We start from the raw sequence: 57671 nt of genomic DNA on the forward strand, positions 1-57671 counted from the left end.
TGTTTGTTTCTTCGGGGTTGTCCCCCCGCCCCCCCCCCGGCGGGGGGGGGGGGGGGGGGCCCGCGGGGGGGGGGGGGGGGGGGCCCCCCCCCCCCCCCCCCGGCCCCCCCCCCCCACCGCTCCCCCGGCGCCGGACTGTGGCTCAGGTGCCCACGCGGCGGATCCGTGCCGTGACCGGCACAGCACCGCCGGACCACGACACCCGTCGCGCCACCCCCCTCCCCGGCACGGGGGTGACGGACGCGTCGGAGTCACCGTCGAAGAACCAGTGCCACCGGCCCCGGTGCGCAAGCGGACGCCGACGCCCGGGCCGGCCGGCAGCAGCGTGCGGGCATGGCCCACAGCCTGCCCTGCGGCCCGTCCCGGGCGCCTGAGTCGGGGGCTACTCAAGTCGCCCTGTATCAAAGGTGAGTAGCCGCGCTCATGTCCGTGTGATGACTTACGAGAGGGACGCGACGACGCTGGAGCTGCCCTGGCCGTTCACCGGGCGGGAGGACGAACTGGAGTCGGTCCGCCGGTCCTTGGCCGGCGCACGACGCGGCATCGTGGTCACGGGCCCGGCGGGCGGCGGCAAGACCCGCCTGGTCACCGAGGCGATCCGCGGCACCGGCTGTGCCCGGGCGGCCGGTACACCCGAGAGCCGGACCATCCCCTTCGCGGCGTTCGCCCATCTGCTGCCCGACCCGGTCACGCTGCACCGCGCGGTCCAGGTGCTGTCCGGTGTCCGCACGCTGCTCGTGGACGACGCACACCTCCTCGACGACGCCTCCGCCGCCCTGGTCCATCAGCTCGCCGTGCACGGGCGCACCCGGCTGCTGGTCGTCGCCACGGACGGCTTCCCGGCACCCGGCGCGATCTCCCGGCTGTGGACCGGGGAACTCCTGCCGCGCCTCGTGCTGGAACCGCTGCCGGAGGAGGAGACCGCCGCCCTGGTCGCGGCCGGTGCCGGTCCTCTCGACGCGCTCACCGCGACCCGGCTGCGCCGCCTGTGCCAGGGCGACCTGAGGCTGCTGCGCGACCTGCTGGGGGCCGTACGCGGGCTGCTGATCCCCGTCCCTGACACCGGCGAACGGGCGTGGCGGGGCCCCGTTGTGCTGACCCCGGCCGTCCGCGAACGCACCGCCCCCGTCCTCGGCCGGACCAGCTCTACCGAACGCGACCTCCTCGACCGCCTCGCCTTCGCCGAGCCCCTGCCGCCCGGCCTGGGCGGGCTGGACCTCGGGGCCCTCGAAGTGCTGGAGTCCGAGGGTCTGATCGAGGTCGACGACCGCGGTGCCGTCCGGCTCGCCCACCCCTTGTACGGACCGGTGCTCCGGGCCGCGGCGGGCCGGCTGCGGGCACGCCGGCTGGCCCGGACGCCCAACGCGTACGCCGCCGCCCTCGACGCCGAGGGGGCCGCCCTTGCCCACCGGATCGAGCAGGCCGACGTACGGGCGACGGCCACCCCGGTGGGGGAGTGGCTGGTGGCCGAGGGCGGCACGCTGCCGGGCGGGTACGCCGCGGTGCGCGCCCGGTTCGCACGTCTGCGCGGAGAGGTGAGGGAGGCGGCGGCCTGGGCGAGGGAAGGCCTGCGAGGTCATCCCGGGGACGCGTCCTGCCGGGCGGAACTCGACTGCGCCCTGGCGACGGTGGACAGCGGGGGCGACCTGGACCCCGCAACCCTCACCGATCCCTACGACGCCGTACGCCGCGGCGCCCCCGAGAAGGCCATCGACCGGCTCGACGGCGTCTTCGCCCGGCACGCCGACGCTCTCATCCGTGCCGACGGCCCGGACCTGGACGAGGCGGCCGCGGAACTGGAGCGGCGGGGCTTCCTGCTGTTCGCCGCCGAGGCGTACGCCCAGGCCGTACGCGCCCACCGTGACCCGGGCGCCGCCCGGCACTCCCGCACCCGCGCCGTCGCCCTGGCCCGGCGCTGCCAGGGCGCCCGCACCCCCGCGCTGTCCGGGCTGGTCCTCGGCGAACTCACCGCCCGGCAGCGGCAGATCGTCGCCCTCGCCGCGGCCGGCCTGACCAACCGGCAGATCGCCGAACGCCTCACCCTCTCCGTCCGCACCGTCGGCAACCACCTGTACAGCGCCTACGCCCGGCTCGGCACGAGCGACCGCGGAGCTCTGCCACGGGCGGCCCGGACGCCCGAAGTCCAACCGGCCTAGCCGGCCCAGTGGGGCACCAAAACCGGCGGCCTGACCCGAACAGGGGACGGGTCAGGCCGCCCCGAACGCCGAGAACGCCCACCCCGTGGCCTGGTGCAGCGCGTCACCCGGCAGGGCGGCCCGGGCGTCGCGCAGCGCCTCCGCCAGAGACAGACCGGCGTCGAGGCCCTTGTGCAGCGCGAGCATCAGCGGCACCACGGCGGCGTCGTTCACGGGCGCGCTGCACGCCACCACCCCGGCCGTGCCGAGCGGCAGCAACGCCGTGACCAGGCCGAGCAGTTCGTCGGCGCCGACGGAGGCGAGGCGGGCGGTGTCGCAGCAGGACAGGATGATCCGGTAGGGGCTGCGGTCCAGCCGCTCGAAGTCGTGCACGACGATCGGCCCGTCGGCCATCCGCAGGGACGAGAACAGCGGACTGTCCGCGCGGAACGTGCCGTGCGCCGCGATGTGCGCCAGCGCGGCCCCGTCCAGCTCCTCCAGCACCCGCGGTACCCGTGCCCCCTCCTCCTCCAGGACCGTCGCACAGCCGTACCGGCCGGCCAGCTCGGGCACCTCCGCACCGCCCGTCGCCAGGCCGGGGCCGCGCACCAGCACCTGACAGCCGTCCGGTGGCGGCGCGGTCCGACGGGCCCGCAGCCAACTGCCCGCCGACGGCGACACACTGAGCACCCGCTCCCGCAGCGACGGCAGCAGCGCCCACGGCACCCGGTGCAGCCGCCCCGGCGGCACGATCACCACCGGGCCGCCGCCCAGCTGCGCCACGGCCGGCCCGAGAAGCAGTTCCTCCAGTCGCCGGCCCGCCGCCTCCACCACCGGGAGCCGGGCCTCCGCCCCGGGGTGGGCCAGCCGGCGCAGCCCGGCCTGCACATGCTCGGCCTCGGTCTCCGCCGCGGTCAGCAGCCCGGCCTCGAAATGCCGCACCCGCCCCCGTCCGCACAGCAGCACCTGCACCCTGCCGTCGAGCACGGCGAGCTCCACCATCAGGGTCTCGTCGCCCAGCTCCGCCAGCAGCCGGCCGACGTCGAACCGGTCCCCGCCGCCGGGGGCCTCGCCCCGCATGTGCAGGGTCCGGGAGCGGATCTCCCGCTCCAGGCGCCGCTGTTCGCGCTCCAGCGCCACAACCGGCCGGCCCTCCATCCGGGCGGCCTCCGCACGCGAGGCGATCTCACGGAAGGCGGTCAGGCCGCTGAGCAGCCCCGGGTCGGCGGGCGGCCTGGTCGGCGGGGCGGACAGCACGGTGGCCCGCCAGCGCTCGCTCCATACCAGCAGCCGCCGCGGCCCGCCGGAAACCAGACTGGCCCGCTGCGCCAACGCCGCCAGTTCCGCGCCCTGTTCGGTGGCCCGGGCCCGCAGCTCCGAGGCGCCCAGCGTCATCCGGTGATCGTCCAGCACGTCCAGGCCCCGACGGCAGGCCTGCAGCACGCCCCGGGCCGATCCCGCGGCCTGCGCCCGCAGCGCCTGCGCCGCCCAGCCCGTCATCCGCGCCAGCGGCGGACCGCTGCGGCGGCTGCGCGCGGCCACGGCCAAATGCCGCTCCGCGTCCGCGGGCCAGCCCAGATCCAGCGCGATCCGGCCCGCGAGCAGCGACGCCTCCGGCGCGGCCGGGGCGCCGAAGGACGCCAGCGTTCCGGCGACCGCGGCGGCGTCGGAGACCAGCCGCCCCGAGCCGCGCCCGGCCGCGTACCGCGCCTCGATCAGCACCAGCCGGGCGTGCGCCTCCCACCAGGAGCGCCGCTGTCCCGCGAACAGCCGTACCGCGAGGGCGGCGCGGGCGATCGCCGTGTGCTGCTCGCCCGCCGACCGGGCGGCCCGCGCGGCGGCCAGCAGCAGCTCCGCCTTGCGGGTGGACTGCCCGCCGATCCCGTCCAGCCTGCCGGTCGCCGCGTCCGCCTCGGCCAGTGCCTCCGGTGCGAGACCGGCCGCCATCAGCACCTCGCAGCGCCGGATGTTCAGCATGAACGTCGGTGTGCCGAGCCGTGCGTAGCGCTCCTCCGCCTCGTCCAGCAGCCGCAGCGCCGCCGGCACGTCCCCGGACCGGAACGCGGCCAGGCCCCGGCTCTCCACCGCGTCCGCCTTGTCGTGCTCCTGGCCGGTGGTGTCCCACAGCGCCTCGGCCGCGGTGAAGTCCGCCTCGGCCCGCTCCACGGCCCCCAGCGCCAGATGCACGGTGGCCCGCAGGGTCAGTGCCCGCGCCGTCCAGATCACGTCGTCCGCCTGCCGCAGCACGGGCACCGCCCGGCGGACGTCCTCCAGCGCCTCGCGATGGTGACCGAGCACCCACCACACGTACGCCCGCCGGTACAGCACCCGCGCCCTGGTGTGCCCGCCGCCCCGCGCCACACCCCGCTCGAACGCGACCAGGCCCTCCCGGGTGCGGCCCGCGTGCACCAGTGCCACGCCCAGCGTGGCCAGCACGTCCGCCTCCCGGTCGGCCGAGTCGGCGCGCGCCGCGCACGCCCGGGCCCGCCGCAGATGGCGCAGCGCGAGCCGCAGGTCGCCGAAGTCCCGCTGCCAGATGCCGATGACCTGATGGGCCACGGAGGCGTCCAGCGGGGAGGGGCCGGCGTCGAGCAGGGCCCGGGCCCTCGCGAGAGCCTCGCCCGGGTCGGCGAACACCATCGGCAGCAGTTCCGTCACCGCGTCGCTTCCCGCTGTCACGCCTCGGATGGTAGTGGTCCCGCAGCGCCCCACACAGGTGGCGAGCTGTATCAGGCAACGCCCCGGCGGCTCTCTTTGACGACCGCTCAGCTGCACCGGCGGACGCCGCCGCACCAACGGGAGGACCCGCATGGCACCTCAGCGATTCCACGAGCAGTTCGACCTGATCCAGCGCTCGATGCCGGACGTCCCCCTGGCGATGGGCCCGGACGACTCGGCGGAGTTCATGTACGAGAAGGGCGTGGTCCTCGTCCGCGACGGCGAGGAGGCCCGGATCGTCGAGGACACGGTGCGGGCGCACTTCACGGCGGCCCCCGACCTCGACCAGGAGCAGGTCCGCCGCGCGGGCCCGCGGACCAACCGCAGCGGCATCACCCGCATCCGCGTCGGCGATCCCGGCGAGGGTGGCCGGGACGCCGACCGCACCGTCGCCCACGCCCTGCGCTCCGTTCGGGAACACGAGTCCCGGGCCGGGCACCGGATGGTCGCCCGCAACCACGTGGTGCACATCGCGGTCAACGCCTGCCCAGGCGACGAACCCGTCCCCGTCCCGCTCAGCGAGCCCCCCAACCCGGCCGCCGCGGACATCCCCCACGACCCGGACACCGCCGTCGGTGTCCTCGTCGTCGACACCGGCCTCGTGCACGACTACCGCTCCTGCGATCTGCTCACCCACACCGGCGGCGACGCCCAGCTCCGGGAGTGCGACGACCAGGGGATCCTCCGGCAGTACGTCGGCCACGGCACGTTCATCGCCGGGCTCGTGGCGGCCGTGGCGCCCAACACCGGCATCACCGTGCGCGGCAGCCTCAACGACGCCGGCGCCGTGCTGGAGTCCGAGTTCGGCGAGAAGCTCTTCGAGGCCGTCGACGCGGGCGGCTGGCCCGACGTGCTCAGCCTCTCCGCCGGCACCTCCAACGGCCGCACCGACGGCCTGCTCGGCGTCGAGAACTTCATGCGGGAACTGCGCGAGCGGCGCACCCTGCTGGTCGCCGCCGCCGGCAACAACGGCAGCGCCGCGCCCTTCTGGCCCGCCGCCTACGCCGACCTGCCCGGCTGGGAGGACTCCGTGCTGTCGGTCGGCGCCCTGCGCAGCGACGGCGAATCCGGCGCCTGCTTCACCAACCACGGGCCCTGGGTGAAGGTCTACGCCCCAGGAGAGCGCCTCACCGGCGCCCTCACCGGCTTCGACGCGCCCGTCCCGTACGTGTACCAGCACTCCACGTACGACGCCTGCCGCTACGGCTTCACCTACGGCTGCACCTGCCGGCACCCCCGCCACAGCGGCGTGCTGAGCGACGAGGGCGACACCGCCAAGCCGGACCAGGTGATGTTCGAGGGGTACGCGCAGTGGAGCGGAACCTCCTTCGCCACTCCCGTGACCGCCGGCCTGGTCGCCGCCCACATGACGGCGCACAAGGAGACCGACCCACGCGCGGCCGGGCGTCAACTCATCGACTTGAACGCGGAGTTCGCCGAAGTTCGGGGCGCGCGCGTCCCGGCGCTGCGTCCCCCCACCTGGCGTCCGGTCCCGGTCGTGCGCCAAGGCCCCGGGCTGTGACGGCCGGAGCCGCCCTCTCCACGGCGTACGATGACCTGCCGTACTCGAGGGGTGGGGCTGCCGTGGACCGTACTGATGCCGGCGCGCTCGTCCGGGCGGCCGCCGGCGGCGACGCGGCGGCCTGGAAGGCGCTCGTGGAGGGGCTGAGCCCCCTGGTGTGGTCCGTCGTCCGGGCCCACCGGCTCTCCGACGCCGACGCCCACGAGGTGTACCAGACGACCTGGTTCCGTTTCGCCCAGCACCTCGGGCGGATCCGCGAGCCCGGCAAGGCGGGCGCCTGGCTGGCGAGCACGGCGCGCCACGAGTGCCTGAAGGTGATCCGCACTGCGCGGCGACTGACCCTGACGGACGATCCGGGACTGCTGGACCGGGCCAGCGAGGACGGCACGCCGGAACAGTCGCTGCTCGACTCCGAGGAGGCCGCCGCGCAGAGCGAACGAGTCCGGCGGCTGTGGCAGGAGTTCGAGGAACTGGGCGAGCGGTGCAGGCAGTTGCTGCGCGTGCTGATGGCCACACCGCCGCCCAGCTACCACGACGTGTCCGCCGCGCTGGGAATCGCGGTGGGCAGCATCGGACCGCTGCGCCAGCGCTGTCTGCGGCGCCTGCGGGCCCGGCTCGAGGCACGGGGGGCGATGTGAGCGGCCTGAACGACGACGACCTCTTCGGCGAAGAGGACTTCGACGACCGGGAGTTCGACGACGAACTGCTGGAGGAGGAGCTGAGGCGGGCCGCCGCCGTCCTCGACCCGGTACCGGCGGAGCTCCGGCAGATCGCCCTCGACGCCTACGCGCTGCACGACCTGGAGGCGCGCTTGGCCGAGCTGACCTTCGACTCGCTCGTCGACGCCCTGCCGGTCCGGGGTGCCGCCGACGTGCCCCGGATGCTGACCTTCCAGGCGGGTGACGTGACCGTCGACGTCGAGGTGACCGCGCAGGGGCTCATGGGGCAGGTGCTGCCGCCGCAGCCGGCCCGGATCGAGGTCCTCGGCGGACCGCGGCCCGGCGCCCCGCTCACCTCCGACGACCTGGGCCGCTTCACCGCCGACCTGCCGCTGTCCGGCCCGTTCGCCCTGCGGCTGCGGACCGGCGGGGACGTGGTGGTGACGGAGTGGCTGCGGGCCTAGACACCCGGTGGTGAGCCCGTTCGGCGGGACACGGCGTCGACGAGGCCGGCCAGCGCGGCCGCGAGTCGCCGCAGGCCGGGGCCGGGGGGACCGCCCGGCTCCGTCATGTAGGTGTCCCGGCGGATCTCCACCATGAGCGCGCTCACCTCGGGCCGCTTCCCGTAGAACTCCAGCGGGACGTAGGTCCCGGCGAACGGGGTGTCGAGCTGCGTCTCCTCGAACGCCTCTCCGGCCGCGTCCAGCAGCGCGGGGGGCGTGTGGAAGGAGTCGGTGCCGAGGCAGACCGGCGGGCGCGGACCCTCCCCGTGCAGCTCGTACGGCAGCGTCCGGCTCGGGTAGGAATGCACGTCGATGATCACGGCTCGCCCGGTGGACTCCAGCCGGTCCGCCACGGCCTCGGTCATCGCCCGCGCGTACGGCTCGAAGTACCGCTCGACGAGGGGTGTGGCGTCGACGTCGTCGGGCCGCAGCACCCGGCCGTGCGTGGTCCGGGTGTACACCGCGCCCATCCCCACGGCGAGCATCTCCTCCCGCTCGTCCGGAAACCGCTCCGGATCGACGACCAGCCGCGACAGCCGGTTGACGAACCGCCACGGTGTGACGCCGGCCTGCCCGGCCGCCGCCTCGGCGATCTCCGCCGTGTGCGCGTCGGTGATGTGGTCCAGCTCCCGTGCCAGCTCCTCGTCGTCCAGGGCGATCCCCGCCCGCACGGCGGCGGGTATCTCCCGTGCGGAGTGCGGCACATGGAGGATCACAGGCGACTGCCGGTCGCCGGGCAGCAGCTCGAAGGAGGGCGGGACGTCGGTCACGGGGGCTCCGGGGGCGTCGTCAGTTGGTGGAGGACAGTTGGTGGAGGACGTGCAGGTTCCTTCAGGGCCCTTGAAGCGTCGAAGGTGCTCGTCAGCAGATCAACGGTGTGCATGGCCCGCGTTTCGTAACCTCCGGACCGTGGCCTGCTGCTCCAGCGGGGCCTCGCACGTGTCTGGCCCTTGCCCCGTGTCTGTCATGCCCGGCGTCCCCCGTTGTTCTGTGTCCAGCAGGGTAGAGCCCAACCGCTCCGCGGAGCAGTACGGAACATGCACGAACAACCTTGATCAGCCTGTACCAAGGCGCCCGACGGTCCGGCTCATCGGCCGGATGGCCAGCCGCCGGCAAACGCAGCAACGTCCATTGTCAGCAGGGACGTTGTCCCAGCGAGCGAATCGTGTTCCACTGATCTCCCTCCGTAACGTCGATCACCCGCTCCCGGGCGGGAGAGTCTCCATGGGGGATCCGTGGGTGAGGATCTGGGGTTCGAGAGACTTCTCGAAGAGGAAGGTTTCTTCGCGCGCCTGCTCGGGCGGTCGCCTTCGGGCGGTGGCAGCAAGCTGTTGTACGGCCCCGACCTTCCCGTCGTGCTGCTCACCGGCGGCCCGGGGATGGGCAAGGGGCGGCTGCTGCGCTTGGTGCGCGACCGCTTCGCCGCCAAAGTGCCCGTGATCTATCTGGACTGCGCGTCACAGGCGCACGAGGACGACGCGGGGCCGGAACCGGGCGCCCGCTCGGACCTCACCGAGGCCTTGGTCGACGTCGCCGGGCGGCTGCGCGCGTGGCAGGGAACGGGCGGCCCGTTCGTCTTTCCGCGGTTCTTCGCAGGCCTCACGATGATCGCTACCGGCGCCGCGGATCGCAGCCCCGAAGCGGTCAGGACGGAAGTCGAGCGCTACGAGAACCTGCCCCAGCAGCAGGGCCTGCGCGGACTGGGAACCGGTGGGTTCTGGCGGAACGTGCTCATCGGAGTCATCCGCAATTTGCTGAACACCCTCGCCGGACAGTTGCTCGGCGCACCCGGCGCCTCGGTGGCCGGCGCCCTGCTGGAGGCGCTCTTCGCGAACGCGGCGCCCAAGGGCAGGGGGGAACTGACGCGGATCTACGGCGCCTATCCCACCGCGGGCCACCAGCCGGAGCACGGGCTGCTCGATCTCGCCACGGACTTCAAGGCCGGCGGCGAGGCACGGGAGGTGGCGGAGCGCTTCCTCTTCCGGGCGCTGCGCGAGGACATCGAGGCGGCGTACGAGGGCCCGGTCGGCTGGCTGAGCCGCGTCGGCCGCCCGGCACTGCTCCTGGACCACGCCGACTCTCCGCTGGGACAGCGATTGCTGCGGGCCGTGCTCTCCGACCGGCGCGAGGGACAGCGCGACCGCGTGGTGATCGTGGGCACGGCACGCCAGGAGGACGGCGGCGCCTTCCTGTACGGAGGGCTGTCGCCCGAGGACGCGGGGTACCCGGCGGAGTACCGGCCCGCCGACGGAATACCGGCCACATGGTCCCGCGACACGGGCCCGCAACCGGACCAGGCGCCTTTGGCCGACGGGGTACTCCTCCTGCGGATGCCCTTTCTCACCGGTGACCAGCTCCGTGACGAGACCCTGCGAAGACAGCGGCGCACGGAGCCGGAGAGCGGTGCGAACCGCCGCCGTGTCGTCGCCGCCGTGGCCCGCCTGAGCGGCGGGCGTCCGCACACGGTGATCCGGCTGGCCGCAGCAGCCGCCACCTTCCGGATGCCGGCGGACGCCAACGACCGAGACCTCCTCGACGCCCCGCTGCGCCACCCGGAAGGCGTGGCCGAACGGCCGGTGACCGACGTACTGCTCCAGGAGCTGATCCTGGACCAACTGCCGGTAGGGCTGCCGGGCGAGCACCGTGACCAGTGGCTCGATCTGATCACCCATCTGTCGGTGGCCCACGACATGGAATGCGCAGACGTCCTGCTGCTCCACCATCAGGCCCACCGTGTCTCCGTCCTGACAGCACATCAGGTCGCCAAGCTGCTCACCGAAACCGGGTGGCCCGGCTGTGAACGGCACTTCATCGGGGACTTCGGGCTGCGTCAGCTGCTCGTGCACCGGCTCTACGGGCTGCGCCCCGACGGCGCCGCCTGGCACGCCGACCACCATCTGCTGCGCGACCACTACGCCCTGCGCGCGGCGGACGACGGGGCGGCGAGCGGCGAGGCGTTCCGTTCCCTCACAGCGCACCGGATGAACCACCATTTGGTCTCGGGCGGCGCGGACGACGTGGTCCGTTACCTCGCCGCCACGCTGCCCGGCCGCCCCCGGGAGTGGTGCGCGGAGCTGCTGGAGATCGCGCAGGCTCCTTGTCCGGGCGGCGCGGACGCCCGCCGTGTGCGCGCCCAGGGTCTGGTGTCGATGGAGGGTCCCGCGCTGCGCCGCACCGTCGACCAGCTGCTGCACGCGGTGTGGCTGTGCGAGGAGCGGACCAGGCCGACCGGGAGCGAGATGGCCCGCACGCTGGCAGGCCTGCTGGAGCGTCTGTCGATCATGGAGTTCGACGGCGCCGGAGATCTCGGCCCGACGGCCACCGAGTGGAGCGGCCTGGCGGCGAACCAGCGGCCGCTGCTTCGCTGTTCCTGCACCGATCAGCTCGGGCGACGGAGGTAACGGGGATGCCCAGTTGGCTGTCGAGGACCAGATGGACGGGGCTGCCCAGGTGGCGGCAGATCCTCTACGTGCTGTTCGGCCTGACGGTGCTCGTGGCCGCCGTCGTGTACGGCAGATCCGCCGCCCAGAAACCCGACACCTGCGCCGACGGCGTCGAGCGGATCGACGACGAGTGCATCGGTGTCAACGGCGAGGGATACGACTTCGGCACACGCGAGATCCGGGCCGTGGCCCAGGCCATCAAGAAGGAGAACGATCGGATCGCCCGGCAGCCCCATGTCACCGTGGCGATGATGCTGCCGCTCCAGTCGGACCAGCCGACACTGCGCCGGCAGATGCGCAGCGACCTCCAGGGCGCGTACCTGGGGCAGCGACAGGCCAATGCGGGTGAGGGTGAACTGCCCAGGATCCGGTTGGTTCTGGCCAATCCAGGACGGAACTACGGGCGGCAGAACGAGGTCGTGGACACCCTGATCGGCATGGCCGGCTCGTCGAAGGACCGGCTGCGCGCCGTCACGGGCTTCAACCTCAGCCTTGACGCCACGGAAAAGGCCGTCGAACGCCTGACGAAGAACGGGATCCCGGTGCTCGCCTCCCGGATCAGCGGCGACCGGATCGCGAACGAGGACGACACGGACGGCGCGGCGGGACAGCGATTCCCCGGTCTGGCCCGGATCATCCCCACCAACAACGGCGCGGCCAGGGCCCTGGCCGACTTCAACGGTGAACGCGGGCGGCAGGACGCCCGAACGGTCTTGGTCTTCGACACCCGCCAGGACGCCTACGACGAGTCGCTGGCGGACGCGTTCCGGGGCATCAAGGAGGCCGGCCCGGCCGGGCCCGCCGCGATGCCCTTCGAGTCCCCGGGGATCTACGAGGCGGGGTCGACCGGCAATCAGTTCACCCAGATCGCCAACAACATCTGTGACTCGCCGGCCGACACCGTCTACTTCGCGGGCCGCACACTGCACTTGCGGATATTCGCGCTCAAACTCGCCCAACAGCCCTGCGGGGACCGGCATTACACGATCATCAGTGGATCCGACGCCGCCTCGCTGCGGCAGGGCATGTCGGAGAAGGACTGGGCGCAGCTGCGCGGCACGGGCGGCGAAGCGAAGGTGACGGTGCAGTACGCCGCCCCCGCGCACCCGGCCGCCTGGAGCACCGAGTTGAAGGCATGGAGGAAGAAGTGGGACGCGAGCCACGACCGCGAGCCCACCGCCGACGAGCTCCCTCAGTACCTCACCGAACCCAAGGCGGCCCTGGACAACCTGAACAAGCTGATCGAGGCCACCCTCCAAGAGGGCACCGGTCTCGGCTCCGTCCCGAACCTCGAGGACTCCCGGACGATGCTCGTCTATGACGGTCTGCTCACCATAGGCACCGCCCTGCACGAGGTACAGGGCGACGACGCCGAGCAGGTACCCGGCCTGAGGGACGTCGGCACGGAGTGGTCCAAGCTCCAGTCCCGGCACCGTGTCAAGGGAACGAGCGGTCTGATCTGCCTCACCAGCGGCGGAAATCCGTACGACAAGCCGGTCGCCGTGGTCGAACTGGACCCAGGGCAGAAGGGCCGCGGCGCGCTGAAGTTCGTCGGCATCGGCTGGCCCACCGGCCGGGAACAGCCGAAGAACTGCGTGATTCCGAGCAGGACACCCTGAAGGCCGAGGACCGTCGGATCGCCGGGCACTGGGAGGGCGACACCTCATCGTCGGCCAGGGCAACCGCTCAGTGTGAGGGCAGTACGGAAACGGCTGCTGCCCGGACCGCGTCGTGGACCGGGCCGCGCGGTCCGCTCGCCCTGTGCGAACGCATCGAGCGGGAGCGCCCCGCCGGCCTCGCCGCGCTGTACGCGCTGACGCAGGCGGCCACGCAGGAGTTCGGAGGAGTTCAACGCTCTGGAGGCCGCCTTCGAGGCGGCGGGAAGTGAGATCGAGACGGTGGCCCGGGAGGAGATGGCCGGGGACTCCGGCTGCGTCGCGCGTGCGTACGGCTTCCCGGACGCGGACGTGGAGGAGCTGATCGCCACGCGGGAGTGGTGAGGGCCGGGGGAGGGGCGCAAGGGCGCACACGGCTCCGCCCCGGCCGGGCGCTTGCCGGCCGGGGCGGAGTCAGCGGGCCGATGCGGCCCGTAGCGTCAGCTCAGGGACGCCAGGGCCTCGTTCCACGTGGTGGACGGGCGCATGGCCTGCGCGGCCTTCGCCGGGTCGGGCTGGTAGTAGCCGCCGATGTCGACCGGCTTGCCCTGGGCGCCGACCAGCTCGTCGACGATCTTCTGCTCGTTCGCTGCGAGCGTCTCGGCGAGCGGGGAGAAGGCCTTCGCCAGGTCCGCGTCGTCGGTCTGCCGGGCCAGCTCCTGCGCCCAGTACAGGGACAGGTAGAAGTGGCTGCCGCGGTTGTCGATGCCGCCGACGCGACGGGTCGGGGACTTGTCCTCCTCGAGGAAGGTCGCCGTGGCGCGGTCGAGCGTGTCGGCCAGGACCTGGGCGCGGCTGTTGCCCGCCACCTTCGCCAGCTGCTCGAAGGACGGCACCAGGGCGAAGAACTCACCCAGCGAGTCCCAGCGCAGGTAGTTCTCCTTGACCAGCTGCTGCACGTGCTTCGGCGCCGAACCGCCCGCACCCGTCTCGAACAGGCCGCCGCCCGCCATCAGCGGGACGACCGACAGCATCTTGGCGCTGGTGCCCAGCTCCAGGATCGGGAACAGGTCGGTCAGGTAGTCGCGCAGGACGTTGCCGGTGACCGAGATCGTGTTCTCGCCGCGGCGGATGCGCTCCACCGACAGCTTCGTCGCCTCGACCGGGTTGAGGATCCGGATGTCCAGGCCCTCGGTGTCGTGCTCGGCGAGGTAGGTGTTGACCTTCGCGATCAGGTTGGCGTCGTGCGCGCGGGTCTCGTCCAGCCAGAACACCGCCGGGTCACCAGTGGCGCGGGCGCGGGTGACGGCCAGCTTCACCCAGTCCTTGATCGGCGCGTCCTTGGTCTGGCAGGCGCGGAAGATGTCACCGGCCGAGACGGTCTGCTCGATCAGGGCGGTGCCGTTGCCGTCGACCAGGCGGACCGTGCCCGTGGTGGCGATCTCGAACGTCTTGTCGTGGCTGCCGTACTCCTCGGCCTTCTGCGCCATGAGACCGACGTTCGGCACCGTGCCCATGGTCGACGGGTCGAAGGCGCCGTTGGCCCGGCAGTCCTCGATCACGGCCTGGTAGACGCCCGCGTAGGAGGAGTCCGGGATGACCGCGAGGGTGTCGTGCTCCTGCCCGTCCGGGCCCCACATGTGGCCGGAGGTGCGGATCATGGCCGGCATGGAGGCGTCGATGATGACGTCGGAGGGCACGTGCAGGTTGGTGATGCCCTTGTCGGAGTCGACCATCGCCAGCTCCGGGCCCTCGGCGAGCTCGGCGTCGAAGGAGGCCTTGATCTCCGCGCCCTCGGGGAGGGCGTCCAGGCCCTTCCAGATGCCGCCCAGGCCGTCGTTCGGGGTGAGGCCGGCCGCGGCGAGCTTGTCGCCGAACCGCGCGAACGTCTTCGGGAAGAAGGCGCGCACGACGTGGCCGAAGACGATCGGGTCGGAGACCTTCATCATCGTGGCCTTCAGGTGCACCGAGAACAGCACGCCCTGGGCCTTCGCCTCGGCGACCTGCGCGGTCAGGAACTCGCGCAGCGCGGCGACGCGCATCACGGACGCGTCGACGACCTCACCGGCGAGGACCGGTACGGACTCGCGCAGCACCGTGGTGGTGCCGTCGTCGCCGACGAGCTCGATCCGCAGCGCGCCGTCCTCGGCGATCACGACGGACTTCTCGGTGGAGCGGAAGTCGTTCTGGCCCATGGTCGACACGTTGGTCTTGGACTCGGAGGTCCAGGCGCCCATGCGGTGCGGGTGGGACTTGGCGTAGTTCTTGACCGAGGCGGGGGCGCGCCGGTCGGAGTTGCCCTCACGCAGGACCGGGTTCACGGCGGAGCCCTTGACCTTGTCGTAGCGGGCGCGGATCTCGCGCTCCTCGTCGGTCTTCGGGTCGTCCGGGTAGTCCGGCAGCGCGTAGCCCTGGCCCTGCAGCTCGGCGACGGCGGCCTTGAGCTGGGGGATGGACGCCGAGATGTTCGGCAGCTTGATGATGTTGGCGGCGGGCGTCTTGGCCAGCTCGCCGAGCTCCGCGAGGGCGTCCGGGATGCGCTGGTCCTCGGTGAGGTACTCCGGGAACACGGCGATGATGCGCCCGGCCAGCGAGATGTCGCGGGTCTCCACAGCGACACCCGCCTGCGAGGCGTACGCCCGGACCACCGGCAGGAAGGAATACGTCGCCAGTGCGGGGGCCTCGTCAGTGTGCGTATAGATGATGGTCGAGTCAGTCACCGGGTGCTCCGCTCCACGTCTGCAACATTGCTCGACATCAAGATATCTCGTGAGCGAGTTCGTCTCGACAGGGGTCCGCGACCAGTTTCGTGCAACCGATCGCCGTGCTCCCGAGTCCTGGAGAGAGATCACTCACTCCAAGCCACGGCCGGACCTGACCACCCGGCCGTCCGAGCGAAAGCGGACCATGAGATATCGCACCAGAGTGACGGCCCCAGCGGTCGCCCTGATCGGCACGGCGGCGGCGCTCACCACGGGGATCCCGGCCCAGGCGGCCCCCGGCACCGGAGCCACCCCGGGGGCCGAGACCCTCGGTGACCCCGTCTACCCCGCCCTCGGCAACGACGGATACCGCGTTTCCGCCTACCACCTCGACTTCGCCTACGACGCCGCGACCAAGCTCGTCGAGGCCACCGCGACCCTGACCATCTGCACCACCCAGGCCCTGAGCCGCTTCTCCCTGGACGCGCGCGGCCTGGACATACGCTCCGTCCGCGTCGGCGGCCGCACCGCCGCCTTCGAGCAGGTGGACGAGAAGCTGCGGGTCACCCCCGAGCGTCCTCTCGCGGCGAAGGCCCGGGTCAAGGTCGTGGTGGCCTACGGTGCCGACCCGCGCCGGACCCCGCCGCCCGCCGGCGGCTGGGTGGCCACCCCGGACGGATTCGCGGTGTGCTGCCAGCCGGACCTGGCGCACACCGTCTTCCCGTGCAACGACCACCCCTCCGACAAGGCCGATTTCACCTTCCGCCTCACCGTGCCCGCCGGGCTGCGGGGCGTCGCCAGCGGCCGGCTGGTGCGTACCGAGCAGCTGTCCGGCGACCGGACCGCTTACACCTACCGCTCCCGCTCGCCGATCGCCACCGAGGTGGTGCAGATCACCGTCGGCGACTATGTGATCAAGGACCGGCAGGGCCCGCACGGCCTGCCGCTGCGGGATGTCGTCCCCGTCGCCCGGGCCGCCGCCCTGGAACCGGCCCTGGCGCTCACCCCGGCCCTGGTGGCATGGGTCGAGCAGCGGCTCGGCGCGTACCCCTTCGAGACGTACGGCCTGCTGCCCTGCAACAACGACGCCTCGAACGCCTTCGACTTCACGGGCCTGGAGACCCAGACCCTCACGCTCTACAAGCCGAACTACCTCCTCCAGGAGGAGAGCAAGATCGGCTCGCACATGATGCACGAGCTGGTCCACTCCTACTTCGGCAACAGCGTCAGCCCCGCCACCTGGGCCGACCTGTGGCTGAACGAGGGCCACGCCGACTTCTACGGCCTGCTCTACCGCTACGAGCGCGGCTGGGCCGATTCGCTTGGCATGACCACGCTGGAAGCGCGCATGAAGTACACCTACGCCCTCGGCGACCAGTGGCGTCGCGACTCCGGGCCGGTGGCGGCGCCCAACGCGGCCAACCTGTTCGACAGCCAGCGTTACGTGGGCGGCGTGCTCGTGCTGTACGCGCTGCGGCAGCAGGTCGGCGAGGCGGCCTTCACGGCCCTGGAGCGCACCTTCCTGGAGCGGTACCGCGACTCCACCGCCTCCACGGAGGACTACATCGCCGTCGCCTCGGAGGTCTCCGGGCAGGACCTCACCGGCTTCCTGCGGGACTGGCTGTACGGCACGAAGACGCCGCGGATGCCGGGGCACCCGGACTGGACCGTGACGCCGGTGAAGGCGTCCCTCTCGGCGCCGCGCGACCGGAGGGACAGCCACCACCACGAGAACTCCGCGACGCTGTAACGAACCGGGGCGCCTCGGCCGAGCCCGCGTGCCCCGGCCGAGCGCGCCCCCCCGGCCGCGCCGGCGCGTCTCAGTCGAGCCGGGCGGAGCTCAGTCCACCCGGCTCGACCTCGCCGGTCCGTTGCTGCGGGATGACGACCCCGCCCTGCTGGAGGGCCACCGTGCGCGCCGGGGCGGGGATGCGGATGCCCTCCGCGCGGTAGCGCTTGTGCAGCCGCTTGATGAACTCGTGCTTGATCCGGTACTGGTCGCTGAACTCGCCGACGCCCAGTATTACGGTGAAGCCGATGCGGGAGTCGCCGAAGGTGTGGAACCTGATGATGGGTTCGTGGTCCGGCACGGCGCCGTCGACCTCGGCCATCGTCTCGGCGATGACCTCGTTGGTCACGCGCTCCACGTGCTCCAGATCGCTGTCGTAGGCCACGCCGACCTGGACCAGGACGGTCAGCTGCTCCTCGGGGCGCATGAAGTTGGTCATGTTCGCCTGCGCGAGCTGACCGTTGGGGAGCACGATGAGGTTGTTGGACAGGTTGCGGATCGTCGTCTGCCGCCAGTTGATGTCCTCGACGTAGCCCTCCTCACCGCTGCTGAGCCGGATGTAGTCACCGGGCTGGACGGTCTTGGAGGCGAGGATGTGGATGCCCGCGAAGAGGTTGGCGAGGGTGTCCTGCAACGCCAGCGCGACCGCCAGACCGCCCACTCCGAGGGCGGTGAGCAGCGGGGCTATGGAGATGCCCAGGGTCTGGAGCACCACCAGGAAGCCGATCGCCAGGACCAGGATCCGGGTGATGTTGACGAAGATCGTGGCCGATCCGGCGACCCCGGAGCGGGACTGGGTCACCGTGCGCACCAGCCCGGTCACCACCCGGGCCGCGGACACCGTCGCGACGAAGATCAGCAGCACGGTGAGCACCTGGTTGGTGGTGTGCTGCACCGTCCGGGTCAGCGGCAGCACCGCCGCCGCGCCCGCCACGCCGCCCACGATCGCGGCCCAGGGCACCACGGCCCGCAGCGCGTGCACGATCACGTCGTCGCCGCTCCAGCGGGTGCGGTCGGCGTGCCGGCCCAGCCAGCGCAGCAGGACGCGCAGCGCGAACGCCGCCAGCAGGCCCGAGCCGAGGGCGATGCCGGCGAACAGCAGATCGTCCACGGTGAGCGCCCGGTTCACCGGTCACCTCCGGGGCGGGGAACCGCGGCGAACGCCGCCACCGGCGGCCGGATGTGAAGTCTGGTCACGTCGTCACCTGCTCGTTTTCCGGGATGTGCGAAGGTGCCCGACCACCCTGACCAGCGGTCGGCACGATCGTTCATCCTGCCGTATCCCGCACGGGGTTCCGTACCGGAGACGGGGGTGAGCGAAGGGTGAGCTATTGCACATGACACACCGTCACGTCCGGTTCCCCCTGGGTCAGATCACCTTCAGCCGCACCAGCGCCGCCAGCGTCAGCGCGCCCGGCACCAGCGGCAGCCAGACGGTGATGACCCGGAAGGCCAGGACCACGGCGGTGGCCACCGCGGCCGGGCCGCCCGCCGCCACCAGCGCCACGACCAGCGCCGCCTCCACCGAGCCGATCCCGCCCGGCGTGGGCACCAGCGCGACCGCGACCGTCGCCGCCAGGTAGGCCACCGCCATGTGCGCGGCCGGGATGTCCAGCCCCAACGCCCGCCCCACCAGCACCAGGACCGATGCCTGCAGCGCCGGGAAGGCGAAGGACCCGCCCCACAGCGCGAGGGCCCGGGCGGGCCGGGTGTGTACCGAGCGCGCCTCGCCGAGCGCCGTCCGCAGGAAGGACACCAGGGCCGAGCGCAGCCGCCGTACGAGGACGAGCACGGTCGCGGCGATCACCAGCACCACCCCGGCGGCGGCCAGCAGCGGACCGAGCGCCGTCTCCGGCACCAGCGTGCCGAGCCGCAGCGCGTCGGGGAACGCGACGAGCAGGGCGCCCAGCAGCAGGACCCGGCCGGCGCTCTCGGCGAGCAGGTACAGGCCGAGAGCGGCCGAGGAGCGGGCGAGGGGTAGTCCGCAGACCGTCATGAACCGCAGGTTGACCGCGCTCGCGCCCAGCCCGGTCGGCAGCAGGTGGTTGGCCGCGCCGGCCGCGAACTGCGTGGCCAGCAGCCGTCGTCGGGGCAGCCGTTCGACGACCGCGCCCTGCCGGGTGCAGGAGGCGGCGACCCAGGTCAGGCAGGTCGCGCCGACGGCGGCCAGCAGCCACGGCCACTCGGCGGTGCCCAGGTGCGCGAAACCGGCCGCCAGTACCGACCGGTGCTGCACCGCGACCACGGTGACCAGCAGGAGCGGGAGCAGACACAGGATCTGCCGCAGGCGGCGGACCGGGACGCGACGGGGGAGTCGTCCCGGCCGGAGTTCGGGGAGTTGTACCGCTGTCACGTCTGTAGAGCCTGTCCAGGCCGTGCCAACTGCGGGTTGCGGGAGCGGGGACTGGGGATTGCGCGCGGGAAGCGGCTGGGTGGGGAGCGTCATCGGGGCCTTTGCGCGAAGGGACGGGGAAGAGGGGGATCGGGGCGATTGTGCGGGATGTCGGGGAAATGCGCGAGCTCCTTGACCTCAAGATTGCTTGAGGTTCTACGGTCTCCGTCATGAGTATGGAGACCACAGCGTGGACACAGCTGCACAGCGTCATGAACGCCGAACGGGAGCGCCGCCCCTTCGCCCTGGCCACCCTGCGCCGCATCGGCGCGTTCGCCCGCCCGCACCGGCGCCGAATCGCCCTTTTTGTACTTCTTGGTGTGGGTACCGCCCTGTTGGCCGTGGCGACGCCCGTCCTGGCCGGGTGGGTCGTGGACACGATCGTGTCCCGGGGAGACGAGGACAGGGTCGTACGCCTCGCCCTGCTCATCGCGCTGATCGCGGTGGCGGAGGCGGCCCTGGGCATCCTCGGCCGGAGGCTGTCCGCGACGCTCGGGGAGCATCTCATCCTCGATCTGCGGACGGCCGTCTTCGACCATGTGCAGCGCATGCCGGTCGCGTTCTTCACACGCACACGTACGGGCGCCCTCGTCTCCCGGCTCAACAACGACGTCATCGGCGCCCAGCGCGCGTTCAGCAACACCCTGTCCGGAGTGGTCAGCAACCTCGTCACGCTGCTGCTCACCCTCGCGGTGATGCTCACGCTGTCCTGGCAGATCACCCTGCTGGCGCTGGTGCTGCTGCCGGTGTTCGTGATCCCGGCCCGGCGCATGGGCAGTCGCATGGCCGGGATGCAGCGGGAGGCGGCGACGCTGAACGCAGCGATGGGAACCCGCATGACCGAGCGGTTCTCCGCCCCCGGCGCCACCCTGGTCAAGCTCTTCGGACGTCCCGAGGAGGAGTCGCGGGAGTTCGCCGAACGGGCCCGCCGGGTCGCGGACATCGGGATCCGGACCGCGACCGCCCAGGCCGCCTTCATCACCGCGCTCACCCTGGTCTCGGCCCTCGCCCTGGCCCTGGTCTACGGCCTCGGCGGCTGGTTCGCCCTGCGCGGCGCCCTGGACCCCGGCGCGGTCGTGTCGCTCGCCCTGCTCCTGACCCGGCTGTACGCGCCGCTGACGGCGCTCGCGGGGGCGCGCGTCGAGGTGATGAGCGCCCTGGTCAGCTTCGAGCGGGTCTTCGAGGTGCTCGACCTGCGGCCCCTCATCGAGGAGAAGCCGGACGCGCGCCCGGTGCCCGACGGGCCCGTGGCGGTCGAGTTCGAGCAGGTCCGCTTCGGTTACCCCGCCGCCGACAAGGTCTCCCTGGCCTCCCTGGAGGAGGTCGCTTCCCTGGACGGCCGAGGCGGAGACGAGGTGCTGCACGGCCTGTCCTTCCGCGCCGAACCCGGCCAGACCGTGGCGCTCGTCGGCTCCTCCGGCGCGGGCAAGTCGACCATCGCGCAGCTGATGCCGCGCCTGTACGACACCGACGAGGGGGCCGTGCGCATCGGGGGCGTCGACGTCCGCGACCTCACGGCGCGCTCGCTGCGGCAGACCCTGGGCATGGTCACCCAGGACGGCCATCTCTTCCACGACACCGTCCGCGCCAACCTGCTGCTCGCCCGGCCCGAGGCCACCGAGAGCGACCTGTGGGACGCCCTGCGCCGGGCCCGCCTCGACGAACTCGTACGGTCCCTGCCCGACGGACTCGGCACCGTCGTCGGCGAGCGCGGCTACCGCCTGTCCGGCGGCGAACGCCAGCGCATGACCATCGCCCGGCTGCTGCTGGCCCGCCAGCGCGTCGTCATCCTCGACGAGGCCACCGCCCACCTCGACAACACCTCCGAGGCCGCCGTCCAGGAAGCACTCACCGAAGCCCTCGAAGGCCGCACGGCCGTCGTGATCGCCCACCGTCTCTCGACGGTCCGCGCGGCCGACCAGATCCTGGTCGTCGAGGCCGGCCGGATCGTGGAACGGGGCACCCACGAAGAACTCCTGGCGGCGGGACAGCGCTACGCGGAGCTGTACCGCACCCAGTTCGGCGGACCGGCCGACGGGGCGCGGAGCGAGGCGGTGGAGGAGGCCGCGTAGGGCGTGAACGCCTGCCCGGACCTGTGCGTACTCCTGTCGAACACCTGCCGAAAGACCGCACCGGAGAGGCGACGTGTCCCAGCAGCAAACGACCGCACGATCCACCCGCCGCACCCCCTCCCGCGCCCACCGATCGCGCGCCCTCGCGGCGGCCGGAGTCCTGATCGTCCTTCCCCTGGTCACGGCCTGCGGCGGCGGTGACGACGGCAAGGGCGCCGACGGCGGCAAGGCGGCGCCGAGTGTGACCGCCGCTCCCGCCGCCGGGGTCGTCGCACCGGCCAAGGTGGAGGTGATCGCCGGGCTGACCGGCTGCAAGGCGAAGATCCGCATCGACGCCGACGAACTGCGCCAGGGCCTGTGCCACACCGAGAAGGCCGACTACCTCATCACCACCTTCCCCGAGGAGAAGTTCAAGGAGACCTGGCTCGAGGAGGCGCGCGTCTACGGAGGCAAGTACCTCGTCGGCACGCGCTGGGTGGTCAGCGTGAAGCCGGCGCTGCTGGAGTCCTTCCGCGCGAAGCTCGGCGGCACGATCAGGGAGCTGCGGGGCATCGGCCCCAAGCCGGGCGGCCGCTGACAGCTCTCTTTCGATTTCGGCTGGTGGGCGTCATGATGGTGCGGCTCGGCACATGAGCCGCCCCGCTCACGGCGGCATCGCAGATTGAGTCCGTCGTGGTCGCCACCTTTCGTCGCCACTCGCTCGCGGGCGAGATGCTGGTGCTCCAGCTCGCCATCGTCGTGGTGGTGCTGCTGGCCGTCGCCGCGGTCTCCCTCGCCCAGTCCCAGGCCACCTTCAACCGCGTCGAAGGGCGCCGGGTGGGCGCGCTCGCCGAGCAGCTGGCCGCCAACCCCCTGGTGCGCAGCCAGCTGGTGCGCCCCGCGCCGGGGGAGGCGCTCGCCCCGCTGGTCCTCGCCACCCAGGCGCAGTCGGGGGTGACCTCGGTGACCGTGGCCGACGCGGCCGGGCGGATCGTCAGCTCCACGAACCCCACGGTCGTCGGGGAGCGGATGCGGCTGGGGCCGGGCACCGCCCGGGGGCGCGGCTGGACCGGGCAGCTGACCCTGGACGGCAACCGCGAGCTGGCCGCCCAGGTGCCCGTCCTCGGGGCGAGCGAGGAGAACCTGGGCCGGATCCTCGGCACGGTGATGATCGGTGAGGCCGATCCGACGGTGTGGCAGCGGCTCAGCGGCGCCTCCTCCTATCTGCTCGCCTATCTGGGCATCGCCAGCGGACTGGGCGTGGCCGGCTCCTGGCTGCTCGCGCGGCGGGTGAAACGGCAGACCCTCGGGCTGGAGCCGGGTGAGATCGCCGGGCTCGCCGAGCACCGGGAGGCGATGCTGTACGGGATCGCCGAGGGCGTGATCGCCCTGGACCCGCAGCACCGGCTCACCCTCGTCAACGACATGGGCCGCCGTCTGCTCGACCTGCCCGAGGACTGCGTCGGCCAGAGCCTCACGGGCCTCGGCATCGACGGACGGCTGCGCGACGTGCTGTCCGGCACCGCAGCCGGTGAGCGCGACGAGGTCGTCGTCCGGCACGGCCGGGTCCTGGTGATGAACCGGATGACCGTCACCAAGGACGGCCGGCCCCTCGGCTCGGTCACCACCCTGCGCGACCGCACCGAACTGGCCCGGCTGGAACGGGAGATCGGCTCCTTCCGCAGCTCCTCCGAGCTGCTGCGCGCGCAGGCGCACGAGTTCGCCAACCAGCTGCACACCATCTCCGGGCTGATCCAGATCGGTGAACAGGACGAAGTCGTGGCCTACATCCGCGCGGTGAGCCGGCACCGCCAGGCCCTGGACGTCACCCTCAGCCGCCGCGTGAGGGACACCGCGGTCGCCGCACTGCTGATGGCGAAGGCATCCCTCGCGGCGGAACGGAAGGTCAGTCTGCGGATCTCGGACGACACCGCGCTGGAGCGGCTGACTCCCGAGGACGCCGCCGATGTGGCGACCGTGGTCGGCAACCTCGTGGACAACGCCGTCGACGCCGCCACCGCCCGGGACGACTCCTGGGTGGAGGTGGCGCTGCGTCAGGACGCCTCCGGCGTGGAGATCGTGGTCCGCGACTCGGGGCCGGGCGTTGCTCCGGAGCTGGCCCGCGAGGTCTTCTCCCACGGTTTCACCACCAAGGCCGCCCGGGAGGGCGAGCGCGGTATCGGACTGGCCCTGACCAAGCTGGTCTGCGAACGGCACGGGGGAGAGATCTCGGTGTCCAACACCCCTGAAGGGGCCGTGTTCACCGCACGCATGACCGTCAGCCACCTCATCGACGCGGTGGCGGAAGGAGCGGCCCCATGACCGAGGCGAGCGACAAGGCGGACGCGATCGACGTCCTCGTGGTCGACGACGACTTCATGGTGGCCAGAGTCCACCGCGCGTTCGTCGAACGCGTCGAGCCGTTCCGCGTCGTCGGCACGGCCCACACCGCAGGACAGGCCATCGAGGCGGTCGAGACCCTGCGCCCCGACCTCATCCTGCTCGACCTGTATCTCCCCGACCTGTTCGGGCTCGACGTCATCCCCCGGCTGCGCACCGCCGGGCACGACTGCGACGTCATGGTCATCAGTGCGGCGACGGAGGCCGAGACGGTGCGCGGCGCCGTCCGCCGTGGTGTGGTCGACTACCTCCTCAAGCCCTTCGACTTCGAGGATCTGCGCCTGCGCCTGGAGCGCTACGCCGCCCAGCGGGGCAGGCTGCTCACGACGGTGGTCCGCGGCCAGGCGGACGTGGACCGTGTCCTGGCCGGAGCGTTCGGCCCGGCACCGGCTCACACCCTGCCCAAGGGCATGAGTGTGGAGACCGCCGAACTCGTCGAGCGGGCCCTGCGCGAGGCGGACGGCACCCTGTCCGCCACCGAGTGCGCCGCCGTCACCGGCGTGTCCCGGGTGAGCGCCCGCCGTTACCTGGAGTACTTCCACGGCACCGGCAGTGCGGAGGTGTCCCTGCGCTACGGCGCCGCCGGCCGGCCCGAACGCCGCTACGGCTGGCGGGCCTGAGCCGTCACCCGCTACCCGGCTGCGGGGCCCTGTTCCTCGTGGTGGGCGTGCACGCGCCGCAGCAGGGAGGCCAGTTGCTCCCGCTCGGCATCGCTCAGCGGGGCCAGGAGGTCGTCGTCCGCCGAGGCGATGTCGGCGTTGAGATGATCGAGGGCGGTTCTGCCCCGAGGGGTGATGCGGACGTCGACGCGGCGGCGGTCGGCGAGGCTGCGGACGCACTCGACCTGCCCGGCGTCGGCCAGGTCCTTCACGATGCGCGCGAGGTCGCTGGCGTTCATGTCCAGCCTGGCGGCCAGCACCCCCTTGGGCTGCGGACCGAGATCGGCGACCAGGGTCAGGACGGTCAGATGCCACAACCGCAGCCCTCTGGCCGTGAGTTTCTCCGACAAGGTGCGGCGGGCGGCCTTTCCCGTCGCGTACATCAGGTACGCGCTGAGGTTCAGCACGCTGGGCGGCGTCCTGCGTGAACGGTGGTCCGGCTGTGCCTTTTCTGTGAACACGCTTCAAAAATAGGGCACTTGGCGGCTGTGGGCGCAGCACTTCCCGGCGATCGCCGCCGTGCGGAACGGGTCCGCACGGCGGCGATCGCCGGCCGGCCCCGGGGCCGTACCGGTCCGGCGCGTCAGGGGCGGCCGGTGAGATAGCCGCCCATGGAGGTGAAGTACTCGGCCGCGGGCAACTCCCGGCCGTCCTCGGTGCGTACGCGCGTGATGGCCAGGCCGTGGTTGCGTCCTGTGCGGGCGTCGGCGCCGGCGACGATCACCACGCCGTCGCCCTCGCGGTAGAAGATCCGGCCGGGCGTGCCGCCGTAGCGGCCCTCGGACACGAACGCGGCCAGGACGTCGAGCCGCTTGCCCCGGTGGAAGGTGTGGGCGCTGGGGTACGGCTCGGACTGGGCGCGCACCAGGCGCTCCAGGTCCTCCGCGGGCCAGCTCCAGTCGATGCGGCTGTCCTCGTCGGCCCGCTTGTGGAAGAAGGACGCCTGGGAGCGGTCCTGCTTGGTGAACTCGGTCTGTCCGGCGGCGATCAGTCCGAGCGCGCCGACGGTGACCGGGGCGATGAGGTCGACGGTCTTGTGGAAGAGGTCGGTCGCCGTGTCCGCCGGGCCGACCGGCACCGCCTCCTGCCGGACGATGTCGCCGGCGTCGAGTTCGTCGTTCATCATGTGCGCCGTGACGCCCACTTCGGGCTCGCCGTTGATGAGCGCCCAGATCAGCGGGGAGAAGCCGGCGTACTTCGGCAGCAGCGAGTCGTGCACGTTCAGCGTGCCGTGGCGGGGCAGGCCGAAGATGCGCGGGGGGATCCAGGTACGCCAGTTGTTGGCCACGATGATGTCCGGGTCGGCCTCCTTGAGGCGCTCGAACAGCTCTTCGTCGTCGGGGCGGTTGCGGATCAGCACCGGGACGCCGTGCTCCTCGGCGAGGTCGGCGACCGAGTCGCTCCAGATCTTCTCGTAGGCGTGCTCGCTCTTGGGGTGGGTCACGACCAGCACCACGTCGTGCTCGGACTCCAGGAGGGCTTGCAGGGTGCGGTGCCCCCAGGTCTGGTAACCGAACATGACGACCCGCATGGGGTTCCTCCTCAGGGCAAGGTGTTGGCCGACGCAAGTAAAGCAAGGCTTACCTTAGTGCGCAACGGGCATGCGGGGTGCGCCAGTTGACGAGGCCCGCTTCCGGGTGGTGCCCGTTTTGCCCTGTCGACACCTCGACGGGTTTAGCTTAGGCTCACCTAAGTTCGTTGGCGTGCCGCGTCGTCGGCATGCCCGTCTCCCGTTCCCTCCACACCTGACACGCGCGGCTGCCCCGCACGATGGGAGTGACATGTCGCAGGTTCTTCCCGGTGACGCATCACCGGTCCACGACCTGATCGGAATCGGCTTCGGGCCGTCCAACGTGGCCATGGCGATCGCGCTCCGCGAGCACAACACCCGCGTCGGCGGGCGGGAGGCGATCACCGCACACTTCTTCGAGCAGCAGCCCCGCTTCGGCTGGCACCGCGGCATGCTCATCGACGACGCCACCATGCAGGTCTCGTTCCTCAAGGACCTGGTGACGCTGCGCAACCCGGCCAGCGAGTACAGCTTCCTCTGCTACCTGCAGAGCAAGGGCCGGCTGATCGACTTCATCAACCACAAGAACCTGTTCCCACTGCGCGTCGAATTCCACGACTACTTCGAATGGGCCGCGGCCCAGGTCGAGGACATGGTCTCCTACGGCCACGAGGTCGTCGGTGTCGCGCCCGTCACCCGGGACGGCGTCGTGGACCACCTGGAGGTGACCGTCCGGTCGGGCGGTGGCCTCGAGGTCCACAAGGCCCGCAACCTCGTCATCGGCACCGGCCTGCGGCCCCTCATGCCCGAGGGAGTGGAACGCGGCGACCGCGTCTGGCACAACTCCGAACTCCTGGCGAAAGTCGACGAGTTGGAGGGCACCTCGCCCTCCCGATTCGTCGTCGTGGGCGCTGGGCAGAGTGCCGCCGAGAACGTCGCCTACCTGCACCGCCGCTTCCCCGGGGCCGAGGTCTGCGCCGTCTTCTCCCGCTACGGCTACAGCCCGGCCGACGACAGCAGCTTCGCCAACCGGATCTTCGACCCCCAGGCAGTCGACGAGTACTTCGCCGCGCCCGAGGACGTCAAGCGCCGGCTGATGGACTACCACGGCAACACCAACTACTCCGTGGTGGACATCGACCTCATCGACGACCTCTACCGGCAGTCGTACCGGGAGAAGGTGCTCGGCGCCGAGCGGCTGCGGTTCCTCAACGTCTCCCGGCTGACCGGCGTCAAGGAGACCCCGTCGAGCGTCCGTGCCACGGTGACGTCCCTGGTCAACGGCGAGGAGACCGATCTGGACGCGGACGTCGTGGTCTTCGCCACCGGCTACAGCCCCGTCGACCCCACGAGCCTGCTCGGGGAGGTCGCGGACCACTGTCTGCGCGACGAAGAGGGACGCGTCCGCGTCGAACGCGACTGGCGTATCGCGGCCGACCCCACCCTGCGCTGCGGCATCTACCTGCAGGGCGGCACGGAGCACACGCACGGCATCACATCGTCGCTGCTCTCCAACACCGCCATCAGGGTGGGCGAGATCCTCGACTCCCTCCTCGGCCGCGCCGCCGAGCCCACCGCGGACCGGAGGCGCACGGTCGCCGACGGCACGGGCAGCGCCGCCCGCTAGGCGCTCCGCCAGGGGGCCGGTGTCACCGATCGGCCACAGCGCCGCCGTGGCCGGTCGCGCCGGTCCCCGCACCCCTTCCGGTGCCGCAGGCACCGTCCGGTCAACTCGCCCACCGCGCAAGGGATAACGTACGTCGACATGGGCACGACTGCTGCAGTGGAGCGCCCCCCGGTCAAGGGCTCGTCAGCGACCCCCCGGCGACGGGTCGTGGGTCTGGCCACCCTTCTGACGGTCCTCGTGATCGCCGCGGTCCTGTCGCTGGCCGTCGGCGCCCGCGCGTTGAGCCCCGCCGAGGTGTGGCACGGACTGTTCGGCGCCCCGGACCCCGACCGGCGGCTCACGGAGATCAGGCTCATCGTCGAGACCGTACGGGTGCCCCGCACGGTCCTCGGAGTCGTCGCGGGCATCGCCCTCGGCGTCGGCGGGGCGCTGATCCAGGGGTTCACCCGCAATCCGATCGCCGACACGGGCCTGCTGGGGGTGAACACCGGCGCCTCGTTCGCCGTGGTGTCGGTGATCGCCGTGTTCGGGTTCTCCAACCCGTTCCAGTACGTCTGGTTCGCCTTCGTGGGCGCGGCGGTCGCCGGTGTCGTGGTGTTCGGCCTCGCGAGCATCGGCCGGGGCGCCGGCAACCCGTTGACGCTCGCACTGGCCGGGCAGGGGATCACGGTGTTCCTCATGGCGATGACCACGGCCGTCGCGCTGTCGAATCAGGCGTCGCTGAACGCCCTGCGCTTCTGGAACGCGGGCTCCCTGGCCGGTGTCGGATTCGACGTCATCTGGCCGGTGACCGCGTTCATCGGTGCCGGTCTCGTGCTGGCCCTGACCACGCTGCCCTCCCTCAATCTGCTCAACCTGGGCGACGACGTGGCCAGGGGCCTGGGGGTGAACATCGCGCTGAGCCGGACCGTCGGCATCACCGCCATCACCCTGCTGGCGGGTGCGGCGACGGCCGCGTGCGGACCCATCGCCTTCCTCGGCCTCATGGTCGCCCACGTGGCTGGGTACCTGACCGGCCCGGACTACCGCTGGCTGGTGCCGTACGCCGGCCTGCTCGGGGCCGTCGTACTGCTGCTGTGCGACATCGTCGGCCGACTGGTCGTGCGGCCGGGCGAGTTGGACGCCGGCGTCCTCGTGGCGTTGCTCGGCGCCCCCTTCTTCGCGGTGCTCGTGTGGCGCGGAAAGTTCAGGAAAGCATGAACGTGACCGAGGTGAAGCCGTCCCTGCCGCCGGGTGTGCGGCTCGGCCGGGTGTCGTTCGTCTGGCGGCCCTGGCCCCTGTGCGTCACGCTGCTGCTGGCCGCGGCGACCTTCCTGGTGTTCTGCGTGTCCATCGGCGTCGGGGACTTCCCGATCGGCCTCCCGCGGGTGATCGCCACGCTCTTGGGACGGGGCGAGCGGGTCGACGAGTTCGTCATCATGGACCTGCGGATGCCGCGCGCCCTGGCCGGACTCGTCGTGGGCGTCGCCCTCGGGGTGTCCGGGGCGATCACACAGGCCATCGCACGCAATCCGCTGGCCAGCCCGGACGTCCTGGGGATCACTTCGGGAGCCAGTGCCGTCGCGGTCTTCCTGGTGACGGTCTCGGGCGGGACCGCCGCGGCGGTCGTCGACTCCGTCGGCCTGTCGGCCGCGGCGCTCGCGGGCGGGCTCGGCACCGGCCTGCTGGTGTACTTCCTGGCCTGGCGGCGCGGGGTGGACGGCTTCCGGCTCATCCTCATCGGCATCTCGGTGAGCGCCGTGATGGAGGCGATCACGACCTGGTTGCTGGTCACGGCCGACATCAGGGACGTCGCCCGCGCCCAGGCATGGCTGGTCGGCTCGCTGGAGGACCGCTCCTGGGGCGAGGTCTGGACGGCCCTGTGGTGCGGACTCGTCCTCCTGGCCGTCGTCTCCTGCGTCGCCTTCCAGTTCAGGCCGATGCACTTCGGCGACGAGGTCGCCGCGGGGCTGGGCGTCCGGTACGGGAGGGTGCGGGCGGTCCTGTTGCTGTGCGCCGTGCTGCTGGCCGGTGTGGCGGTGAGCGCGGCGGGCCCGGTGCCGTTCGTCGCGCTGGTGGCGCCGCAGGTGGCGATGCGTCTGGCGCGCTGCCCCACACCGCCGATGGTGGCCTCGGGCCTGACGGGCGCGCTGCTGCTGACCGGCTCGGACCTCGTCGCGCGCACGGCGCTGCCGGTCTCGCTCCCGGTCGGCGTGGTCACCGCCGCGATCGGCGGGCCCTTCCTCGTCTATCTGCTGGTGCGGGCGAACCTGCGATAGATGTACAAGAGTCAGGTGAACCCAAGCAAGGGGGGACGACCCGTGGTCGCACAGTCCGTCAGCGAGGCCGCGGTCGGCGGCACTCCGAGGCTCGCCGCCCGAGGTGTCACGGTCGGCTACGGCGGCCGGGTCGTCATCGACGGGCTCGACGTGGCGATACCGCCCGGCGTGATCACCACGATCATCGGCCCCAACGGCTGCGGGAAGTCGACCCTGTTGCGCACGCTGTCGCGGCTGCTCAAGCCGGCCGGCGGGACGGTCGTCCTGGACGGCGAGGACATCGGCAGGCTTCGGACCCGGGACGTGGCGAAGAAGCTCGGCCTGCTGCCGCAGGCTCCGGTCGCGCCGGAGGGGCTGACCGTGGCCGACCTGGTCGCCAGGGGACGCCACCCGCACCAGAGCTGGCTTCGGCAGTGGTCGTCCGACGACGCCGACGTGGTGGCACGCGCCCTGGCCATGACCGGGGTGGCGGACCTCGCCGATCGCCCGGTCGACGCACTGTCCGGAGGGCAGCGCCAGCGCGTCTGGATCTCGATGACGCTGGCCCAGGGCACCGATCTGCTCCTGCTGGACGAGCCGACGACCTATCTGGACCTGGCGCACGCCCTCGACGTCCTCGACCTGGTCGACGATCTGCACGAGTCCGGCTGCACCGTCGTCATGGTGCTGCACGACCTCAACCTGGCCACGCGCTACAGCGACCACCTCGTGGTGATGCGGGAGGGCTCGATCCTGGCGCAGGGACATCCGCGTGACGTCGTCACCGCCGAACTGCTGCACGAGGCCTTCGGGTTGCGCGCTCAGGTGATCGACGACCCGGTCGGCGACCGGCCGCTCATCGTGCCGATCGGGCGGGCCCACGTGCAGCCTGGGCACCTTCCGGCGCGGGAGAGTTAGTAAGGCTAGGCTAACCTCACTGCGGCGCGGTAAGGTTTGGCTGCCCTTAGGCGAGGGTGCAGTGAACTGGCGCGAAAGCAAGGGGATTTGGATGCTCCTCCATCGAACGACGCCCGGAAAGCCATGGCGGCGGCTGGCAGCGGTACTGTCCGCGGCCGCCCTCGGCGTCGGTCTCCTCGCGGGGTGCGGTTCCGGCTCGGCGGACACGGCGGACAGCGAGAACAAGGGCACTCAGGCCGCGGCCGCCGGTGACTTCCCGGTCACCGTGGAGCACGCGTTCGGATCCACGACGGTCGAGAAGGCGCCCCAGCGGGTCGTCTCCGTCGGCTACACCGACGACCAGACCGTGCTGGCCTTCGGCATCAAGCCCGTCGGCATGGTCGACCAGTACCCGAACCCGCCCGGCAAGAGCCCCGACGTCAACACCCAGTGGCCCTGGGTGAAGGACAAGTGGGGAGACACCAAGCCCGAGGTCGTCATGAAGAACGGCGACTCCGGCCCCAACTACGAGAAGATCGCGGCCCTTCGGCCCGACCTGATCGTCGCGGTCTACTCCGAGATCGACAAGTCCGCCTACGACAAGCTCTCGAAGATCGCCCCGACGGTGGCCCGCACCAAGGGCGAGAAGGAGCCCTTCAGCGCTCCCTGGCAGGACAACGCCCTGCACATCGCCAAGGCCCTCGGCAAGGCCGACGAGGGCCAGAGGATGGTCGACGACATCCAGGGCCAACTGGACGCCGCCAAGAAGGCGCACCCCGAGCTCGCCAAGGAGACCGCGGTCGCGCTGTCCTGGTACAAGGACTCGGTGGCACCCTTCACCTCCACCGACGTGCGCGGCCGGCTCGTCACGGGCATCGGCTACAAGTACCAGACCGAGATCGACAAGGTCGCGGGCGGCGACTTCTACACCACGCTCTCGCCCGAGCGCGTCGACCTCGTCGACGTCGACCACATCTTCGTCATCAACGACAAGGCCGACACCGAGGCGCTCAAGAAGTTCAAGCTGTTCGCCAACCTCGACGCAGTGAAGAAGGGCAACGTGTCCTACCTGCTCGACAGCGAGGGACCGGCGGTCGGCGCGGCCATCTCCCAGGGCACCCTGCTGTCCATGCCGTACGCGATCGACGAGCTCGTCAAGTCGGTCGAGTAGGGACGTGAGCACCACCGACACGCGCGTCGCCCCGGCGGCCCTGCGCACGACGACCGGACGCGAGGCCGCCCGCTGGGTCGCGGAGCACTGCCGCGCGATGCCCGGGCTGACGCTCGCGACCGTGCTCACCACGGTCGCGGGGGCGGCGCTCCAGGTGCTCCCGGTGCTCCTGCTCGGCCGGGTGGTCGACGGGGTCGTCGGGGGCGAGGACCGTTCGGTCCTGGTCACGATCGGGGTGCTGATCGGCGCCGCCGCGCTGCTCGGGGCGGCGGCCACCGGGGTGTCCACGTACCTGATCGGACGGCTCGGCGCGGATCTGCTCGCCCGGCTGCGCGAAGGTGCCGTCCGGGCGGTGCTCGGCATGCCGAGCGCACGCGTCGAGCAGGTCGGCCGGGGTGACGTGCTCAGCCGGGTCGGGGACGACGTGGCCGTCATCTCCAAGGGCATCCGCACGGCCGTCCCCACGGTGTTCTCGGCGGGAGTGCTGGTCGTCATCGCGACCCTCGGCATGTTCGGGCTCGACTGGCGGCTCGGCCTGGCCGGCGCGGGCGCACTGCCCGCCTACGCGCTGGCGCTGCGCTGGTACCTGCCGCGGTCCGCCCCGCTCTACCAGAAGCAGCGCGTTGCCCAGGCCGACCGCGCCCAGGCGTTCATCAGCGGTCTGAACGGCATCGACACGGTCCGGGCCTACCGCCTGGAGGGTGCCTTCCGCGAGAAGGTCACCACCGAGTCGTGGCGGGTGCGCGAGCTCGGTATCGAGGTGTTCCGGTTCTTCGGCCGGTTCGTCGGCAGGGAGAACCGCGCCGAGTTCATCGGTCTGGTCCTGATCCTCGTGGTGGGGTACGCCCTGCTGGAGGCCGACGCGGCCACCCTGGGCGAGGTGTCTGCCGCTCCGCTGCTGTTCCACCGGCTGTTCACCCCGCTCGGCGCCATCATGTTCACCTTCGACGAGGCACAGAAGTCGGGCGCGAGCCTGACCCGCCTGGTCGGGGTGCTGGGGGAGTCCGCCCAGGAGCGGCTGGTCGGCGACGAGTCCGTCACGGCGGCCCGGGCCGGCGCGTATCCGGTGACGGTCGAGGGGCTGACGTTCCGCTACCCCGGTTCGGAGGAGCCGGTGCTGCGGGACGTGAACCTCGCCATTCCCGCCGGGAGTTCCCTCGCCCTGGTGGGCGCCACCGGCGCGGGCAAGACGACTCTGGCCGCGCTGATCGCCGGGATCGGCACCCCGCAGTCCGGGTCGGTTCGTATCGGGACGACCGATCTGGCCGACCTGGACGAGGCCGGGGCGCGGGCCCTGGTCAGCATCCTGACGCAGGAGACGCACGTCTTCTCCGGCCCGCTCGCCGACGACCTGCGGCTGTCCGCGCCGGGGGCGAGCGACGGGGAGCTGTTGGACGCGTTGCGCACGGTCGGTGCCGAGGGCTGGGTCGCCGCGCTTCCCGACGGGCTGGACACCCCGGTCGGCGAGGGCGGTGAGCGCCTGGACGTCACCGAGGTCGCCCAGGTCGCCCTGGCGCGGCTGGTGCTGGGGAGGGCGCCGGTGGTGGTGCTCGACGAGTCGACCGCGGAGGCGGGCAGCGAGGGCGCCGCCGAGCTGGAGCGGGCCGTACGGGCCGCCTGCGCGGGCCGCACCACGCTGTTCGTGGCGCACCGGCTGACCCAGGCGATGGCCGCGGACCGGATCGCCGTACTCGAGGCGGGACGTGTCGTGGAGCAGGGGACGCACGAGGAACTGGTGGCTCTGGGCGGCCGGTACGCACGACTGTGGCGGGCCTGGCGAGAGGGTAGTTAGGTAACCCTTATTTAGGTTAGCCTAACTCCACATTCTGGAAGGGACGCTGAGTCTTCGATGATGGAACCGCGCGCTCGTCTCGTACTGCTTTCCCCCTCGCGCCTGGCCGATGTGCGCCGGCGGATCGGCGACTACCCGGACCGGACCATCACCGAGGCCTGTGCCATCGGCCTGTCGTACTGGGCGACGGGCTCCAGCCCGGAGGGCATCGACCTCACGCCCGGCACGCTCTTCGCCGACGTCCTCGGCTGGGTCGACAACGGCGGTACAGCGTCCGGCGGTTGGGGCGTCGCCCCGGACGGCCGCGGCATCACCGTCCCCGAGGGCGTCGCCCCCGAGGACGCGCAGCTCGCGCTGGACGACCTGGCCGACTTCCCGGACCGGCCGCTGGGCACCATCGGCCCGTCCAGCGTGGAGGCCCGACTCCGGGTGCTGTCCCAGTGGAACGACAACCGGGCCGACCGGGACCGCCCCACCATCGTGGAGATGTTCCACCGGCAGGCGAGCGCACGACCGGACGCCGTGGCGATCGTCGACGAGCACCGCTCGCTGACCTACCGCCAAGCAGCCGAACACGCGGCCCAGTTGGCCCATCATCTGCTCGCCCGCGGACTCGGATCCGAACAGGTCGTCGGCATCTCGCTGACCCGCTCCGCCGACATGGTCGTCGGGCTGCTCGCCGTGCTCCAGGCCGGCTGCGCCTTCGTACCGCTCGATCCGCAGTGGCCCGCCGCGCGCCGGGCCGTGGTCATCGAGGACGCCCGGGTCGTCGTCCAGCTCAACGCCTCCGGCGAGTACGACCCGGCCGAACCGGACGCCGTGGCCGTCGACCTGGGCGACTGGCGGTACGGCTCGTACCCGGTGCAGGGGCCCGACACCACCGTCCTCGGTGACGCGCTGGCCTATGTGATCTTCACGTCCGGTTCGACCGGGCGGCCCAAGGGCGCGATGATCCGGCACGAGGCGATCAGCGAGCGCCTGCTGTGGCAGGTGAACGAGATCCTCGGCTTCGGCCACGACGACGCCTCGCTGTTCAAGGCGCCGCTGTCCTTCGACATCTCCATCAACGAGATCTTCCTGCCGCTGGTCTCCGGCGGACGGCTCGTCGTCCTGCGGCCCGGCGGCGAACGCGACCCGCACCACCTGCTGAGCGTCATCGCCGAACAGCGCGTCACCTTCACCTACTTGGTGTCGTCCATGCTGGACGTGCTGCTGGAGATGGCAGGCGACTCCGGCCGCCTGGACAGCCTGCGGCACGTGTGGTGCGGCGGGGAGGTCCTCACCCCCGAGCTGTACGAGCGCTTCCGCACCAAGCTCGACAACATCCCCATGTACCACGGCTACGGCCCCGCGGAGACCACCATCGGCGTCTCCCACGTCATCTACCGGGGCGCCGCGGAACGCCTGTCGACGTCCATCGGCAAGGCCAACCCCAACACCCAGCTCTACGTCCTGGACGACGAACTGCGCCCGGTCCCGGTCGGCGTCGGCGGCGAACTCTACGTCGGCGGCTTCCTCCTGGGCCGCGGCTACGCGGGCGCGCCCGGCCTGACCGCCTCACGCTTCGTCGCCAACCCCTTCGCGAACGACGGCTCCCGCCTCTACCGCACCGGCGACCTCGCCCGCTTCGCCCCCGACGGATCGCTGGACTTCCTCGGCCGCGCCGACAACCAGATCAAGATCCGCGGCATGCGGCTGGAGATCGAGGACGTCGAGGCCGGCCTCGCCGAGCACCCCAGGGTCCGGCACACCTGCGTCGTCGCGAAGAAGAACACGGCCGGGGGCACCTACCTCGTCGGCTACGTCATACCCGCCGCCGGCGCCGAGGACCTGGGCGCGGACGAGGTGAAGGTGTGGGCCGCGGCGCACATGGTCGAGTACATGGTGCCCGCCCACATCGTGGTGATGGAGGAGTTCCCGCTCACCGCCAACGGCAAGCTCGACCGGAACGCGCTGCCCGAGCCCACGCCCGGGACGCGTGCACTCGCCCGCCCCACCACCGACGACGAGCGGGCGGTGTGTGCCGCGGTCGCGGAGGTGCTGCGCCTCGAAGAGGTCGGCGTCGACCAGGACTTCTTCCAGCTCGGCGGCGACAGCATCCTCGCGATCTCCCTGCTGAGCGCACTGCGCGAGCAGGGCCTGCACGTCACGGCACGGCAGATCTTCACCCACGGCACGGTGGGCGCGCTGGCCGCGGTCGCGAGTCGCGAGGACGTCGCCGCCGTGGACCACGCCGATGTCGCCACCGGCACCGTCGTCGGCTCACCCATCGTGCAATGGCTCGGGGAAACCACGGACGCCGTCGACGGCTTCGTCCAGTCGGTCGTCCTGAACACCCCCGCGGACCTGACCGCCGACGGCCTCGACACGATCCTCACCGCCCTCCTCGCCCGGCACGACATGCTCCGCGCCAGGCTGGTGCGCGGCAGCCGCTGGAGCTTCGACATCCCCGAGGCGGACCGGGCCGAGCCCGGCCGGCAGCGCAGCGACCGACCACTCGACGAGTGCATCGCCCTCGCCACAGCCGGACTGGACCCGGCGAACGGCGTGATGCTCCGGGCCGTCTGGCGCCCCGAGGCACGCCAACTCGTCCTCGTCGCCCACCACGTGGTCGTCGACGGCGTCTCCTGGCGCATCCTGATGGAGGACCTGGCCACCGCCTGGCGGCAGTACAGCTCGGGTGAGCCCGTCGAACTGCCCCCGGCGGGCACCTCGTTCCGGCGCTGGACCCAGCTGCTGGAACGTGCCGCGTTCGACGCCGACAGTTCCGCCTACCGGCGCCCCCTGCCGGGCGAGGACCAGCCGCTGGCCCACCGCGCGCTGTCCGAGACGGACACCGTCGCCGGAGAACGCCTGCGGACCGTCACCGTCGGCCCCGAGGTCACGGCCGCGCTGCTGGGCGAGGTCCCCGCGACGTTCCACGCCGGCGTCAACGACGTGCTCCTCACCGCCCTCGCCGTCGCCCTCGCCCGGTGGCGCCGCGACCTGGGCCAGGACCAGACCTTCGCCCACATCGAGCTCGAAGGCCACGGCCGCGAAGGGCAGTTCGTGGCGGGCTCCGCCGGCTTCGAACCGGAACTGTCCAGGACGGTGGGCTGGTTCACCACCCTCTTCCCGGTCACCGTCGACCCCGGCACGGCATCCGACCTCACCGCCCCCGCGTACCTGACCGCCGCCCTCAAGGCGGTCAAGGAGGACCTCGCCCGGGTACCGGACAACGGCATCTCCTACGGCGCCCTGCGTTATCTCGCCCACAGCGAGTTCGACGCCCCCGCACCCCAGGTGCTCTTCAACTACCTCGGCCGCTTCGCCGCCGGCGCGCCGGGCGACTGGCAGCTCGCCGGCACCACCGGCCAGCTGGGTGAGAAGCGCGACCCGCGGATGCGCCTGCCCCGGGCCCTGGAGTTCAACGCGATCGCCGAACCCGCCGCGTCCGGCGCGTACGAGCTGGTCACCACCATCTCCTGGCCCGACGGTCTGTTCACCGATGCCGACATCACGGCACTCGCCGGCTACTTCCGCACGGCCCTGACCGGACTCGCCGCACTCGACCAGGGCGGTCACTCGCCCAGCGACTTCCCCCTCGTACCGCTCACCCAGGCCGACGTCGACACTCTGGACGGCCCTGCGCTGCGGGACATCCTCCCGCTGACCCCGCTCCAGGAAGGCCTCTACTTCCACTCGGTCTTCGACGACGAGTCCGCGGGTGCCTACGTCGAACAGCAACTGATCACGCTGGACGGCGAGGTGGACGCCGACCGGCTCGCGACGGCGGCCACCCGGCTGCTCACCCTCTTCCCGAACCTGGCCGCCCGCTTCACGGCCCTCACCGACGGCCGCGTGGTCTCCGTGCTGGAGAGCGGAGTCGAGGCGCCCTTCACCACGCTGGACCGCCCCGGCATCACCACCGAGGAGATACACGACCTCGCCGAACGGGACCGCCGCACCGGCTTCGACCTGGCCACCGGCCCTCTCATGCGGTACACGCTCATCCGCGCCGGCTCCGGCCGCAACGTCCTGGTGCAGACCGTGCACCACATCATCGCCGACGGCTGGTCGGTGCCGCCCATGCTGCGCGCCCTGCTCGCCGAGTACCACGCGCCGGGCACCGTCCACCCCCTCGGGGGCTTCGCCGACTACGTGCACTGGCTCGCCGGACGCGACGCCGACGAGAGCGACCGCGTCTGGTGCGAGGAACTCGCCGGACTGCCCGGCCCCTCGCTGATCGCCGAAGGCCACACGCCCTCCGACCGGTTCGCCGACACCGCCGTGGAACCCGAGGGCGACCTCGACGCCGCCGTCCGCGAGGCCGGCGTGCCGCTGAGCGTCGCCGTGCACAGCGCCTGGGCCGTCACCCTGGGCGGCATCCTCCAGGGCCGGGACGTCGTGTTCGGCTCCACGGTCTCCGGCCGCGACGCCGACGTGCCCGGCATCGGGGACATGGTGGGCCTGTTCATCAACACCATCCCCGTACGAGCCCGTTGGGCCCCCGAGACCACCGCCGCCGACCTGCTCACCGCCGTACGCGACCACCAGAGCGCCGTCCTGCCGCACCAGCACGTCTCCCTGGCACGCATCGGCCGCCAGGCCGGCTCCGGCTCCCTCTTCGACACGCTCGTCGTGTTCGACGTGGCCACCGACGTGACCTCGCTGCGGCGCCCCGGCGACACGCTGACCATCACCGATCTCGTCAACGAGGGCGCCCCGCACTATCCGCTCACCCTCGTGGTCGAGCGCACCCTCGACGGCCGCCCCCGCTTCAACCTCATCCACGACGGCGACCTGCTGGGCGGGCCGACCGCCCGGGGGATCCTGCACACCTTCACCCGGACCCTGAGCGCCCTGCTCACCCGCCCGGACGCCCGGATCGACGATCTGACTCCGCAGGGCGAACGGCGTCCCGCGCCGATCACCCCGACCACCCTGGGCGCACTGTTCGACACCGCCGCCCGCCGCGACCCGGCAGCCACCGCCGTCACCCAGTGCGGCCTCGACGGCACCACCCGTTCCCTGACCTACGGCGAACTGTCCGACGCCAAGAACGACCTGGCCTCCACTCTGCGCGCGGCGGGCGTCGGCCCGGGCCGACGGGTCGCCGTGGCCGTCCCGCGCTCCCTGGAACAGGTCGTCGCCCTGGTCGCGATCGTCGGAGCGGGCGGTGCGTACGTCCCGCTGGACCTGGCGTACCCGGATGAACGGCTGGAGTACGTCCTCGCCGACGCGGCCCCCCAGGTCGTCCTCGTGGACCGCGACCAGCGCGACCGCTTCACGCGACTCCTGGCCCGGGCGGGGGTGCCCGCGCGCGTGCTGGTGCAGGGCGAAGAGCTGCTGGCCGCCCTCACGGAGCCCGGCCCCGAGCCCGGCTGGCACACCCCCGCCTATGTGATCTACACCTCCGGCTCGACCGGCCGTCCCAAGGGTGTCGTCGTCCCGCACTCCAGCGTGGTGACCCTGCTCGCCCACACCCGGCCCGTCATGGGCTTCGGCCCCGACGACGTCTGGGTCCAGTTCCACTCCTTCTCCTTCGACTTCGCGGTCTGGGAGCTGTGGGGCGCGCTGGCCCACGGGGGTGAGCTGCTGGTGCCCGAGTACGGCCTGACGCGCTCCCCGGTGGACTTCCACCGGCTGGTCCGCGAGCGCGGCGTCACCGTCCTCAACCAGACCCCGTCGGCGTTCTACCAGTTCATCGAGGCCGACCGGCTGGCCGGTGCACCGCTGCCCGCACTGCGCCGCATCATCTTCGGGGGCGAGGCGCTGGACCTCGGGCGGTTGCGCGGCTGGGTCGACCGGCACGGCACGGCGGCCCCCGAGCTGGTCAACATGTACGGCATCACCGAGACCACGGTCCACGTCACCCACCGGACGCTCACCGGCGAGGACTTCGCCCCCGGAGACGACGCCAGCCCCATCGGCGGCCCGATCCCCGGCCTGGTCACCCACCTCCTCGACGACCGGCTCCGCCCGGTGCCGCCGGGCCGCGAGGGCGCCATCTACGTCGCCGGCGACCAGGTGTCACTCGGCTACCTGGGCAGGCCCGGCCTCACCGCGGGCCGCTTCGTGGCCGACCCGTTCGCGGCCGACGGCTCCCGCATGTACCACACGGGCGACCTCGCGATCCGCACCCTCGACGGCGAGCTGGTCTTCACCGGCCGCGCCGACGACCAGGTGCAACTGAAGGGGTTCCGCATCGAGTTGGGTGAGGTCGAGTCGGCGATCAGGGCCGTCGACGGCGTGACCGACGTGGCCGTGACGGTGGCGGACACCGGCGATCATCTGGTGGCGCACGTGGTGGGCGGCCCGCCGGCCGACCTGACCGCCCGTCTGTCGGCCAGGCTGCCCGTCCACATGATCCCGGGCAGGGTGCTGACGATCGAGGCCCTACCGCTGACGATCAACGGCAAGCTCGATCGAAAGGCTCTGGTGGAGCGCCCCGTCAGGGGCGCGGGGAACTGCGCGACAAGCCACAACGCACCCGCAGGCGAACACTCAGCGCTTGCCGCGCTCGTGGAGATCTTCACTGGGACACTGCCCGACACGGAAGTGACCGCCGACACCGACTTCTTCCGCGCCGGAGGCGACAGCATCATCGCCATCACGGTCGTCAACAGGGCCCGGACCCTGGGCCTGCCCCTCACCCCGAGGGACGTCTTCCTGCTCAAGACCCCCCGCGCCCTGGCCGCACACCTGGAAACGAACACCCCCCGGACCGCTCCGGAGACCACCCACCGCGAAGACGGCCCACTGCCCCCCACCCCGATCATCCTCCGCCAACGCGAACTCGGCGGCTCCCTCACCCGCTTCGCCCAGGCCAGGACACTCAATGCCCCCGAGGGCACCGGTTTCACGGACGCCGTGCGCGCCGCGAACGCCGTGGTCGCCGCTCACCCCGCCCTCCGGCTGAGGCTGGGTACCGAACACGGTGTGTGGACCCTCCGCACCGACCCCGCCCGCGAGATCACCGTCGCCCGCCCGGACACCACCGACGCGACAGCCGTGGCGAACGAGGCCGCCGGACGGCTCGACCCGGAGTCCGGTGAGGTCGTCGCGTTCACATGGCTGGAGGCGAGCAGGACCCTCGTCGTCACCGTCCACCACCTCGCCGTCGACTCGGTCTCCTGGCTGATCCTGCTGGACGACCTGGCGGCGGCCCTGCGCAGCGAGCCCCTCGCCCCGCCGACGACCTCGTACGCCGAGTACGCCGAAGCCATGACGCTCCGGTCGGCGGAGGCCGTCGACGACCTCGGCCGCTGGGTCACCACACTCCAGGCCCCCGAACTGCTGCCCGCCCCGGGCCACTTGCGCGCGACGACGGTCGTACTCGCCCCCGACGTGAGCGACCGCCTCACCCGCACCGCGCCCGCCGCACTCGGCGTCGGTCTCACCGAGTTGCTCTGCGGCGCCCTGCGCACCGCGCTGACCAGGATCCAGCCGTCGCCCACCGACCTCGCCATCGACCTGGAGCGGCACGGCAGGGTCCCGGCCCGCGAAGAGCACGACTACACCCGTACCGTCGGCTGGTTCACCTCCATCGCTCCCGTACGGCTCACCCCGCACACCGACCCGGTCGCCGCCGCGCGCGAGGTCGTCGAACGTCAGCCGGACGAGGACGGGCACGTCGCCTACGGCCTGCTCAGGTACCTCAACCCGCAGACGGCCCCGCTGCTCACCGCCCGCCCGCAGGTGCTGTTCAACTACCTCGGCCGCGGCAGCGAGTCCCGGGCGCTGCGCCTCACGGGCGGCGACCAGGACAGCCCGTACGCCGTCGAGGTCAACGCGTGGACCGACGAGGCCACCGGAGGCCTGCTCGCCGAGTTCGTCCTCGCCGAGGGCGTCCCCGACGAGATCACCGAGCACTGGCGCAGCGCCCTGCAACACCTCGCGGACGCCGCGACTAAGGCCGAGCGCACCGCCCCGGTCACCCCGCTCCAGCGCGGCCTGTTCTTCCAGGCCCAGCTGGCGGGCTCGGCCGGACACTACGTCGCACAGAACTGGTTCACCTTCGACCGGCGCCTGGGCACCGGCGCGCTGGCCGAGGCGATGGCGCACGTGATCGCGCGGCACCCGGTCGTCGGCGCCGGTTTCACCACCGACGACGACGGCAACCCGGTACAGGTCCTCAAGGCGGGCCGGCGCGTCGACGTCCGTACGGTCGATCTGGCGACGGACGCGGAGGTCGACGCCCTGCGCGCCCGGGACCGCGACACCGGGTTCGACCCGGGCGAGCCGCCCCTGATCCGGCTGACCGTCGTGCGCCTGCCCGGAAACCGGGACGGCCTGCTGCTCAGCTACCACCTGCTGCTGTGGGACGGCTGGTCCCGCGAGATCGTCCTGCGCGACCTCTTCGACGCCTACCGTGCCGTGCTCGCCGGTGAGCCGCTCGACACCGCACCCGCCACGCCGAGCTTCGAGGAGTACGCCCGGGCGCTCGCCGCCCAGGACTCCGCCGTGGCGGAACGCTTCTGGGCGGACCAGCTGGCCGCCCTGCCCGGCCCCACCCTGCTCGCCGGGCCCGCACCGGCCTTCTCGGACGACCTGCCGAAGGCCCTCGTGCACACGCTGTCCGCCGAACAGTCCGACCTGGTGCGGGAGGCGGCCCGGGTGCACGGAGTCACCCTGAACTCGGTGCTGACCGGCGCGTTCGGTCTGCTGCTCGGCGCGCACACCGGCCGCGCCGACGCCGTGTTCGGCGTGACCGTCTCCGGCCGCGAGGGCGAGGGGCGCTCCGGCATCGTGGGCGTGCTGCTCAACACCGTGCCGATGTGGACCCGGGCCCGCCCGGACGACACCGTCCGCGCCTACCTCTCGGCCGTCCAGACCGCCCGGGTCGAGGCGATGGAGCACGAGCACCTCGGTCTCGGCGAGATCCAGCGGGCCAGCGGCCACGACACCCTGTTCGACAACCTGTTCGTGCTCCAGAACTTCCTGGACATGGACGCCTTCGCCGAGATGAACGCCCGGCACGGCATCACGTCGGTGAAGGCCGACGACTCCACCCACTATCCGTTCACCTGGGTCGTCACGCCTGGCGACCGGCTGACCGTCAAGCTGGAGTACCGCGACGGCGACACCGGCAACGCCCGCCGTCTCCTCGACGACTACCTGAGCGTGCTCCGGGACCTGTCCAGGGCGGCCGGACCGGTCGGCGCGCTGCCGGGACCGGGCACGGTGCCCGTACCGGCCGCACGCACCGACGTCGGCACGGACACCGTCGTCGACCGGTTCGACCAGGCGGCGGACCGCGACCCGCAGCGCGTGGCGCTCGTCGCCCACGGCTCGACGATGACGTTCGCCGAACTCCGCGACCGCAGCAGGGCCGTGGCGGGTGTGCTCGCCGGGCGCGGCATCGGACCGGAGACGACCGTGGGCCTGGCGATCCCGCGCTCCCTCGACTGGGTCGCGGCGCTGTTCGCCGTCCTGCGGGTCGGCGCCGCGTACGTGCCGCTGGAGCTGGACCACCCGGACGAGCGGATCGCCGCCATCGTCGACGACGCCCGCCCGGACGTGATCCTCACCGTGAGCGCGGTCTCGCCCCGGCTGACCGGCGACCTGATCGAACTGGACCGGCCCCTTCCCCGGGCCGAGCCGTTCGTGACGTTCGCGCCGGACGACCCCGACCGCCTGCGCCACCCCGCGTACACGATCTACACCTCCGGATCCACCGGGAGGCCCAAGGGCGTGGTGACCGAGTACGCCGGTCTCACCAACATGCTGATCAACCATCAGCGCCGCATCTTCGAGCCGGTGCTGGCCGAGCACGGCCACCGGACCTTCCGGATCGCCCACACCGTGTCGTTCGCCTTCGACATGTCGTGGGAGGAGCTGCTGTGGCTCGCCGACGGCCATGAAGTGCACATCTGCGACGAGGAGTTGCGGCGGGACGCGCCCCGGCTGGTGGAGTACTGCCTGGAGCACGGGATCGACGTCGTCAACGTGACCCCGACCTATGCGCAGCAGCTGGTGGCCGAGGGCCTGCTGGATGACCCGGCACGGCGGCCCGCGCTGGTGCTGCTGGGCGGCGAGGCCGTCACCCCCACCCTGTGGCAGCGGCTCGCCGAGACCGAGGGCACGGTCGGCTACAACCTGTACGGGCCCACCGAGTACACCATCAACACCCTCGGCGTCGGCACCTTCGACTGCCAGGACCCGGTGGTGGGCGTCGCCATCGACAACACGGACGTGTACGTCCTGGACCCCTGGCTGCGGCCGCTGCCGGACGGGGTGCCCGGCGAGCTGTACGTCTCGGGCATCGGCATCGCGCGCGGCTACCTCGGACAGCCCGCCCAGACCGCGCACCGCTTCGTCGCCTGCCCGTTCGGCGAGCCCGGGGAGCGTATGTACCGCACCGGCGACCTGGTGGTCCGCCGACCGGACGGCAACCTGATGTACCTCGGCCGCACCGACCAGCAGGTCAAGATCCGCGGTCACCGGGTCGAACTCGGGGAGGTGGAGGCCGTGTTCGCCGCGCACCCGGCGGTGCGGTTCGTCGCCGCGGTCGCACAGCCCGACCCCCAGGTCGACGGCGCCCACCGGCTGGCCGCCTACCTGGTGCTGGAGGGCGCCGAGCTCGGAGCCGTCGCCGCCGAAGTGGGCGCCGGACTGCCGGACTTCCTGCGACCCACGCACTACGCGCAGGTCGACGCCATCCCGCTGACGGTGAACGGAAAGGCCGACACCAAGGCACTGCCCGAGGCCAAGCCGCTGGGCGCGCTGACCACGGCGGGGGAGCGGGCCCCGCGGACCGAGACCGAGACCGTGGTGTGCGAGTACTTCGCCGAGGCACTGGACCTGGACGACGACGAGGTGAGCGCGGTGAGCGACTTCGTGTCCCTGGGAGGACACTCCATGCTGGCGGTACGGCTCATCGGGCTGCTCCGCCGCGAGTACGGTCCCGTGATCACCATCCGCGATCTGTTCACCCTGCGCACCCCGGAAGCGATTGCCCGACACCTCGATGACAACTGACACGCAGCCGCCCCGCCACGGGGCCGCCATCCTCCGCACCGCCCTGCGCCGCAACATCGGCGCCATGGCCTGGGGCACCCTCCTCATGGGCCTCTACCAGGCCGGTGAGACCGCCTTCCCCATCGCACTCGGCCTGATCGTCGAGCACACGATGCGCGACGATCGCAGCCTCCAGGCGCTCACCCTGTCGATCGGCGCGCTGGCCGTGATCATCACGACCGTCTCGCTGTCGTGGCGGTTCGGCATGCGGATCCTGCAGAAGGCCAACACGACCGAGGCGCACCGCTGGCGGGTGAAGGTCGCTGCCTGCGGCCTGCAGCCCGTGGCCCGGGACGTCGACCTCAAGTCCGGCGAGGTGCTGACCATCGCCACCGAGGACGCCGACCAGACCGCCGACATCATCGAGGTGGTGCCGCTGCTCATCAGCTCACTGGTCGCGGTGCTGGTCGCGGCGGTCGCGCTGGGCCTCGCCGACGTCAGGCTCGGCCTGCTGGTGATCGCGGGCACCGTCGCGATCCTGTCCGTCCTCAGCGTGATGTCCAAGCGGATCGGCAGCAGCACCCAGGAGCAGCAGGCCCGGGTGGCGCGGGCGGGAGCGAAGGTCGCCGACCTGATCACCGGCCTGCGCCCGCTGCACGGCTTCGGCGGCAACCACGCGGCGTTCCGGTCCTACCGGAAGGTCAGCACCGAGGCGAAGCACCAGGCGATCACCGTCGCCAAGGTGAACGGCGCCTACGCGGGCACCGCGCTGGCCCTCAACGCGGTCCTCGCCGGCGCCGTCACCCTGACGGCCGGCTGGCTGGCGTTCGAGGACCGCATCACCATCGGTGAGCTCGTCATGGCGGTGGGGCTCGCGCAGTTCATCATGGAACCGCTCAAGCTGTTCTCGGAGATGCCCAAGTACGTGATGATCGCGCGCGCGTCGGCCGAGCGCATGGCGCTGGTGCTGGCGGCCCCGCCGGTCATGACGCCGGGATCCGCACGCCCCTCACCGGGCGGCGACCTCGAGATCGACTGCGTCCGCCACGGGACCCTGACCGGGCTGAAGTTCCAGGTCAAGGCTGGCGAGTTCGTCGCCATCGCCCCCTACCAGGCGCGCGCGGCGGCCGACCTCGCGGCGGTCCTGGCCGTGCGGGTCCCGCCCACGGCGTACGAGGGGACGGTACGGATCGGCGGCCGGGAACTGGCCGGCCTCTCCGTCGAGGCGGTCCGTGAGCACCTGCTGGTCAACCCGTACGACGGGGAGATCTTCGCGGGCACGCTGCGCACCAACATCGACCCGTCGGGCACCAGCCGGACCGTCCCCGACGCCGTCGAGGCCTCCATGCTGACCGATGTCGTGGCCCTGCACCGCGAGGGCCTCGACTACGGCGTCCGCGACCGGGGTGCCAACCTCTCCGGCGGCCAGCGCCAACGCCTGTCCCTGGCCCGTGCGCTGGCCGCCGACACCGACGTCCTCGTCCTGCACGATCCGACGACGGCGGTGGACGCGGTCACCGAACAACTCGTCGCCCGCAACGTGGCGAAGCTGCGCCGGGGCCGCACGACGATCGTGATCACCAGCAGCCCGGCGTTCCTGGACGCCGCGGACCGCGTCCTGGTCCTGGACGCCGGATCCATCACGGCCGAGGACAGCCACCGCAACCTGCTGGCCAGAGACCAGGCCTACTGCTCGGCAGTGGCACGCTGACGTTCTTTGTCAGGGGCGCGGGGCTGCATCGACTTGCGGCTCCGCCGCGGGGCGCGACCAGCCCCCACCTCCCCGCACTCGACTACGACCCGAGGGCCCAGCCGACATCCCTGAGCAGCGCATGACGCCACCCAGCCCGGTCATGCCCCGACGCGGACCGGGACACCCGCACGGTCGCCCCGGCCCGCTCCACCAGACTCTCGGTCACCTCACAGTGGGGCAGCATCCGATCCTCATGCTCCCCGACATCGAACGCGACCCGCAGCCCCGACAGATCAACCCCCGCCCGCACCCGCTCGGCGATCGCACCCCCCACCGGACCCCCCAACGGATCAGCCGCCCGCAGGGAACCCGGCGTCCACCAGAACGACCCCGACTGACACGCCACCCGCGACACCAGCTCCGGAAACTCCAGCGCCGCCCACACCGCACTGAGCCCCCCGAGACTCTGTCCGGCCACCACCAGCCGCTCCAGGTCGGCGGGTACCTCCGACTCCGCCACCAGCGGCAGCAGTTCGTCCCGCACGGCCTCCCACAGCTCGGGCCGGCAAGCGAACTCGGCCACCCGGTCCTTGGCCGGCAGAAAGACCAGCGTGACCGGCGGCATCTCACCCGCCGCCACAGCCGAGTCGAAGGCGGTCACGGCCGGATGCAGATACAGCCAGTCGTCCCCGTCGAGCAGCAGTACCACCGGCCCACCGCCCCCCGCCGCATGAAGCCGCACCGTACGACGCCCGCCCAGGCGTTCACTCGCCCAGCGGACCCGCGCATGCGGTACGGGCAGCACCGCATCGGCCCCGACGACGGGCCAGTGCGGCTGCTCCGGGGCGTCCGGCGTCGCGGCGATGGACCGTTCGCCGCCCGCTCCGGCCGGATTGAAGGGGTCGGCATGGGAAACGTCCCCCGCCACGAACCGATACGTCACCCGCAGCCGCGCGGGCATCCGCACCTCGGCGTACCAGCAGTCGGTGTCCTGCCAGCGGCGCAGGGCAACCGGCTCCGACCAGCTCTCGAACTCGATGGTCACCGGCGAGGACCCGCGCCACAAGAACAGGGTCACCCAACCGCCGCCCTCGGCGGGCACCGATGACGGCGCCCCCGCAGCGGCCCAGAACGCGGCACTGCCGGGCGCGCCCGGCAGTCCGAACCCGGCGAACGCGTCCTGACCGTCGGCCGCCGCCACGCGCATGAACGTCTCCTTGTGAGAGGGAAGGGCCAAAGGCTAAGCTCCGTCAATTAGGCGAGCCTAACCTAATCTTGACCCTCCGAGGAGGCAGCGCGCATGAGCACCAACCCCTTCGACGACAACGAAGGCCGTTTCCTGGTCCTGGTGAACGACGAGGGGCAGCACTCCCTCTGGCCGTCCTTCGCCGAGGTGCCCGGAGGATGGACGATCGCCTTCGCCGAGAACACCCGCGAGGCCTGCCTGGAGTACGTCGAGACCCACTGGACGGACCTGCGCCCCACGTCCCTCGCCGCGGCCCAGGACGCCTGATCCGCCGATGCTGTGCACCAGGCTGACCAACGCCCGTTTCCTCACCATGGATCCGGACCGTCCGGTCGCGCATGACCTGGGCATCTGGCAGGGCCGGATCGTGGGGCTCGACGAGGCGGTGACCTCCCTGCCCGCCCGGGAGGTCGTCGACCTGCAGGGCGCCACGGTGCTGCCGGGGTTCATCGACGCCCATGTCCACCTCGCCTGGACCGGGTTCAAGCAGAACACCCCGAGCATCGCCGGCCGCACCCGCGTCGACGACGTGCTCGCGGTCGTGGCCGAGGCGGTCGCCCGCACCCGGGCACCCGGCGACTGGGTGAGCATCGCCGGTTACGACCAGCGGGTCCTGGGCCGTCATCTGACCGCCGCCGACCTCGACAAGGTCAGCGACGGACGCAAGCTCTACCTGCTGCACGACTCCGGGCACGGCTGCGTCGTCAACACCGCCGTCCTCGACCTGCTCCCCGCCGGCACCCCGCACGAGAACGGCTTCCTCGCCGAGCAGGCGATGGGCGCCGCCCGAGCCCTGCGCCTGCCGCACTCCCAGGAGGACTTGGCCGAGGCGATCGGCCGCGCGGCCCGCACCTGCCTCGCCGAGGGCGTCACCGCCTGCGCCGAAGCGGGTATCGGCGGCACCCTTTTCGGCCACAGCCCGGTCGAACTGGGTGCTTATCAACTCGCCCGGGACAAGGACCTGTCGCCACTGCGAGTACAGCTCATGGTGTCGGCGGACCTGCTGCGCCCGGTCGCCGCGCACCGGACCGACGGCATCCCGCGCGCCCTCGGCCTCGGCCTGCGCACCGGGTTCGGCGACGACCGGCTCTCCGTGGGCGCGCTGAAGGTGTGGACCGACGGCGGCATGATGGCCCGCACGGCCGCACTGACCAGTCCCTACGAGGGGCTGAGCCACGCCGGGCAGTTGCAGGACGATCCGGAGGCCCTCACGAACCTGATCGTGGACGGGCACCTCGCCGGCTGGCAGCTCGCCGTGCACGCGATCGGTGACCGCGCCGCCGACGTCGCGCTGGACGCGATCGAACGCGCCCAGCGGCTGCGACCGCGCCCCGAGGCCCGCCACCGCATCGAACACGCCGGCCTGATCCGGCCCGAACAGCTCCCGCGCTTCGCGCGACTGGGCCTCAGCGCGGTCGTCCAGCCCGGCTTCCTGCGCTTCTTCGGCGACGACTACGCCTCGATCATGGGCGAGGAACGGGCACCCTGGATGTACCGGGGGAAGGCGTTCCTCGACCACGGCATCCCGCTCGTGGGCAGCTCCGACCGGCCGGTCGCCGACGGATCCCCCCTGCGCGCCGTCCAGTTCATGGTCGAACGCGCCTCCTCATCCGGGCAGCTCATCGGCCCGGACGAGGCCGTCACCGTCGACCAGGCCCTGCACGCCTACACCATGGCCGGCGCCCGAGCCTGCCACTGGGAGGACCGCCTCGGCAGCCTCACCCCGGGCAAACACGCCGACCTGGTCGTCCTCGCCGACGACCCCCGGCGCGTCGACCCCTCGCGCATCGGTGACATCGAGGTGGTGGAGACGTACGTGGAAGGCCGCCCGGCCCGTCCGCGCGACTGATCTCCGGTCCGACACTCCAGGGAAGGAACTCCTTGACCACGGCTACGCCGCGCCCTGCCGTGCTCCCGCACGCCCTTGCCGCACCGACGCCCACTGTGCGGACCGCCCGCCCCGAGGAGGCCGCCGCCCTCGCGGCCCTGTCCCGGCCCTTCGTGCGCTCGGGCGCACTGCGCGAACGCCCCGTTTCCCTCTACGCCGCCCACGCGGCCGACTTCCTGGTGCTCCAGGCCCCCGACGGCACTCTCGACGGCTGCGTGGGTCTGCGCGCCTACCCCGCGGACCCGGGGGAGGACCGCGAACGCGCGGGCGTCGTCTATAACTTCTGCGTGACCGCGTACCGGCAGGGGAGCGGAGCGGGCACCGGGCTGTTACGCGCGGTGCTCGCCACGGCACGCGCCCGGTCGCTCGACGCCCTGTTCACGGCGACCACCGGAGGCGCCGGACTGTTCCTCCGCCACGGCTTCACGCCCACGACCGCGCACCGTGCGCCAAGGCCCTGGGCGGAGTCCCTGGACCCGCGGCGCGGGGCACGCGTCCTGGTCAGGACGTGGTGACGGCGTCGGGAACCACGGTGGTGCCGGGGCTGGTCCCGGCGAGCACACTGCGCAGCACCGCGTGCGGCACGCGCCCGTCCACCACATGCGCCTTGCGCACCCCGCCGCGGACGGCCCGCAGACAGCCCTCCATCTTCGGCAGCATCCCACTGGCCAGCTCGGGCAGCAGCTCCTCCAGGGCGCGGGCGGTCAGACGCCCGATCACCTCGGTGCTGTGCGGCCAATCCGCGTACAGCCCCTCCACGTCGGTCAGCATCACCAGGCGCTCCGCGTCGAGAGCCACGGCGAGGGCCGCCGCCGCGAGATCGGCGTTCACGTTGTAGACCTGCCCGTCGGCGCCGCGTGCGACGGGGGAGACGACGGGGATGTGGTCCCGCTCCAACAGGGCGCGCACCATGGCAGGGTTGACGTCCACCACGTCCCCGACGAGACCGATGTCCACCGCCCGCCCGTCCACCCGGGCCGGACGCCGCTCGGCGGTCATCGTGTGCGCGTCCTCCCCGGTCAGGCCGACGGCGAAGGGACCGTGGGTGTTGATGTGACCGACCAGCTCTCGCTGTACGCGACCCGTCAGCACCATGCGCACCACATCCATGGTCTCCGGAGTGGTCACCCGCAGCCCCGCCTCGAAGCGGCTCTCCAGGCCGAGCCGGTCCAGCATCGCGCTGATCTGCGGCCCACCACCGTGCACGACGACCGGCCGCAGCCCCGCGTGCCACAGCTTCACGACGTCCCGGGCGAAGGTCCGTTGAAGATGCGCGTCCACCATGGCGTTGCCGCCGAACTTGACGACGACGACCCCGCCCCGCAGTTCTTCGGGCGGGAGAAGTGCCGGGGCGGACGGGTCCCCTTCTCGGGGGGCTGTCACGGTCACGCGGACACTCCGTTTCACGGCGGGGCCGGGCGGGCCCGGGCCAAGGGAGGACGTGTCGCTCTTTAGCTAAGCCTAACCTAAGCGATGGCCGCCCCGGTGGGACACAGGCAGGACCGAGGAGCGGCGGGTCAAATCCTGGGGGCCGGTCCGCTTCCGACAGGGCAGCCATCGGCAGCCGTTCAGGGAGGGCCCGCACCGCCGTCTGCGTCTTCACCCACGCCACCGAGTTCGACATCCCCTGCTGCGCCTGGCGCTCGACCTGCCCGTCGGTTACATCGGCGCGATGGGACCCCGGCGCACCCACGACGAACGGCTGCGCCTCCTGTGCTCGAGGCCGGTGTGCCCGAGGCGCGACTGACCGGGCCGCGCTCACCGATCGGGCTCGACCTCGTCGCCCGCACGCCCGAGGAGACAGCCGTCTCGATCACCGCGGAGATCATCTCCCACGCCAACGGGGCCACAGGCCGGCCCTGTCCCACGGCCACGGCACGGGGCCGATTCACGGACCGCCGGCCGCTTGAATTCTTCGACTGACCGAGGGCTGATGCCGCGCCGGACCGCCCAGGCCCGTGTGACGTCCGGCGACGGCTCTCTACCCCCGCCGGCCTTCCGAGGGGGACGCGGTGAAGTCCTCCGGTTCAAAACGACCGACGTCGGTGCGGAGCCGCCCGGTGGACCAGGGCCAGCTGAAGCTGTTGCGGCCATTGGAGTCGAGGTAATAGCTCCGGCATCCACCGGAGTTGTAGACGGTGCCGGCCAGCGCCGCCTGCAGCCGGGCGTTGTACGAGGCCTGAACGTCGGCGCGCACCTCCAGCGCCGCCCAACCCCCCTCCCGTGCGGCCTTGATGGCGCCCAGGACGAGCTCGAGCTGTGCCTCCAGGATGGCGAACGCCGACGAGTGGCCGGTGCCCAGGCCGGGGCCGAGGAGCATGAAGGCGTTGGGGAAACCCGCGACGACGGTGCCGAGGTACGCCTCGGGGGAGCCCTGCCAGTGGTCGGCGAGCGAGCGGCCGGCCCCGTCACGGATCAGGCCGGCGAGCGGCGTGTCGAGGATGCGGAAGCCGGTGCCGAGGACGACCGCGTCCACCTCGGCGGCGCTGCCGTCGGCGCCGCGCACGGTGTTGCCTTCGACGGCGTGCACCGCGGCGGCGTGCACGGCGACATTCGGGCGGTTCAGCGCCGGGTAGTAGTGGTTGGAGAAGAGGATGCGCTTGCAGCCGATGGTGTAGTCGGGGGTCAGCCTGCGGCGCAGTTCGGCGTCACGCACCGTGGCTCGCAGGTGGGCCCGTGCGATGGCCTGGACGCCGCGCATCAGCCCGGGGCGCCGGAATCCGCGTCCGAGCGTCTCCATGGCCCGGTACTCCAGCCCCGCCACCGCACCTCGCGCGCCCGGCAGGTGGCGCATGGCCCACCGTTCGGCCTTCGGTATGTGATGGTCCAGCTTGGGCAGCACCCACTGGGCGGTGCGCTGGAACAGATGGAGCCGGGCGACGTCCGGGGCGATCGCCGGGACGAACTGCACGGCCGAGGCACCGGTGCCGAGCACCGCGACCCGCTTGCCGCGCAGGTCGTAGTCGTGGTTCCAGCGCGCGGAGTGGAACACCTCGCCGGGGAAACCGTCGAGGCCGGGGATGTCCGGGACGAGAGGCTCGTTCCACGGGCCGGCGCCGGCGATCAGGAACCGGGCGGTGAACTCACCGGCGTCGGTGCGGACGAGCCAGCGTGCCGGGCCGGGCTGCCATCGCGCTCCGGTCAGACGCACCCCGAACCGGGTGTGTTCGCGCAGCCGGTACGTGTCGGCGACCCGCCGCACGTACGAGAGGATCTCCGGCTGGTGCGCGTACACCCGCGTCCAGTCCGGGTTCGGAGCGAAGGAGTAGCTGTAGAGGCGGGACGGTACGTCGCACTGGCAGCCGGGATAGGTGTTGGCCCGCCACGTGCCACCGAAGTCGTCGGCCGCCTCGATGATCAGGAAGTCCCGGATCCCGGCGCCGCGGAGCCTGGCTCCGGCGCCGACCCCGGAGATGCCGGCGCCTACGACGATGACCTCGAAGTGGGTGCTCATGCCGCGATGCTCCTGTCGATGGCTCGCTCGACGCGGTCGGATGCGGTGCGCAGGGAGACCTCGAGGGTGGCCGCACGCCGCCTCGGGTCCATGAAGTTGGCCCCCATGACGGCCAGTTCCTCCACACCGGGCTCGATCCGGACGACGCGGCAGCCCGCCGCGCGCAGGAGGCTTTCCTCTGCGTCGACGGTCCGGGTCATCCAGCGGCGCAGGATCCGTTCGAGGCGGCTCAGGCCGGTGGCGGGCGCGCCCCCGGAGGTCGACATGGGGGCGACGATCACCACCTCGTCCAGTCCGAGAGGTACGAGGAGGTCCGCCGAGGTCGGGGACACCGCCCCGCCGTCGAGGTAGGTCCGCCCGTCGATCCGTACCGGCGGGAACCAGCCCGGGATCGCCCAGGACGCGGCGATCGCGCTGCCCAGATCCGTGGCCGGAGCTCCCGGCGCCCCGAACGCGACCCGTCGGCCCGTGCGGGTGTCGGCCGCGACCAGCCACGTGCGCCTGGAGTCCGGCCACGGGCGGCCCTCGGCCAGCGCGGCACCGAATCGGTGCAGCCACTCAGCATCACCCCGGCCGCGCGGCAGCAGGCCCACCAGCCCCGAACCCGGCGATACCCGGCCGCGCACGGCAGCCGCCACCAGCCCGGCCCCCGGGAGCCCGGGCCACGGCACGGGAGGCAGCGCACCAGGGTGGGCGTGGACGTGTCCGAGCAGCACCGGGTCCGCGCCGGTATCTCCCCGCACTGCCGCCAGCAGATCGGAGACGGACCGCCCGGAGCCGAGAGCGGACACGACTTCGGCTCCGGCGGACGTCCCCACCAACACGTCGGCGGCACGCGCGTCCCAGTCCAACCGCTCTTCCACGGCGGTGAGCGCGGCGACCGTCCAGGCGAAGCCGAGCGTGCCGCCGCACCCGACCACCAGCGCACGCCGTAAAGCCATGGATTCTCCCGGAATTCAGATATCAATGGAATCCGGAAGCTAGCGGTAATCTGCAGGCGTGGCAAGACTGACCCGGGCCGAGAGCCAGGCCCGCACCCGCGAACACGTCCTCGACACCGCTCACGAGCTCTTCCTGCGCGACGGCTTCACGACGACCTCCATCGAGCGGGTCGCGGAGGCCGCCGGCTACTCGAAGGGGGCGGTGTACTCCAACTTCGCGACCAAGAACGAGCTCTGCCTGGCCGTCCTGGACCGCATCGCCCTCCGGCAAGTGACGTACATCGCCGCCGAGATGGGCGACGCGCCCCGCCTGGACGACAGGATCGCGGGTTTCGCGCGGTGGGCCGAGCAGCACATCGGCGACAGCTCGTGGACGGCCCTGGAAGTCGAGTTCGCCACCGCCAACCGCCGCGACGCACACGTCTGCGAACAGCTCGCCCACCGACGGCGCGCCGTCACCGAGACCCTCGCGGACCTCATCAGGGCGCAGATGCGGGAACTGGGCGTCACGCCCCACATGCCCGCGGACACCGCCGCCTTGACCCTGCTCAGCCTCGGGATCGGCATCGGAGTCCAACGCGCGTTCGATCCCACCGTGCCCGTGCAGCCGCTCGTGGACCTGCTCCGACAGGTCATGACCGGCTGACCCCGGCGCGGCTCACGGCAGGCCCCGGGCTCGCGCCGGGCTCGCGCCGGGGCCGGGCCGGGCGCCTGGTCGGGATACAGGGGCCGTCACTCCTCAGTCCGTGGCCAACCCCGCCACCTCGGTGTAGCGCATGATCTTGCCGCCCGCTCCCCAGGTCCCGTCCGGCTGCTCGTGGATGAGGACCCACACCCGGAGCGCCTGATCGGCGCCGAGTCCCGCGGCGGCCAGCACCAGGTCCGTCGCCTCCCGGACCAGACCCGCACGCCGCTCGTCGTCGAGGACACCGAACGGCACGGTGACGTCGACCCGGAAACGCGGGGCGTCATCGGCCGCGGTGACCAGCGCCCCGGCAGGCAGCACATGCAGGGAGGACCACAGCAGGGAACGGAATATCTCCCGGTCGGGCGCGCCCTCCCAGGTGAGCAGGGCACGCGCCAGGTCCTGCTGGATGCTCGCCGCGCCTTCCTCGGTCAACGCGCCCTCGGGCACAGTGAGCTCGATCTGGGACATGGCCTTGCCTCTCTTTCATCAGCCGGCGGCGGCCGGCTGTTTTCCGTGACATCACATGGTGACGCACGTACGTCCTGGCGGACCCGGAGCCGGGTCCGCCCGGCGGACCCGGCCCCGACAGCGCCGCGACCCGCGGCAGCAGGCCCGACGTGAACTCCCTCTCGTGTACCAGGAGGACACGCAGCCGCCGCTGTGTGCGCTGGTGGGGCTTGGTGATCTGCACGTTGGCATCGTCTTGGCATCGTCGAGTGCGGCGCAGACCCTCATGCCGCGCCTGCCCACGGCCGACCCGCGGTGCGTCACGGCTGGAAGCGTCCGTCCCGGTCCGGTGGTGTTTGCGCGAGAGGCAGTGACGCCGGTGCCCGCCGACGACAACCGCGGCGCACTCGGCGACGTCACGCTCAGCCCGGCGTGCTGACCGGTCACGGCCGGAACCCGGACCGGGCTGCCGGGCTGTGACTCAGGCGTCAATGATGACGGGGATGATGAGGGGCCGGCGGCGGTGGGTGCGGAACGCCCAGTTCGCCACCGCGCGGGCGACGAGCTGTTCGAGCTGGCGCGCGTCCCCGACGCCTTCCTCTGCCGCGGTGGCCAGGGTCTTCTCGATGACGGGGATGACCGGCTCGAACGTGGTGTCGTCGTGGACGAAGCCCCGGGCCAGGAAGTCGGGGGCCTCGGCGAGGGCGCCGGTGTCCGCGTCGACGATCGCCACCACCGTGACCACGCCTTCGGCGGCGAGTGTGAGGCGGTCCTTGAGGGACGCTTCGTTGGCGCCGCCGACTTCCATGCCGTCCACGTAGACGTTGCCCGCGGGGACCTTGCCGGTGATGGAAGCGCGCCCGTCGACGAGGTCGACGACGACGCCGTTCTCGGCGATGACGACCCGGTCGGGGGCGACGCCGGTGCGGATGGCGAGATCGCCGTTCGCCCGCAGGTGGCGCCATTCGCCGTGCACGGGCATGACGTTGCGGGGCTTGACGATGTTGTAGCAGTAGACCAGTTCGCCGGCGCTGGCATGGCCGGAGACGTGCACCTTGGCGTTGCCCTTGTGGACCACGTGGGCGCCCCACCGGGTGAGGCCGTTGATCACCCGGTAGATGGCGTTCTCGTTGCCGGGGATCAGGGAACTGGCGAGCAGGACGGTGTCGCCCTTGCCGATGCGGATCACATGGTCGCGGTTGGCCATCCGCGACAACGCGGCCATCGGTTCGCCCTGGGAGCCGGTGCACACCAGAGTGATCTTGTGGTCCGGGAGCTTCTCCAGCTCCTTGGTGCTCACGACCAGACCGGAGGGGACCTTGAGATAGCCCAGGTCGCGGGCGATGCCCATGTTGCGGACCATCGACCGGCCGACGAAGGCGACCTTGCGGCCGTGCTGGTGGGCGGCGTCCAGGACCTGCTGGATGCGGTGCACATGGCTGGCGAAGCTGGAGACGATGACCCGGCGCGGCGCGGTGCGCATCACCTGCTCGATCGCCGGGTTCAGCTCCCGCTCGGAGGTGGTGAAGCCGGGAACTTCGGCGTTGGTGGAGTCGGTGAGGAACAGGTCGACGCCCTCCTCGCCGAGACGGGCGAAGGCGCGCAGATCGGTGATGCGGTCGTCGAGGGGGAACTGGTCCATCTTGAAGTCGCCGGTGTGCAGCACCATCCCGGCCCGGGTGCGGATCGCGACCGCGAGGCTGTCGGGGATGGAATGGTTGACCGCCACGAACTCGCAGTCGAAGGGCCCGAAGCCACGCCGGTCGCCCTCCCGCACCCGCACCGTGCGCGGCCGGATGCCGTGTTCCTTGAGCTTGGCCTCCAGGAACGCCAGTGTCAGCTTGGAGCCGACGACAGGAATGTCCGACCGCTCGCGCAGCAGGTACGGCAGGCCGCCGATGTGGTCCTCGTGGCCGTGGGTGAGGATCACGGCCACGATGTCGTCCAGCCGGTCCCGGATCGACGTGAAGTCCGGCAGGATCACGTCCACGCCGGGCTGGGTCTCCTCGGGGAACAGCACGCCGCAGTCGACGACGAGCAGCTTGCCCGCGTGCTCGAAGACGGTCATGTTGCGGCCGATCTCACCCAGGCCGCCGAGGGCGATGACCCGCAAGCCTCCTTCGGGAAGGGGCGGCGCGGCTTTCAGTTCGGGGTGCGGATGACTCATACCCTGACGGTACCCGGAGGCGGGGCGGGGTGATCCATTGCCTGCGTGATCCGACGAGCGATCGATACGACCCGCCGCGGAGGCGTGGGGTGTCTTGCTCACGCCGCGTCCGCCGACCGGGGACGACGCGTCACTGGTACCGGAACAGCCGGGTGTGTCTCGGTCCCCGCTGCCTGTGCGACAGGAGAGCTGGAGCAGCACTCGTCCAGTGACCGTGTACGCCCTATCCGGCGTCGCGAACCGGGATCGGCGTGCCGTCCACATCCGCAGCCGGTTCGCGACGCCGACGGGACGGGCGACCGGCCCGAGCGCGGGAGGAGCAACCGCAGCCGCGTACGTGGGCACTGCAGTCGCCGAGGCGCCAGGTCGAGCCCTGGTGGCCGTGGTCCACCCGCGCCGGCGTG

The 57671-nt window shown here is 72.1% G+C and carries 37 protein-coding genes and 2 pseudogenes; 26 read left to right on the forward strand and 13 right to left on the reverse strand.

Features of this window, described 5'->3' with window-relative positions; genetic code table 11:
- The first annotated feature begins 434 nt into the window (after positions 1 to 434).
- Positions 435 to 2156, forward strand: a complete 1722-nt coding sequence (locus ABTX60_RS24655) for a LuxR family transcriptional regulator AbsR2 (RefSeq protein WP_352099178.1) — start codon at positions 435 to 437, stop codon at positions 2154 to 2156.
- A gap of 51 nt (positions 2157 to 2207) precedes the next feature.
- Here the strand turns inward: ABTX60_RS24655 and ABTX60_RS24660 are convergent, their stop codons facing one another.
- Complete coding sequence (locus ABTX60_RS24660; protein WP_352099309.1) at positions 2208 to 4775, reverse strand: CHAT domain-containing protein; 2568 nt, start codon at positions 4773 to 4775, stop codon at positions 2208 to 2210.
- A gap of 169 nt (positions 4776 to 4944) precedes the next feature.
- Here ABTX60_RS24660 and ABTX60_RS24665 point away from each other — a divergent pair, with 169 nt between their 5' ends.
- The 3 genes from ABTX60_RS24665 to ABTX60_RS24675 all read left to right on the forward strand — a co-directional run bounded on the left by ABTX60_RS24665 (position 4945) and on the right by ABTX60_RS24675 (position 7498).
- Positions 4945 to 6375, forward strand: a complete 1431-nt coding sequence (locus ABTX60_RS24665; RefSeq protein WP_352099179.1) for a S8/S53 family peptidase — start codon at positions 4945 to 4947, stop codon at positions 6373 to 6375.
- A 62-nt stretch (positions 6376 to 6437) separates the two neighbouring features.
- Positions 6438 to 7013, forward strand: coding sequence for an RNA polymerase sigma factor (locus ABTX60_RS24670; protein ID WP_352099180.1), 576 nt, complete (start codon positions 6438 to 6440; stop codon positions 7011 to 7013).
- A complete protein-coding gene (locus tag ABTX60_RS24675) occupies positions 7010 to 7498 on the forward strand; it encodes a hypothetical protein (RefSeq protein WP_502992382.1) in 489 nt (162 codons plus the stop codon). The genes ABTX60_RS24670 and ABTX60_RS24675 overlap by 4 nt, the downstream gene beginning before the upstream one ends.
- On the opposite strand, the gene ABTX60_RS24680 is transcribed toward ABTX60_RS24675, so the two are convergent.
- Positions 7495 to 8307: an N-formylglutamate amidohydrolase gene (locus tag ABTX60_RS24680; protein WP_352099181.1), complete on the reverse strand. Its 813-nt coding sequence runs from the start codon at positions 8305 to 8307 to the stop codon at positions 7495 to 7497. The two genes, ABTX60_RS24675 and ABTX60_RS24680, sit on opposite strands and share 4 nt — an antisense overlap.
- A 465-nt stretch (positions 8308 to 8772) precedes the next feature.
- On the opposite strand from ABTX60_RS24680, the gene ABTX60_RS24685 reads away from it, so the two are divergent.
- The 3 genes and pseudogenes from ABTX60_RS24685 to ABTX60_RS24695 all read left to right on the forward strand — a co-directional run bounded on the left by ABTX60_RS24685 (position 8773) and on the right by ABTX60_RS24695 (position 12980).
- Positions 8773 to 10938 carry a hypothetical protein gene (locus tag ABTX60_RS24685; RefSeq protein WP_352099182.1) on the forward strand — a complete coding sequence of 722 codons (2166 nt, stop codon included), beginning with the start codon at positions 8773 to 8775 and terminating at the stop codon, positions 10936 to 10938.
- A 5-nt stretch (positions 10939 to 10943) separates the two neighbouring features.
- Positions 10944 to 12599, forward strand: a complete 1656-nt coding sequence (locus ABTX60_RS24690; protein ID WP_352099183.1) for an ABC transporter substrate-binding protein — start codon at positions 10944 to 10946, stop codon at positions 12597 to 12599.
- A 112-nt stretch (positions 12600 to 12711) separates the two neighbouring features.
- Positions 12712 to 12980 (forward strand): annotated as a pseudogene (locus ABTX60_RS24695) (DUF5713 family protein).
- 95 nt (positions 12981 to 13075) lie between these two features.
- On the opposite strand, the gene ABTX60_RS24700 reads toward ABTX60_RS24695, so the two are convergent.
- Positions 13076 to 15295, reverse strand: coding sequence for an NADP-dependent isocitrate dehydrogenase (locus ABTX60_RS24700; protein ID WP_352099184.1), 2220 nt, complete (start codon positions 15293 to 15295; stop codon positions 13076 to 13078).
- Between the two features lie 187 nt (positions 15296 to 15482).
- On the opposite strand from ABTX60_RS24700, the gene ABTX60_RS24705 reads away from it, so the two are divergent.
- Positions 15483 to 17027 carry a M1 family metallopeptidase gene (locus ABTX60_RS24705; RefSeq protein WP_352099185.1) on the forward strand — a complete coding sequence of 515 codons (1545 nt, stop codon included), beginning with the start codon at positions 15483 to 15485 and terminating at the stop codon, positions 17025 to 17027.
- A gap of 70 nt (positions 17028 to 17097) precedes the next feature.
- On the opposite strand, the gene ABTX60_RS24710 is transcribed toward ABTX60_RS24705, so the two are convergent.
- Both ABTX60_RS24710 and ABTX60_RS24715 read right to left on the reverse strand, forming a co-directional pair.
- The gene (locus ABTX60_RS24710) at positions 17098 to 18195 is read right to left on the reverse strand and encodes a mechanosensitive ion channel family protein (protein WP_352099186.1); all 1098 of its coding nucleotides are present in this window, start codon (positions 18193 to 18195) and stop codon (positions 17098 to 17100) included.
- 240 nt (positions 18196 to 18435) lie between these two features.
- Entirely contained in the window at positions 18436 to 19419 is a 984-nt protein-coding gene (locus ABTX60_RS24715) for a lysylphosphatidylglycerol synthase transmembrane domain-containing protein (RefSeq protein ID WP_502992383.1), read from the reverse strand.
- 215 nt (positions 19420 to 19634) lie between these two features.
- Between ABTX60_RS24715 and ABTX60_RS24720 the strand changes: the two genes are divergently transcribed.
- The 4 genes from ABTX60_RS24720 to ABTX60_RS24735 all read left to right on the forward strand — a co-directional run bounded on the left by ABTX60_RS24720 (position 19635) and on the right by ABTX60_RS24735 (position 24529).
- Positions 19635 to 21530, forward strand: coding sequence for an ABC transporter ATP-binding protein (locus ABTX60_RS24720; RefSeq protein ID WP_352099312.1), 1896 nt, complete (start codon positions 19635 to 19637; stop codon positions 21528 to 21530).
- 73 nt (positions 21531 to 21603) lie between these two features.
- Positions 21604 to 22107: a hypothetical protein gene (locus ABTX60_RS24725; protein ID WP_352099187.1), complete on the forward strand. Its 504-nt coding sequence runs from the start codon at positions 21604 to 21606 to the stop codon at positions 22105 to 22107.
- Between the two features lie 95 nt (positions 22108 to 22202).
- A complete protein-coding gene (locus ABTX60_RS24730; RefSeq protein WP_352099188.1) occupies positions 22203 to 23831 on the forward strand; it encodes a sensor histidine kinase in 1629 nt (542 codons plus the stop codon).
- Positions 23828 to 24529, forward strand: coding sequence for a response regulator (locus ABTX60_RS24735; RefSeq protein ID WP_352099189.1), 702 nt, complete (start codon positions 23828 to 23830; stop codon positions 24527 to 24529). The genes ABTX60_RS24730 and ABTX60_RS24735 overlap by 4 nt, the downstream gene beginning before the upstream one ends.
- An 11-nt stretch (positions 24530 to 24540) precedes the next feature.
- Here the strand turns inward: ABTX60_RS24735 and ABTX60_RS24740 are convergent, their stop codons facing one another.
- Both ABTX60_RS24740 and ABTX60_RS24745 read right to left on the reverse strand, forming a co-directional pair.
- Entirely contained in the window at positions 24541 to 24975 is a 435-nt protein-coding gene (locus tag ABTX60_RS24740; protein ID WP_352099190.1) for a MarR family winged helix-turn-helix transcriptional regulator, read from the reverse strand.
- A 176-nt stretch (positions 24976 to 25151) separates the two neighbouring features.
- The gene (locus ABTX60_RS24745) at positions 25152 to 26099 is read right to left on the reverse strand and encodes a methionyl-tRNA formyltransferase (RefSeq protein WP_352099191.1); all 948 of its coding nucleotides are present in this window, start codon (positions 26097 to 26099) and stop codon (positions 25152 to 25154) included.
- 250 nt (positions 26100 to 26349) lie between these two features.
- Between ABTX60_RS24745 and ABTX60_RS24750 the strand changes: the two genes are divergently transcribed.
- The 8 genes from ABTX60_RS24750 to ABTX60_RS24785 all read left to right on the forward strand — a co-directional run bounded on the left by ABTX60_RS24750 (position 26350) and on the right by ABTX60_RS24785 (position 46454).
- Positions 26350 to 27705: a lysine N(6)-hydroxylase/L-ornithine N(5)-oxygenase family protein gene (locus ABTX60_RS24750; protein WP_352099192.1), complete on the forward strand. Its 1356-nt coding sequence runs from the start codon at positions 26350 to 26352 to the stop codon at positions 27703 to 27705.
- Positions 27706 to 27843: 138 nt separating this feature from the next.
- On the forward strand, positions 27844 to 28905 hold the full coding sequence (locus ABTX60_RS24755) for a FecCD family ABC transporter permease (protein ID WP_352099193.1): 1062 nt from the start codon (positions 27844 to 27846) through the stop codon (positions 28903 to 28905).
- Positions 28902 to 29963, forward strand: coding sequence for a FecCD family ABC transporter permease (locus ABTX60_RS24760; protein WP_352099194.1), 1062 nt, complete (start codon positions 28902 to 28904; stop codon positions 29961 to 29963). Before ABTX60_RS24755 ends, ABTX60_RS24760 begins: the two co-directional genes overlap by 4 nt.
- Before the next feature lie 42 nt (positions 29964 to 30005).
- Positions 30006 to 30860, forward strand: coding sequence for an ABC transporter ATP-binding protein (locus ABTX60_RS24765; RefSeq protein WP_352099195.1), 855 nt, complete (start codon positions 30006 to 30008; stop codon positions 30858 to 30860).
- Positions 30861 to 30951: 91 nt separating this feature from the next.
- The gene (locus ABTX60_RS24770; protein ID WP_352099196.1) at positions 30952 to 32010 is read left to right on the forward strand and encodes an iron-siderophore ABC transporter substrate-binding protein; all 1059 of its coding nucleotides are present in this window, start codon (positions 30952 to 30954) and stop codon (positions 32008 to 32010) included.
- 4 nt (positions 32011 to 32014) lie between these two features.
- Entirely contained in the window at positions 32015 to 33802 is a 1788-nt protein-coding gene (locus tag ABTX60_RS24775; RefSeq protein WP_352099197.1) for an ABC transporter ATP-binding protein, read from the forward strand.
- Positions 33803 to 33859: 57 nt separating this feature from the next.
- Positions 33860 to 44764 carry a non-ribosomal peptide synthetase gene (locus tag ABTX60_RS24780; RefSeq protein WP_352099198.1) on the forward strand — a complete coding sequence of 3635 codons (10905 nt, stop codon included), beginning with the start codon at positions 33860 to 33862 and terminating at the stop codon, positions 44762 to 44764.
- Positions 44754 to 46454, forward strand: a complete 1701-nt coding sequence (locus ABTX60_RS24785) for an ABC transporter ATP-binding protein (protein ID WP_352099199.1) — start codon at positions 44754 to 44756, stop codon at positions 46452 to 46454. Before ABTX60_RS24780 ends, ABTX60_RS24785 begins: the two co-directional genes overlap by 11 nt.
- 82 nt (positions 46455 to 46536) lie before the next feature.
- Here the strand turns inward: ABTX60_RS24785 and ABTX60_RS24790 are convergent, their stop codons facing one another.
- A complete protein-coding gene (locus ABTX60_RS24790; RefSeq protein ID WP_352099200.1) occupies positions 46537 to 47643 on the reverse strand; it encodes an alpha/beta hydrolase-fold protein in 1107 nt (368 codons plus the stop codon).
- 93 nt (positions 47644 to 47736) lie between these two features.
- On the opposite strand from ABTX60_RS24790, the gene ABTX60_RS24795 reads away from it, so the two are divergent.
- From ABTX60_RS24795 to ABTX60_RS24805, 3 genes are read left to right on the forward strand one after another with little or no spacing between them, the layout of a single operon-like run.
- On the forward strand, positions 47737 to 47949 hold the full coding sequence (locus tag ABTX60_RS24795) for an MbtH family protein (RefSeq protein WP_352099201.1): 213 nt from the start codon (positions 47737 to 47739) through the stop codon (positions 47947 to 47949).
- Between the two features lie 7 nt (positions 47950 to 47956).
- Positions 47957 to 49531, forward strand: coding sequence for an amidohydrolase (locus ABTX60_RS24800; RefSeq protein WP_352099202.1), 1575 nt, complete (start codon positions 47957 to 47959; stop codon positions 49529 to 49531).
- Between the two features lie 32 nt (positions 49532 to 49563).
- Complete coding sequence (locus ABTX60_RS24805) at positions 49564 to 50085, forward strand: GNAT family N-acetyltransferase (protein WP_352099203.1); 522 nt, start codon at positions 49564 to 49566, stop codon at positions 50083 to 50085.
- On the opposite strand, the gene argB is transcribed toward ABTX60_RS24805, so the two are convergent.
- Entirely contained in the window at positions 50072 to 50953 is an 882-nt protein-coding gene (gene argB, locus ABTX60_RS24810; protein WP_502992386.1) for an acetylglutamate kinase, read from the reverse strand. The two genes, ABTX60_RS24805 and argB, sit on opposite strands and share 14 nt — an antisense overlap.
- Positions 50954 to 51147: 194 nt before the next feature.
- Between argB and ABTX60_RS24815 the strand changes: the two are divergent.
- Positions 51148 to 51493 (forward strand): annotated as a pseudogene (locus tag ABTX60_RS24815) (XdhC family protein); the annotation flags it as partial.
- Between the two features lie 58 nt (positions 51494 to 51551).
- Here ABTX60_RS24815 and ABTX60_RS24820 read toward each other — a convergent pair.
- Together ABTX60_RS24820 and ABTX60_RS24825 are read right to left on the reverse strand one after the other, a co-directional pair.
- Entirely contained in the window at positions 51552 to 53024 is a 1473-nt protein-coding gene (locus ABTX60_RS24820) for a flavin-containing monooxygenase (RefSeq protein ID WP_352099204.1), read from the reverse strand.
- Positions 53021 to 53965 carry a patatin-like phospholipase family protein gene (locus tag ABTX60_RS24825; RefSeq protein WP_352099205.1) on the reverse strand — a complete coding sequence of 315 codons (945 nt, stop codon included), beginning with the start codon at positions 53963 to 53965 and terminating at the stop codon, positions 53021 to 53023. The genes ABTX60_RS24820 and ABTX60_RS24825 overlap by 4 nt, the downstream gene beginning before the upstream one ends.
- A 58-nt stretch (positions 53966 to 54023) precedes the next feature.
- On the opposite strand from ABTX60_RS24825, the gene ABTX60_RS24830 reads away from it, so the two are divergent.
- Positions 54024 to 54611 (forward strand): TetR/AcrR family transcriptional regulator, encoded by a 588-nt coding sequence (locus ABTX60_RS24830; protein WP_352099206.1) that lies wholly within the window; start codon positions 54024 to 54026, stop codon positions 54609 to 54611.
- Positions 54612 to 54704: 93 nt separating this feature from the next.
- Here the strand turns inward: ABTX60_RS24830 and ABTX60_RS24835 are convergent, their stop codons facing one another.
- The gene (locus tag ABTX60_RS24835; RefSeq protein ID WP_352099207.1) at positions 54705 to 55121 is read right to left on the reverse strand and encodes a tautomerase family protein; all 417 of its coding nucleotides are present in this window, start codon (positions 55119 to 55121) and stop codon (positions 54705 to 54707) included.
- Between the two features lie 163 nt (positions 55122 to 55284).
- On the opposite strand from ABTX60_RS24835, the gene ABTX60_RS24840 reads away from it, so the two are divergent.
- On the forward strand, positions 55285 to 55539 hold the full coding sequence (locus ABTX60_RS24840; protein WP_352099208.1) for a hypothetical protein: 255 nt from the start codon (positions 55285 to 55287) through the stop codon (positions 55537 to 55539).
- A 42-nt stretch (positions 55540 to 55581) separates the two neighbouring features.
- Here ABTX60_RS24840 and ABTX60_RS24845 read toward each other — a convergent pair whose 3' ends face one another.
- A complete protein-coding gene (locus ABTX60_RS24845) occupies positions 55582 to 57267 on the reverse strand; it encodes a ribonuclease J (protein ID WP_352099209.1) in 1686 nt (561 codons plus the stop codon).
- Between the last annotated feature and the right edge of the window lie 404 nt (positions 57268 to 57671).

Source organism: Streptomyces sp. NPDC126510 (assembly GCF_040302345.1).
Taxonomy (GTDB): Bacteria; Actinomycetota; Actinomycetes; order Streptomycetales; family Streptomycetaceae; genus Streptomyces.

Excerpts from the sequence above, each read along its gene's own strand:
- ABTX60_RS24785 (WP_352099199.1), top strand. The coding sequence starts at position 44,754 with ATGACAACTGACACGCAGCCGCCCCGCCACGGGGCCGCCATCCTCCGC.
- ABTX60_RS24820 (WP_352099204.1), bottom strand. The coding sequence starts at position 53,024 with ATGAGCACCCACTTCGAGGTCATCGTCGTAGGCGCCGGCATCTCCGGG.
- ABTX60_RS24795 (WP_352099201.1), top strand. The coding sequence starts at position 47,737 with ATGAGCACCAACCCCTTCGACGACAACGAAGGCCGTTTCCTGGTCCTG.
- ABTX60_RS24770 (WP_352099196.1), top strand. The coding sequence starts at position 30,952 with ATGCTCCTCCATCGAACGACGCCCGGAAAGCCATGGCGGCGGCTGGCA.
- ABTX60_RS24745 (WP_352099191.1), bottom strand. The coding sequence starts at position 26,099 with ATGCGGGTCGTCATGTTCGGTTACCAGACCTGGGGGCACCGCACCCTG.
- ABTX60_RS24660 (WP_352099309.1), bottom strand. The coding sequence starts at position 4,775 with ATGGTGTTCGCCGACCCGGGCGAGGCTCTCGCGAGGGCCCGGGCCCTG.
- ABTX60_RS24720 (WP_352099312.1), top strand. The coding sequence starts at position 19,635 with ATGGAGACCACAGCGTGGACACAGCTGCACAGCGTCATGAACGCCGAA.
- ABTX60_RS24845 (WP_352099209.1), bottom strand. The coding sequence starts at position 57,267 with ATGAGTCATCCGCACCCCGAACTGAAAGCCGCGCCGCCCCTTCCCGAA.
- ABTX60_RS24780 (WP_352099198.1), top strand. The coding sequence starts at position 33,860 with ATGATGGAACCGCGCGCTCGTCTCGTACTGCTTTCCCCCTCGCGCCTG.
- ABTX60_RS24665 (WP_352099179.1), top strand. The coding sequence starts at position 4,945 with ATGGCACCTCAGCGATTCCACGAGCAGTTCGACCTGATCCAGCGCTCG.
- ABTX60_RS24705 (WP_352099185.1), top strand. The coding sequence starts at position 15,483 with ATGAGATATCGCACCAGAGTGACGGCCCCAGCGGTCGCCCTGATCGGC.
- ABTX60_RS24825 (WP_352099205.1), bottom strand. The coding sequence starts at position 53,965 with ATGGCTTTACGGCGTGCGCTGGTGGTCGGGTGCGGCGGCACGCTCGGC.
- ABTX60_RS24655 (WP_352099178.1), top strand. The coding sequence starts at position 435 with ATGACTTACGAGAGGGACGCGACGACGCTGGAGCTGCCCTGGCCGTTC.
- ABTX60_RS24790 (WP_352099200.1), bottom strand. The coding sequence starts at position 47,643 with ATGCGCGTGGCGGCGGCCGACGGTCAGGACGCGTTCGCCGGGTTCGGA.
- ABTX60_RS24835 (WP_352099207.1), bottom strand. The coding sequence starts at position 55,121 with ATGTCCCAGATCGAGCTCACTGTGCCCGAGGGCGCGTTGACCGAGGAA.
- ABTX60_RS24735 (WP_352099189.1), top strand. The coding sequence starts at position 23,828 with ATGACCGAGGCGAGCGACAAGGCGGACGCGATCGACGTCCTCGTGGTC.
- ABTX60_RS24755 (WP_352099193.1), top strand. The coding sequence starts at position 27,844 with ATGGGCACGACTGCTGCAGTGGAGCGCCCCCCGGTCAAGGGCTCGTCA.
- ABTX60_RS24800 (WP_352099202.1), top strand. The coding sequence starts at position 47,957 with ATGCTGTGCACCAGGCTGACCAACGCCCGTTTCCTCACCATGGATCCG.
- ABTX60_RS24760 (WP_352099194.1), top strand. The coding sequence starts at position 28,902 with ATGAACGTGACCGAGGTGAAGCCGTCCCTGCCGCCGGGTGTGCGGCTC.
- ABTX60_RS24750 (WP_352099192.1), top strand. The coding sequence starts at position 26,350 with ATGTCGCAGGTTCTTCCCGGTGACGCATCACCGGTCCACGACCTGATC.
- ABTX60_RS24690 (WP_352099183.1), top strand. The coding sequence starts at position 10,944 with ATGCCCAGTTGGCTGTCGAGGACCAGATGGACGGGGCTGCCCAGGTGG.